General features: G+C 61.9%; 39 protein-coding genes, 1 tRNA gene and 3 pseudogenes (1 of these 43 running past the window's edge). 18 read left to right on the top strand and 25 right to left on the bottom strand.

All coding sequences use genetic code 11. The annotated features are described in order from the left end of the window. Together FME68_RS00220 and FME68_RS00215 are read left to right on the top strand one after the other, a co-directional pair. Positions 1 to 497: the 3' portion of an ATP-binding cassette domain-containing protein gene (locus FME68_RS00220; RefSeq protein ID WP_328287653.1), read on the top strand. 1,258 nt of this gene lie to the left of the window's left edge; 497 of the gene's 1,755 nt are visible here — the last part of the coding sequence; its start codon lies beyond the left edge, outside the window; it ends in the stop codon at positions 495 to 497. Between the two features lie 117 nt (positions 498 to 614). Beyond that, on the top strand, positions 615 to 1,313 hold the full coding sequence (locus FME68_RS00215) for a helix-turn-helix transcriptional regulator (RefSeq protein ID WP_158395300.1): 699 nt from the start codon (positions 615 to 617) through the stop codon (positions 1,311 to 1,313). A 5-nt stretch (positions 1,314 to 1,318) separates the two neighbouring features. Here FME68_RS00215 and thrB read toward each other — a convergent pair whose 3' ends face one another. From thrB to argS, 4 genes are all read right to left on the bottom strand, one after another. Further along, positions 1,319 to 2,242, bottom strand: coding sequence for a homoserine kinase (thrB, locus tag FME68_RS00210; RefSeq protein ID WP_158395298.1), 924 nt, complete (start codon positions 2,240 to 2,242; stop codon positions 1,319 to 1,321). 17 nt (positions 2,243 to 2,259) lie between these two features. Beyond that, on the bottom strand, positions 2,260 to 3,585 hold the full coding sequence (locus tag FME68_RS00205) for a homoserine dehydrogenase (protein WP_070528834.1): 1,326 nt from the start codon (positions 3,583 to 3,585) through the stop codon (positions 2,260 to 2,262). A gap of 151 nt (positions 3,586 to 3,736) precedes the next feature. Then, a complete protein-coding gene (gene lysA / locus FME68_RS00200; RefSeq protein WP_158395296.1) occupies positions 3,737 to 5,074 on the bottom strand; it encodes a diaminopimelate decarboxylase in 1,338 nt (445 codons plus the stop codon). A gap of 12 nt (positions 5,075 to 5,086) precedes the next feature. After that, complete coding sequence (gene argS, locus FME68_RS00195; RefSeq protein WP_158395294.1) at positions 5,087 to 6,748, bottom strand: arginine--tRNA ligase; 1,662 nt, start codon at positions 6,746 to 6,748, stop codon at positions 5,087 to 5,089. Positions 6,749 to 6,984: 236 nt separating this feature from the next. On the opposite strand from argS, the gene FME68_RS00190 reads away from it, so the two are divergent. The 6 genes from FME68_RS00190 (at position 6,985) to FME68_RS00165 (ending at position 13,791) form a co-directional block, all read left to right on the top strand. Further along, positions 6,985 to 8,637, top strand: coding sequence for an L-lactate permease (locus FME68_RS00190; protein WP_070515557.1), 1,653 nt, complete (start codon positions 6,985 to 6,987; stop codon positions 8,635 to 8,637). Positions 8,638 to 8,961: 324 nt separating this feature from the next. Further along, positions 8,962 to 9,747, top strand: coding sequence for a (Fe-S)-binding protein (locus FME68_RS00185; protein WP_070754403.1), 786 nt, complete (start codon positions 8,962 to 8,964; stop codon positions 9,745 to 9,747). Then, a complete protein-coding gene (locus tag FME68_RS00180; RefSeq protein WP_158395292.1) occupies positions 9,747 to 11,252 on the top strand; it encodes a LutB/LldF family L-lactate oxidation iron-sulfur protein in 1,506 nt (501 codons plus the stop codon). The genes FME68_RS00185 and FME68_RS00180 overlap by 1 nt, the downstream gene beginning before the upstream one ends. After that, positions 11,249 to 11,878, top strand: a complete 630-nt coding sequence (locus FME68_RS00175) for a LutC/YkgG family protein (RefSeq protein ID WP_144013495.1) — start codon at positions 11,249 to 11,251, stop codon at positions 11,876 to 11,878. Before FME68_RS00180 ends, FME68_RS00175 begins: the two co-directional genes overlap by 4 nt. Positions 11,879 to 11,982: 104 nt before the next feature. Then, positions 11,983 to 13,581 (top strand): alpha/beta fold hydrolase, encoded by a 1,599-nt coding sequence (locus FME68_RS00170; RefSeq protein WP_158395290.1) that lies wholly within the window; start codon positions 11,983 to 11,985, stop codon positions 13,579 to 13,581. A 136-nt stretch (positions 13,582 to 13,717) separates the two neighbouring features. After that, positions 13,718 to 13,791 (top strand) — tRNA-Arg (locus FME68_RS00165). 209 nt (positions 13,792 to 14,000) lie between these two features. On the opposite strand, the gene FME68_RS00160 is transcribed toward FME68_RS00165, so the two are convergent. From FME68_RS00160 to FME68_RS00125, 8 genes and pseudogenes are all read right to left on the bottom strand, one after another. After that, positions 14,001 to 14,441 carry a hypothetical protein gene (locus FME68_RS00160; RefSeq protein WP_158395288.1) on the bottom strand — a complete coding sequence of 147 codons (441 nt, stop codon included), beginning with the start codon at positions 14,439 to 14,441 and terminating at the stop codon, positions 14,001 to 14,003. A gap of 247 nt (positions 14,442 to 14,688) precedes the next feature. Further along, on the bottom strand, positions 14,689 to 14,898 hold the full coding sequence (locus tag FME68_RS00155) for a hypothetical protein (RefSeq protein ID WP_158395286.1): 210 nt from the start codon (positions 14,896 to 14,898) through the stop codon (positions 14,689 to 14,691). A gap of 178 nt (positions 14,899 to 15,076) precedes the next feature. Next, positions 15,077 to 15,370, bottom strand: coding sequence for a molecular chaperone GrpE (locus tag FME68_RS00150; protein ID WP_102234392.1), 294 nt, complete (start codon positions 15,368 to 15,370; stop codon positions 15,077 to 15,079). Between the two features lie 64 nt (positions 15,371 to 15,434). Next, positions 15,435 to 15,943, bottom strand: a pseudogene (locus tag FME68_RS00145) (MarR family winged helix-turn-helix transcriptional regulator). 24 nt (positions 15,944 to 15,967) lie between these two features. Continuing rightward, complete coding sequence (locus FME68_RS00140; protein ID WP_158395284.1) at positions 15,968 to 18,553, bottom strand: AAA family ATPase; 2,586 nt, start codon at positions 18,551 to 18,553, stop codon at positions 15,968 to 15,970. 3 nt (positions 18,554 to 18,556) lie between these two features. Further along, positions 18,557 to 19,681, bottom strand: coding sequence for a metallophosphoesterase family protein (locus FME68_RS00135; RefSeq protein ID WP_158395282.1), 1,125 nt, complete (start codon positions 19,679 to 19,681; stop codon positions 18,557 to 18,559). Between the two features lie 64 nt (positions 19,682 to 19,745). Next, the gene (locus tag FME68_RS00130; RefSeq protein WP_046648905.1) at positions 19,746 to 20,579 is read right to left on the bottom strand and encodes an SWIM zinc finger family protein; all 834 of its coding nucleotides are present in this window, start codon (positions 20,577 to 20,579) and stop codon (positions 19,746 to 19,748) included. After that, positions 20,580 to 23,651, bottom strand: a complete 3,072-nt coding sequence (locus FME68_RS00125) for a DEAD/DEAH box helicase (protein WP_158395280.1) — start codon at positions 23,649 to 23,651, stop codon at positions 20,580 to 20,582. Positions 23,652 to 23,894: 243 nt separating this feature from the next. Here FME68_RS00125 and putP point away from each other — a divergent pair. Further along, positions 23,895 to 25,456, top strand: a pseudogene (putP, locus tag FME68_RS00120) (sodium/proline symporter PutP). A 109-nt stretch (positions 25,457 to 25,565) separates the two neighbouring features. Here putP and FME68_RS13120 read toward each other — a convergent pair. Continuing rightward, positions 25,566 to 26,906, bottom strand: coding sequence for a lipase family protein (locus FME68_RS13120; RefSeq protein ID WP_328287652.1), 1,341 nt, complete (start codon positions 26,904 to 26,906; stop codon positions 25,566 to 25,568). Between the two features lie 194 nt (positions 26,907 to 27,100). Between FME68_RS13120 and FME68_RS00110 the strand changes: the two genes are divergently transcribed. Together FME68_RS00110 and FME68_RS00105 are read left to right on the top strand one after the other, a co-directional pair. After that, a complete protein-coding gene (locus FME68_RS00110; RefSeq protein WP_158395278.1) occupies positions 27,101 to 27,643 on the top strand; it encodes an HNH endonuclease family protein in 543 nt (180 codons plus the stop codon). A 47-nt stretch (positions 27,644 to 27,690) separates the two neighbouring features. After that, a complete protein-coding gene (locus tag FME68_RS00105; protein ID WP_046648900.1) occupies positions 27,691 to 28,134 on the top strand; it encodes a hypothetical protein in 444 nt (147 codons plus the stop codon). Positions 28,135 to 28,238: 104 nt separating this feature from the next. Here the strand turns inward: FME68_RS00105 and FME68_RS00100 are convergent, their stop codons facing one another. The 8 genes from FME68_RS00100 to FME68_RS00065 all read right to left on the bottom strand — a co-directional run bounded on the left by FME68_RS00100 (position 28,239) and on the right by FME68_RS00065 (position 40,155). Then, positions 28,239 to 30,239, bottom strand: coding sequence for a DEAD/DEAH box helicase (locus tag FME68_RS00100; RefSeq protein WP_158395276.1), 2,001 nt, complete (start codon positions 30,237 to 30,239; stop codon positions 28,239 to 28,241). Positions 30,240 to 30,315: 76 nt separating this feature from the next. Further along, positions 30,316 to 31,866 (bottom strand): ATP-binding protein, encoded by a 1,551-nt coding sequence (locus FME68_RS00095; protein ID WP_158395274.1) that lies wholly within the window; start codon positions 31,864 to 31,866, stop codon positions 30,316 to 30,318. Positions 31,867 to 31,924: 58 nt separating this feature from the next. Beyond that, positions 31,925 to 33,103 carry an imidazolonepropionase gene (hutI, locus tag FME68_RS00090; RefSeq protein WP_158395272.1) on the bottom strand — a complete coding sequence of 393 codons (1,179 nt, stop codon included), beginning with the start codon at positions 33,101 to 33,103 and terminating at the stop codon, positions 31,925 to 31,927. Between the two features lie 21 nt (positions 33,104 to 33,124). Then, entirely contained in the window at positions 33,125 to 34,801 is a 1,677-nt protein-coding gene (gene hutU / locus FME68_RS00085; protein ID WP_158395270.1) for a urocanate hydratase, read from the bottom strand. A gap of 354 nt (positions 34,802 to 35,155) precedes the next feature. Then, positions 35,156 to 35,710, bottom strand: coding sequence for a DUF559 domain-containing protein (locus tag FME68_RS13115; protein WP_230308834.1), 555 nt, complete (start codon positions 35,708 to 35,710; stop codon positions 35,156 to 35,158). A gap of 594 nt (positions 35,711 to 36,304) precedes the next feature. Further along, entirely contained in the window at positions 36,305 to 37,858 is a 1,554-nt protein-coding gene (gene hutH, locus FME68_RS00075) for a histidine ammonia-lyase (RefSeq protein WP_158395268.1), read from the bottom strand. 184 nt (positions 37,859 to 38,042) lie between these two features. Then, positions 38,043 to 38,771: an IclR family transcriptional regulator gene (locus tag FME68_RS00070; RefSeq protein ID WP_158395266.1), complete on the bottom strand. Its 729-nt coding sequence runs from the start codon at positions 38,769 to 38,771 to the stop codon at positions 38,043 to 38,045. A 37-nt stretch (positions 38,772 to 38,808) separates the two neighbouring features. Then, positions 38,809 to 40,155, bottom strand: a complete 1,347-nt coding sequence (locus tag FME68_RS00065) for a YjiH family protein (RefSeq protein WP_046648891.1) — start codon at positions 40,153 to 40,155, stop codon at positions 38,809 to 38,811. 368 nt (positions 40,156 to 40,523) lie between these two features. Here FME68_RS00065 and FME68_RS00060 point away from each other — a divergent pair, with 368 nt between their 5' ends. Genes FME68_RS00060 through FME68_RS00045 form a run of 4 tightly spaced genes read left to right on the top strand, consistent with a single transcriptional unit; the run spans position 40,524 to position 46,434 of the window. Continuing rightward, positions 40,524 to 41,924 (top strand): amino acid permease, encoded by a 1,401-nt coding sequence (locus FME68_RS00060; protein ID WP_046648890.1) that lies wholly within the window; start codon positions 40,524 to 40,526, stop codon positions 41,922 to 41,924. A 2-nt stretch (positions 41,925 to 41,926) separates the two neighbouring features. Continuing rightward, the gene (gene hutG, locus FME68_RS00055) at positions 41,927 to 42,895 is read left to right on the top strand and encodes a formimidoylglutamase (protein WP_046648889.1); all 969 of its coding nucleotides are present in this window, start codon (positions 41,927 to 41,929) and stop codon (positions 42,893 to 42,895) included. A 33-nt stretch (positions 42,896 to 42,928) separates the two neighbouring features. Beyond that, on the top strand, positions 42,929 to 43,321 hold the full coding sequence (locus FME68_RS00050; RefSeq protein WP_158395264.1) for a (deoxy)nucleoside triphosphate pyrophosphohydrolase: 393 nt from the start codon (positions 42,929 to 42,931) through the stop codon (positions 43,319 to 43,321). Then, a complete protein-coding gene (locus FME68_RS00045; protein WP_046648887.1) occupies positions 43,318 to 46,434 on the top strand; it encodes a DUF3427 domain-containing protein in 3,117 nt (1,038 codons plus the stop codon). Before FME68_RS00050 ends, FME68_RS00045 begins: the two co-directional genes overlap by 4 nt. Before the next feature lie 345 nt (positions 46,435 to 46,779). On the opposite strand, the gene FME68_RS00040 is transcribed toward FME68_RS00045, so the two are convergent. Continuing rightward, the gene (locus FME68_RS00040; RefSeq protein WP_046648886.1) at positions 46,780 to 48,015 is read right to left on the bottom strand and encodes an MFS transporter; all 1,236 of its coding nucleotides are present in this window, start codon (positions 48,013 to 48,015) and stop codon (positions 46,780 to 46,782) included. A gap of 94 nt (positions 48,016 to 48,109) precedes the next feature. Between FME68_RS00040 and FME68_RS00035 the strand changes: the two genes are divergently transcribed. Continuing rightward, entirely contained in the window at positions 48,110 to 48,631 is a 522-nt protein-coding gene (locus FME68_RS00035; protein ID WP_230308833.1) for a hypothetical protein, read from the top strand. Between the two features lie 50 nt (positions 48,632 to 48,681). On the opposite strand, the gene FME68_RS00030 is transcribed toward FME68_RS00035, so the two are convergent. The 3 genes from FME68_RS00030 to FME68_RS00020 all read right to left on the bottom strand — a co-directional run bounded on the left by FME68_RS00030 (position 48,682) and on the right by FME68_RS00020 (position 52,290). After that, a complete protein-coding gene (locus tag FME68_RS00030) occupies positions 48,682 to 49,533 on the bottom strand; it encodes a hypothetical protein (RefSeq protein WP_158395262.1) in 852 nt (283 codons plus the stop codon). A 62-nt stretch (positions 49,534 to 49,595) separates the two neighbouring features. Next, a complete protein-coding gene (locus FME68_RS00025; protein WP_046648885.1) occupies positions 49,596 to 50,474 on the bottom strand; it encodes a hypothetical protein in 879 nt (292 codons plus the stop codon). A 76-nt stretch (positions 50,475 to 50,550) separates the two neighbouring features. Next, positions 50,551 to 52,290, bottom strand: coding sequence for a carboxylesterase/lipase family protein (locus FME68_RS00020; protein WP_158395260.1), 1,740 nt, complete (start codon positions 52,288 to 52,290; stop codon positions 50,551 to 50,553). A 115-nt stretch (positions 52,291 to 52,405) separates the two neighbouring features. On the opposite strand from FME68_RS00020, the gene FME68_RS00015 reads away from it, so the two are divergent. Both FME68_RS00015 and FME68_RS00010 read left to right on the top strand, forming a co-directional pair. Beyond that, positions 52,406 to 53,173, top strand: a complete 768-nt coding sequence (locus tag FME68_RS00015) for a hypothetical protein (RefSeq protein ID WP_158395258.1) — start codon at positions 52,406 to 52,408, stop codon at positions 53,171 to 53,173. 153 nt (positions 53,174 to 53,326) lie between these two features. Next, positions 53,327 to 57,066 (top strand): annotated as a pseudogene (locus FME68_RS00010) (multifunctional oxoglutarate decarboxylase/oxoglutarate dehydrogenase thiamine pyrophosphate-binding subunit/dihydrolipoyllysine-residue succinyltransferase subunit). The last annotated feature ends 605 nt before the right edge of the window (positions 57,067 to 57,671 follow it).

The raw sequence follows: 57,671 nt of genomic DNA, 5'->3' as shown, positions 1-57,671 counted from the left end.
CCATGGACGTAGAATCTGCCGCGCGATGGCGCCATCTCCTGCGTATGTCGGCCGCTGATCGCACCACGGTCATTGTCACCCACAGCCGCGTAGATCTCACCACGCTGGCGGATGACATCGCAGTCATGGAAGCCGGCGAAGTCATCTCCCAAGGCCCGGCGGAGCGCCTACTGGAACAGCCCACCACCCGCTTCATGGCAGAACTAGCGGGTGTTAATGTACTGCGCGGTTCCTTCAGAGGAGACACGTTTGCTCCAGACCGCAACGGCGAGCACTGGGCGGCCTTCCCTCAAACCGCGCTGCGCTTCGACCCCATTGGCGCGCAGCGCGCCACCGGTTTAACTGCCACCATTGTGGCTGATTTGGGAAGCACTACCCTCGTTGATATCGACGGCCAGCGAGTCACAGTAGGCCAGCCGGCGCGCACTAACGCGCCCGGTGAGGCAGTGCCCGTGGCCCTCGACGCCAGCGCTCTCACGGTCTATACCCGTACTTAATCCAATGGATATACCCATGTCGTGAGGGAGATCTCGGTATATATTCTCACCGCGATAGTAGAAAATCATCGGACTGGATGTAGGATCCTCGTAGCGTTAATCAAGGAGCTAAAGTCCATGTCCACAATGTCTACCCATAGTCCTCGCTCATCCAGCGAGCTCTTTCCCGACACGATGAAGCTCTCCCCCAAGCAGCGCGAAGTCCTCTCGGTTTTACAGAAGTTCCCGCAAGGAGCACGGGCCGCAGAGATTGCTAAGAAAATGGGCATGCACGTTAACACCGCGCGCGGGCATCTGGATGAACTCGTCAACGCTGGCGCGGTGCGAGTAGTCACCGCCCCAGCGCAGGGGCGCGGGCGCCCCTCCCTGATCTTCCAAGTGCGGGTGCCGGACAACCGTTCGGTCGCGGAGGAGTACGTCACGCTGATCAGCGTGTTGATTAAAGCCCTGGCGGCTAAGGAGCAGCTCAATGATTATGCCTCAGAGCAGGCGCGGGAGCTTGGCCGCGAGTGGGCGAAGACCACTGCCAGCAGCCATGGTGCTGAAGCGCTCGGCTCGCTGCACCGGATGATGCGCGAAATGGGCTTTGACCCAGTAACCTCAGCCGAGCAATTCGACCAGGAGGGCCGCACCGATGTGGAGCTGCACGCCTGCCCGTTTGTGACCGCCGGAGTAGAGCCCTCCCCCTACGTCTGCGCCATCCACGATGGCTATTTAGAGCAGGCGGCGGCCGATTCCGGCGGGCGGCTGAACCTGAAGCTCATTCCCAAGTCCGGCAACGGAGTGTGCCGGATCAACGTGGAAAAATCCAGCTAGCTAGGCTAGCCGCGCTCGACGGAGACCGGCCCGGCGACCTCCAGCTCCAGCACACGCAGGTTCTGCCCGCGGGCATCGTCGAGGATCGCTTCTTCGATGGGCTCGGTGTGCAGGACCATGACGGTGGGGCCCGCGCCCGACAGGTAGGCGGCGTAGCCGCGGTTGCGCAAGCGGTTGACCCACTCCGCGGTCACCGGCAGTACGTCAGCGCGATAAGGCTGGTGCAGGCGGTCGCGGGTGCCCTCCCACAGCAGGTCCGGGTAAGCGGTCAGCGCCGCCACGTTCACTGCAGTGCGGGAGACGTTGAAGGCGGCGTCGGCATGCGTAACGTGCGAGGGCAGCACGCGGCGCACCGCCTGCGTCGAGGCGTGGAAGTCAGGGACCAAAGCCGTGGCCTTGATGGACGGGTGCACCTCCAAAGTGGCGGCGCGGTACTCCGGAAGCGAGCGGCCGTCGACAGGCACGGTGGTCCAGGAAACCACCGCATTGCCCAATACGGAGGCCGCGGCGTTATCCGGATGGCCTTCGAAGGCGGAAGACAACTGCACAACCTGCTCCTCCGAGAGCGGGAACCCAGCCAGGCCGTTGCCCGCGGCAACGCCTGCCACCGCGGCGGACGCCGAAGAGCCCAGGCCACGGGACTGCGGGATGTTATTCGTACACACCACCCGCAAGCCGGAGACCTCAACGTCAGCAGCCTTGAGCGCAGAGCGGATAGCCTTGACCACCAGATGGGAGCCATCGCGCGGCAGCTCTTCGGCGCCCTCGCCGAAGATTTCTACCTCCAAGCCGGAGCGGGTGACTTCTACCTCCACGGTGTCGTAAAGGCTCAGCGCGATGCCGAGGGTGTCGTAGCCGGGGCCCAGGTTGGCCGAGGAGGCCGGGACCTGGACGGTGACCTTGGTGCCTACTTCGATATCGATACTCATTGTTGTACCTAAGACCCTTAGACGCCGAGGCGGATGACGGAGTGGACGGCCTTGACCTCATCGAGCTCGCCGAGGGCGGCGACGATGTCCTCAAGCACCGCTTCCTTCGCCGCGTGGGTGACCACGATGAGGCGAGCGGTGGCATCGCCGTCTTCCTGGCGCACGGTGCGCAGGGAGACCCCATGGCGGGCAAAGACACCGGAAATGGCGGAGAGCACGCCGGTGCGGTCTTCAACTTCCATGTCGACGTGATAACGAGTTTCCACTTCTCCGAACTCCGCAATAGGTAGGTTGGCGTAGGTGTTCTCCCCCGGCGCACGGCCGCCGTGGACGATGTTGCGTGCCGCACCGATAACATCACCCAGCACGGCAGATGCCGTGGGGTTACCGCCGGCACCATTGCCGTAGAACATCAGAGAGCCAGCGGCCTCCGCCTCAACGAAGATGGCGTTGTAGGACTGGCTGACCGAAGCCAGCGGGTGCTCCTTCGGAACCAGCGTCGGGTGCACGCGGGCGTTGACGGATTCCGCGCCGGTCTCCTCGTCCACGAGACGCTCGCAGATGGCGAGCAGCTTGATGGAGTAGCCAGCCTGGTTAGCAGCCTTGATGTCATCCGCGGTGATCTTGGAAATACCCTCGCAGTAGACATCATCGAAGGTCAGGCGGGTGTAGAAGCCCAGGGAAGCCAGGATGGCGGCCTTGGAGGCGGCGTCGTGGCCCTCCACGTCAGCGGTGGGATCGGCCTCGGCGTAGCCCAGGCGGGTGGCCTCAGCCAACGCATCCTCATAGGAGGCGCCCGTGGACTCCATGGCGTCGAGGATGAAGTTGGTGGTGCCGTTGACGATTCCGGAGATGCGCTGGATCTTGTCGCCGGCCAGGGAGCGGCGCAGCATGCCTACCACCGGGATGGCAGCGGCCACGGCGGCCTCGAAGTACAGGTCAACGTCGGCGCGGTCGGCGGCCTCAGCGAGCTCATCCGCATGCGCGGCCACGAGAGCCTTGTTGGCGGTAACCACGGACTTGCCGGCGTTGAGGGCCGCGAGGACGAGCTCGCGCGGGAAATCAATGCCGCCGATGACCTCGACGACGAGGTCGATATCATCGCGCAGGACAAGGGCCTTGGCGTCGTCGGTCAGCAGCTCCGCCGGCACGCCCGGGCGCAGCTTGTTCTTGTTGTGCACGGCGACGCCGCGGATCTCCACCGGGCCGCCAATGCGGTGCGCAAAAGCGTCAGCGTTCTCCTGCACGAGGCGGAAAACCTCGGCGCCCACGGTGCCAAATCCAAGCAGCGCGATTCCTACGGGTTCGCCTTCGGGCTTCTTGCTACGGTTCGTCGTCGTCATGGTGTCCCCTTGTTGAAATTGCGAATGATTGTTACGTGCTAGCCCATCACTATACAGAACGAGCTGTCTATTTCTACGCGAAGTGGCCGGCACAACGCGCGACCGGCCATATCTTTGTGAATAAAATGCGGTGAGCTGTGGCAACGCCGCGCTAGTCGACGTCCAACGCCAGCAAGTCCTCCACCGTTTCCCGGCGCAGCATGAGCGAGGCTTTGCCGTCACGCACGGAGACGACCGCCGGGCGCAAAGCACCGTTATAGCGCGAGGCCATCATGTACTGATAGGCACCGGTGGTGGCGAAAGCGAGGAGATCCCCGGTAGTGATATCCGAGGGGAAACGGCGCTCGTTGACCAGAATGTCACCGGACTCGCAGTGGAAGCCCACGATGCGCGAATCCACCGGCTCGCCCTGGGTGCGGCGGTTGACCACGCGCACGTCATACTCCGAGCCATAGAGCGCCGGCCGGATGTTATCGGACATACCGCCGTCTACGGAGAGGTAGCGGCGCATCGGCAGATCCGCCTTGCCGGTCTCCACATCCTTGACCGTGCCCACGCGGTAGACGGTGACCGCGGAGGCACCCACCAAAGAGCGGCCGGGCTCCACCAGCACGAAGGGCGGCTTGATGCCAAGCTCAGTGGCAGTGCGCTCCACGGCGTCGAGCAGGTCCTTGGCCAGCGTGGCGACGTCGAGGGCCTCTTCGTATTCCATGTAAGGAATACCGAAGCCGCCGCCCAAGTCCAGTTCCTCGAGAGCAACGCCGAGCTCGGAGTGGATGCGCTTGTACAGGCTCAGCACGCGCTCAGCAGCCAGCTTGAAGCCATCGGCGTTAAACACCGAGGAGCCCACGTGGCAGTGCAATCCCACGAGCTTCAGGTTCGCGGATTCCAGCACCGTGCGTGCGACATCGAAGGCGGCGCCGGTGGACAGGGAGATGCCGAACTTTTGGTCCTCGTGAGCCGTGGCGATGAATTCGTGCGTGTGGGCATCCACACCAGGCTTCACGCGGATCATCACCGGCTGCACACGGCCGGCGGCCGCAGCAATGCTGTTGAGGCGCGAGAGCTCCTCCGCGTTATCCAGCACCACATGGCCAATCCGCTCGTTAACGCACAGCTCGAGGTACTCATCTTCCTTGTTATTGCCATGCGCGGTCATGCGCTCCGGCGGGAAGTCCGCGGCGAGCGCCAACTTGGCCTCATTGAGGGAGGCGACGTCGAGGCACAGGCCCTCCTCGTCTACCCAGCGCACGATGCGCTTCGTGATGAAAGCCTTGGAGGCGTAGTGCACGTGGTCAGGGCCGCCGAAGGCCTGAGCCATGTCCCGGCAGCGCGAGCGGAAGTCCTGCTCATCGAAAACATAGAGCGGGGTGCCGTATTCTTCGGCCAGCTCGGTCAGGGAAACGCCACCAATCGAGACCACGCCATCGGAGTCACGCGCTGCGTTGCGCGGCCACACGTGGGCCGGAAGAGAATTGAAATCAGTCATCGATACCTTTTCTTACATCTTTTCCGGTGCGCTAACCCCGACCATGGTCAAGGCATTGGCCATGACCTGGCGGGTAGCGCTGGCCAGGGCGAGGCGTGCGGAGTGAATCGGCTCGGTCTCTTCACCAGCCTTCGGCAGCACTTGGCACTGGTCATAGAAGCGGTGGAACACGGCGGCGAGCTCCTCAGCATAGCGCGCGATGCGGTGCGGTTCACGCAGCGTAGCGGCGGTGGCCACAACCTCGGGGAACTCGCCTAGGGTGCGGATGAGGTCGCCTTCCTTCTCGTGGGTGAGGAGGTCGAGGGGGCCGTCGGCAAGCGCGGCGGTGTTGAAGCCCAGCTCTGCCGCCTTGCGCAAGATGGAGCAGATGCGGGCGTGGCCGTACTGCACGTAGTAGACCGGGTTATCCGCCGACTGGGAAGCCCACAGGCCCAAGTCGATGTCCAGGCTGGAATCCACGGAGGAGCGCACCAGGGAGTAACGCGCGCCGTCGACGCCAATAGCCTCGACAAGGTCATCAAGGGTGATGACGGTGCCGGCACGCTTGGACATCTTGACCGCCTGGCCATCGCGTACGAGGTTCACCATCTGGCCGATGAGGACCTCGACGGCCTCCGGGTCATAGCCCAGGGCCTGGGCCGAGGCACGCAAGCGGGCGATGTAGCCGTGGTGGTCCGCGCCCAGCATATAGATGGCCAGGTCGTGGCCGCGGTCAAACTTATCGGCCACGTAGGCGATATCGCCGGCGATGTAGGCGGCGTTGCCATCGGATTTGATGACCACGCGGTCCTTGTCATCGCCGTACTCGGTGGACTTCAGCCACCATGCACCCTCAGCTTCGTAGAGCTTGCCGTTGTCCTTGAGCTTCTGGATGGACTTCTCCACCGCGCCGGACTCGAAGAGGGAATTCTCGTGGAAGTAGACGTCAAAGTCCACGCCGAACTCGTGGAGGGACTCCTTGATCTGGGCGAACATCATCTCCACGCCGGCAGAGCGGAAGGCTTCCTGCACGTCGGCGTCGCTGCCATCGAGAGCTGCCGGGTTCTGATCCAGCACCCCCTGCGCGATCTCCTTAATGTAATCGCCGCCGTAGCCGTCCTCCGGGGTGGGCTCGCCCTTGGCCGCGGCCACCAGGGAACGTGCAAAACGGTCGATCTGTCCGCCGTGATCGTTGAAGTAGTACTCGCGGGTCACCTCCGCGCCGGAGGCTTCGAGCACGCGGCCGAGCGAGTCACCCACGGCGGCCCATCGGGTACCACCCAGGTGGATAGGACCGGTCGGGTTCGCGGAGACGAACTCCAGGTTGATCTTCTTGCCCTGGTAGGTGGAGTTGCTACCAAAGTCCGCACCGGCGCTAAGGACTTGGGCCACGATGGCGCCCTGGGCAGCAGCAGCGAGGCGAATGTTGAGGAATCCCGGGCCCGCGATGGATGCTTCATCGATGGCGTCATTGCCGGCGAGGGCATCCGCCAGCCACTGCGCCAGCTCGCGGGGCTGGGTGCCGGCCTTCTTGGCCACCTGGAGTGCCAGGTTGGTGGCGTAATCGCCGTGCTCCGGGTTGCGCGGGCGCTCCACGCTCACGGTCTCCGGCAGGACGGAGGAGTCCAGCTCATGCTCGGTGAGCACGGCGGCGGCAGTGTTCTTGATCAGGACGGAAAGATCTTCAGGATTCATAGGGCCAAAGTCTATCGTCTCCGCCGCTTGGAGGCGCTACCAGGTCTCAGACGTTAGCAAGGTCACTCACCCCCATCGGGTGAACAATGCAGCACAGCGAAGCGCCAAGTTCTACCCTAAAAGGCGTTATCTGAATCGATTCAATCTTTCGCCCTCTCGCTCGGCCGAAACATGCGGTGCCGCATCCTGGGGATCTCCACGAGGACGCCAGCGGGAGCCAACTGGAATTGAGATTTATGTCAACCTTCAACATCACCACCGACGCCATTGCTGGCAACGTGGGGCTTACCGCGCTGGTGTCCACGCTGCCGCTCATCGCGTTCTTCATCATGCTCTTGGGCCTCAAGGCCCGCGCCCATACCTCGGGTGCGGTAGCGCTTCTCGTGGCACTCCTCATCGCAGTCTTTGGCATGGACATGCCCACCGGCATGGCCCTGTCCTCCGCGGTGCGCGGCGGACTCTTTGGCCTCTTCCCCATCGTCTGGGTGATCATCACCGCCATCTGGTTCTACGAAGTGACCGTGGCTTCCGGACGATTCAATGACCTGCGCAAGACCTTTGACTTGCTGGGCGATGGCGATATCCGCATCCAGGCCATCCTCATCGCCTTCTGCTTCGGTGGCCTGCTGGAGGCCCTCGCCGGCTTCGGCGCTCCCGTCGCGATTACGGCGACCATGATCCTGGCCTTGGGTGTTAAGCCGCTCAAGGCGGCCACCACGGTGCTCATTGCCAACACCGCGCCCGTGGCCTTCGGCGCGGTGGGCATCCCAGTCACCACCGCGGGCTCGGTCGGCGGGCGCACCGCCGAGCAGACCGCTGACATCGCCGCGTTGATTTCCCTCCAGGTCCTGCTCATTGCCGCCGTCGTGCCTTTCTTCATCCTCTTTATCCTTGACGGCATGCGCGGTGTTAAGGAGGCCGGCCCCGCCGCGGCCGTCATCGGCATCTCCTTCGCCATTGCCCAGTGGGCCGCGGCTACCTTCTTCGCCTACCAGCTCACCAACGTCGTGGCCTGCATCGTCTCCCTCGGCGCGGGCTTCATCTTCCTGCGTGTGTGGAAGCCCAAGGGTGTCGACAGCCTGCGCGAGCGCATGGAGCTGCCCGCCCAGGAGGAGGTCACGGATCTCAACGGCAGCCGCATTTGGATGGCCCTGCTGCCCTATGCCGTGGTCACCGCTGTCTTCGCCATCGCCACCGCATGGCCGGCCATCTTCGGCTTCCTCCAGGTCAACGTTGCCTGGCCGCTTCTCGACGGCACCGTCTTCGACGCCGAAGGCCACGCCATGGACACCGCCTTCACGTTCAACGTGCTGGGCAACCCGGGAACCCTACTGCTGATTTCCGGCATCATCGTGGCCCTTATCTACATGACCTTCAACGAGAACGGCCGCTACAAGCTGGACGCCTCCGCGCCGCTGACCAAGTTCGGCGAGGTTGTCTCCCGCATGAAGTTCTCCGCGCTGACCATCATCCTGGTCCTCGCACTGGCCTACACCATGAACTACTCCGGCCAAACCATCTCCATCGGCCAGTTCGTGGCTTCTGTCGGCGGCATCTTCGCGCTCTTCTCCCCCGTCCTGGGCTGGATCGGCACCGCCGTCACCGGCTCGGATACCTCCGCCAACGCACTCTTTGCCAACCTGCAGGTCACCGCCGCCGAGCGCATCGGCGTCAATCCGGACCTCATGCTGGCCGCCAATACCTCCGGTGGCGTTGTGGGCAAGATGATCTCCCCGCAGTCACTGGCCATCGCCGCTACCGCCGTGCAGATGGAGGGCGAGGAATCCCGCATCTTCAAGGCGGTCGTGGGCTACTCCGTCGCCTTCCTCGCCGTCGTGTGCGTCATCGTCTTCCTCATGACCAACGTGCTGGGCTTCTTGGTCCCCTAAAAGGGTTTAGCCATAAAGTTCTACACCACTAACTACCCCCAGATTCGGGCGTCTTCATCGCCCAGTCTGGGGGTTGCCTCATATCGGCCGCGACCGCTGCGACCATCACCGCACGTTAGGAATTTCACAACATTAGTGTTGCGATAAAAAGCCAGGTAGGAGGGGTAATCCCGTGTCGATAATGTGAGTTTTGGGCGGTAGGCTCAAAGGTACACACTCGAAAAATGCCCAGTGCGGCTGTCCTGGTAGCGCGCATCCGAGCACAACTCCGCTGTGCACAGCACGGGACAAGCCACATGGAGGCAGATTAAGGAGCGCTCACAAATGCGAATAGCATTGTTTTCCACCTGCATCGGTGACTCACTTTTCCCCGATGCCCACAAGGCCACGGCCCTGATCCTCTCCCGCCTGGGCTATGACGTCGTCTTCCCAGAGGAGCAGACCTGCTGCGGCCAGATGCACATCAACACCGGCTACCAGGAGCAGACCTTGGGCATGATCCGCACCTATGCGGACGCCTTCGCGGATCCCTCCATCGACTACGTCGTCTCCGCCTCCGGCTCCTGCGTGGGTGCCGTACGCGAGCAGCACGAGATGATTGCCAATCGCTTCGGTACCGCCGCCGATGTGGACGGCGCCAAGAAGGCAGCCGGCAAGACGCTGGACCTTCCGGAGTTTCTTGTCGACGTCGCCGGGGTCACCAACGTCGGCGCCTTCTTCCCCCACCGCGTGACCTACCACCCCTCCTGCCACGGCCTGCGCTTCCTCAAGTTGGGTGACCGCCCCTACCAGCTGCTGAAGGAGGTCGAGGGAATCGACCTCGCCCCGCTGCCAAATGCAGAAGAATGCTGTGGTTTCGGTGGCACCTTCGCGCTCAAGAACGCCGAGGTTTCCGCGGCAATGGTCGGTGATAAGACCCGCCACATCCGCGAAACTGAGGCCGAGTACGTCACCGGCGGTGACTCCTCCTGCCTGATGAACATCGGCGGTGCTCTGGCTCGCCAGCGCTCCGGTGTTCGCGCTATCCACTTGGCGGAAATCCTCGCCTCCACCAAGGAACACCCGTGGACTCCTACCTCTGCGGCCTACTCCAAGGAGAAGATGCTCTAATGACTTCCTTCCTCGACACCACTCCTCCGCGCGCTCCTGAAGGCTACGGCAACCTGCGCGGCTCGAAGGCCTTCGTGCCGCTGGCTCACGTGGGCCTCAACAACGCCACCCAGCGCCGCAACCTGCACCACGCCACCACCACCATTCGCAACAAGCGCCAGCACGCCGTGGATGAAACCCCGGACTGGGAGCAGCTTCGCGACGCCGGCTCCGCACTCAAGGATGACGTTGCCGTGCGCATGGGCGAACTGTTGGTTCAGTTCGAAGAGCAGGTGACCAAGCGCGGCGGCATCGTCCACTGGGCACGCGACGCCAAGGAAGCCAACGAGATCATCGAGGGTCTTATCCGCGAGACCGGTGAGACCGAGGTGGTCAAGATCAAGTCCATGGCCACCCAGGAAATCGCGCTCAACGAGCACCTGGAAGAGGCCGGCATCCACGCCCAGGAAACTGACCTGGCGGAGCTCATCGTCCAGCTGGGTGAGGACAAGCCTTCCCACATTCTGGTCCCGGCTATCCACCGCAACCGCGCGGAAATTCGTGACATCTTTGTCAACAAGATGCCGAATACCGATGACTCCCTCAAGGCCGAGCCGGCGGAACTGGCTGAAGCATCCCGTCAGTTCCTGCGCGAGCAGTTCATGAAGGCCAAGGTCGCCATCTCCGGCGCTAACTTCGGTGTCGCAGAAACCGGCACCATCAACATCGTAGAATCTGAGGGCAATGGCCGCATGTGCCTGACCCTGCCGGAGACCCTCATTACCGTGATGGGCATTGAGAAGCTGGTCCCGACCTTCCAGGACCTCGAGGTCTTCCTGCAGCTGCTGCCGCGCTCCTCCACTGCGGAGCGCATGAACCCGTACACCTCCATGTGGTCTGGTGTGACTGAAGGTGACGGCCCGCAGAACTTCCACATCGTGCTGCTGGACAACGGCCGCACCGCTGCGCTGTCCTCCCCTAAGGGCCACGAGGCGCTCAAGTGCATCCGTTGCTCTGCTTGCCTGAACGTCTGCCCGGTCTACGAGCGCGCCGGCGGCCACGCCTATGGCTCGGTCTACCCGGGTCCGATTGGCATCTCCCTGACGCCGCAGCTGACTGGCATGAAGGACCACAACGATCCGTCGGCAAGCCTGCCCTATGCCTGTTCCCTGTGTGGCCGCTGCGACGAGGTGTGCCCGGTGCGCATTCCTCTCTCCCAGGTCATTTTGGAGAACCGCTACCAGAAGGTCACCCACGCCACCCCACCGGTCGAAGAGAAGCTCTTCCAGGTCGTGGAGCTGGTGTGGAAGAACCCGAAGATCTGGAACCAGATCACCCACATGGTGGCGCTCGGCCGTGTCCTTGGTGGTTTCAACGGGGTCATCGACAAGCTGCCGCTGTTCATGTCTGGTTGGTCCGAGGTACGCGATACCGCAGTGCCGCCGAAGAAGTCCTTCCGCCAATGGTTCAACACTGACGAAGCTCAAGAACTCCTCGCCCAAGCCAAGAAGGAGGGCATCAAGTGACCACCGCCAAAGAGGAAATCCTCAACCGCATTTCAGCCGCCCAGAAGCAGGCCGGCCTGCCGGACCACGTAGACATTCCGCGCGAGTACCAGAAGGAAGGCACGCTCAACGAAGATGAGCTGCGCGAGATGCTGGTGGACCGCCTCGAGGACTACAAGGCTGATGTGCACGTCACCGATGAGTCCGGGCTGAGCTCCACCCTCGTGGGCATTCTCAAGGAGCGCGGCTGCTCGAACGTCGTCTACGCACCCGGCATGGACGCTGGGCTTCTCGACGGCTTCGAGGGCACCTCTACCCCTGATGACAACGCCAAGGACCCGCGCGAGCTCGACGCTGTCGACGCCGTGGTGACCGAATCCCACGTCACCTCCGCGCAGACCGGCACCATCGTGCTCGAATCCAATGAAACCTGCGGGCGCCGCGCGTTGACCTTGGTGCCGGACCGTCACGTGTGCATCGTGCGTAAGGACCAGATTGTCTACGGCGTCCCGGAGATGGTCTCCCGCATGAACCCGGAGCGCCCGGCGACGTGGATCTCTGGTCCGTCCGCAACCTCGGATATTGAGCTCTCCCGCGTGGAGGGTGTCCACGGCCCGCGCGATCTCATTGTGGTGATTGTTAAGTAATGTGACGTTCGGGGGCACCCGCCCCTTCCGAACACTCGGCTCACATCACCCCCGGCGCATAGGATAAGGCACGTACTAATTAACGATTTTAGGAGCCTTATTCTATGCGTCTTTCTCGCGTTTTAGGCTCGGTGCTGGGGCCCGTAGCTGTTGCTGCCGGCCTGGTTGCCGCGCCCGCTGTTGCTCACGCCGACCAACCCACCATCAACTGGGGGCCGTGCCCGGAAGGGGTCACCGAAGAGCGCGCTGAGTGCGGTCACGTGACCGTTCCGACCTATCACGATGCCCCGGAGAAAGGCACCATCGACGTCGGTCTCATCCGCCTCAAGGCCACCGGAAACCGTCAGGGCACCCTGTTTACCAACCCGGGTGGCCCGGGCGGCGACGCGTATGGCTGGGTGAGCAGCGCAGCGTGGCCGGAGGAAGTCAAACAGAGCTACGACATCATCGGTGTGCAGCCGCGTGGCCTGCGCGAATCCGGAGAAGTGAACTGCACTGCCAGTGAGCTGGGCGCCAATCCCCTTGCGGAGATGACGCAGATCGGCGCGATTACCCGCAATGACTGCGAGAAGAACACCCCTGGCTACACCGACTCCCTGACGACGGAAAACACCGCCAAGGACTGGGAGGTTGTCCGCCAGGCACTCGGCGAGGAGAAAATCAACATCGCCGGTCTCTCCTACGGCACCTTCCTGGGCTCCACCTACGCCACGCTCTACCCACAGCACACCGACAAGGTCGTGCTCGACTCTGGCATGAACCCGAACATGGCGTGGAACCAGATCTTCGCTTCCCAGCAGGCAGGCTACGAGAATGCGCTGCATGACTTCTTCGCGTACGTGGCCAAGAATGACGCCACCTACCACGCCGGAAAGACCCCGCTGAAGGCCTACGAGCGCTGGTCCCAGATTGTTGCCGCTGAGGCAGGCGTGCGCCCGACTGTCCTTCCACCAAACGCCCAGATTGGTGACCTCCCGCCGGGGCTGGAATTCGCCGGCCAGCCAGGTGCCAACATCATGACTGCTACCGGTGAGCTGCGCGTGCAGGCGGAGCACCTCGCCGGCAAGGTACGCAACCCGCAAGCTGTCCAAGCCTCCTCGCCGACGCTGTCCGCAACCCGTGAGCTGCTCCCCCGCCCGGAAGCCTGGGACACGCTGGCCAAGCACATCGGCGGCATCGAGCCAATTAACTTTGAGGAGCAGGCAGCACAGCAGCCCCAGCAGGATCCGCAGCAGGCTCAGCAGGACGTTCTCAATGCCGTGAGCATGCAGAACATCATCATGTGCAATGAGAACACCGCGCCGACGGATCCCACCCTCATTCCGGCGTTCCTCTGGTCGAACTTCGTCACGATTGACCCCTTCACTCTGTTCAACTCGATGTACGCCTCCGGCGCGGGTTGCGGTGGCCGCGCACCGGTCAACACCCCGATTGCCGTCTCCGGCCAGAACCTGCAGACCAAGCCGCTGCAGCTGCAGGCCACCGGTGACCCGCAGACCCCGTACGCTTTCTACCGCGGTCTCTCGGATCCGATGCAGTCCCGCGTGGTGACTGTCCACGGCCCGGGTCACGGCCACTTCGCGATGGGCAACAAGGCCGTCGACCAGATCGTGGTTGATTACCTGCGCACCGGTGAGGTCCACACCGCGGATGCGCCGGGCTTCTTTGACCAGCCCCAGGCACAGGAGCAGCCCGCCCAGTAATACAGGCTGCGGAGTAACGAAGGGGCGGCTTACCTAGTTGCCCCTCCCTCCCGCCACACCCCCATCGGCGTGAGGCCAATTACTGCGCTTCAGTCTTTATAGGCTAGAATCGCATCGTTGGCATTTCGCCAGCAATGCCCTTGTAGCTCAGCGGATTAGAGCATCGGTTTCCGGTACCGAAGGTCGCAGGTTCGATCCCTGTCAGGGGCACTTTTTCATGCCCAAACCTCTCTCCCATCAGGCCGCACCGCGGCCCGTGTTTTCAATGATGCCGCGAGTGCGGGAAAGCCTTTCGCACTCTGCCATTCTGCATTCCCCCAGACCTGAAACCCGCAACCTGCAGGTGGGCGTCGCCCAGCGCTTGACGGCACCAAGCCACCCACCAGGTGGTTTCGGGTTGCAGGTCTGGGGATATGGAACTAGCGCAAGCGCGCCTTAATATCCGCAACCACTTCTTCCGGATTCTTCGCCGAAGCGATGAGAGAGCTTCGGCCCTGTTCAATGCGCACAGTCGGCCCAGAGACGATGTAGGCCGGAGCGCCGTCGACAACACGCGGGCCCGCGCCTTCCTTGAGCCCAGTCTCAGGCCCGACGCGGGCACCAGTGATATCGCTGAGTGGAATTCTCTTCGTGAAGATACCCAGGATGGAAACCGCAACGTCATCGTCACTCACAACGATCTTCACCCGCATCAGAATGTAGGCCACGGTTGTAGCGATGACCAAGGCGCCAAAAAGGATGGCCGCCCACGTGGAATCGATCATCGTGGGAACCACCGCGGCCACGACGGCAAGGCCAACGACGATTCCGGACCACAAGAGCGGTCCGTTGAGATAGCGAACGTAGATGCGAGAGTCCATGGAGTTCAGACTATCGGATGAACACACCCTCTATCGGATAAATACTCCCTTCGCGCTCACCGAGAGTGCGTGCGGCAGCCAGCTAAAGCCTACTGTGAGCGCGAAGGGCGCGGGCGAGAAGTCAGTGACCGCGAAGGGTGACGGATGAAGGGTTGAGAGTAAGAAAATTGAAGCCCCAGCAGGAAATACTGCTGGGGCTTCAAGTCAAGCTACTCCCCGCTGGGCGGCAGCGTGAGGAGCGAACCAGTTACTGGGTGATGTACTGGTTGACGATCGGCTGGGTGATGTCCAGGGTGCCGTGCTCGACGTAGTACATGCCGAACATCAAAGCTCCCAGCATCACCACGGAGAGAAGCATGGAGGGAATCCACTGAACGAAGACGGAAACCCAGCCATCAGCATTGTCACGTGCAGCTGCTTCGCGCTGCTCCTGAGCCAAATCACGCTCGACACTCATGTTTAGTCCTTTCACTTAGCTCCCCTGCGCCAGAGCAGTTTCATCGAAACCGTCTCATTAATGCTTGGGGATGCTCGCCCTTTAACACAGAGTATCTTAGCAGTTTATGCAGAGCTGACCGTAGTTAAACGCAGATATTTCGGCCGCTATCCGCCTTTAGTATGACACCGACTGTGGGCTAGACCCCAGGGTCCTCATTATTGTTGAGCGCTTCGACGAAATCCTCGCGGTCCTGGAACATGCGCTCGATGTCATCCTCCGCGCCGATAATCCACAACTGGGAGGCATCATCGAAGGTCAGAGCCCCGTCCGGGTGCTGTTCGAGGGCGTGCTCAAGTGCGGCGGTTTGCTCCTCGCTGAACTCTTCCAAGTCCTCGACGGAGCCTACCTGAACGCTGAGTTCCTTCAGCGGCGTGATGCCGTACGTGGTGTATTGGCGCTCTGGGTGCTCGAACAGTTCTTGTCCCATCATGATGTGGACAGGTCACCTCCTGGTGCGTAAACGGACGGGGCCTACTCTACCCCGGTGGGCGCAGCTAGTGGTCACGAGTGCCCAGGCGCTCGTCCGGCACGAAGCCGTCATAGCCCGGAAGGTTTTTCTCCGAGAGCACGCCTTCACAAAAGCGCAGAAGCGCCGGAACATCGGCGGGATCCAGATGGTCAAAAACCATGCGGCGCACCGACTCAACATGCTCCGGCACCGCCGCCTCAAGTCGCTCACGGCCGGCCGCGTCATGACGACCTCCACGCCGCGGGCATCGCCTGCGCACTTTTCTTTGCGCACGAGCCCGCGCTTTTCCATGCGGGTGATCTGGTGGGAAGCGCGGGAGCGGTCCCACTCCAATTCTGTGCACAGCTCGCGCAGGCGCAGGGTGTGCTCGGGTGCCTCCGAAAGCGAAACGAGCACCGAGTATTCGGCCGCCGAGATATCACTGCAGGCCAAGAGGGTTTCCTCCATGCCGCGATTAATCTTGCGAATGCTGGCCAAAAGCTGGCGCCACAACTCCTGCTCGCTGCCGGTGAGCCATCGAATATCCGCTGTCATGGCACTTACCCTACACTCCGGCTCTTAAGCATTCCTAAGCCTCTCCATGTCAAGGTCTATGCGCCCGGGCACCCAGGAATAGCGCTGCGGCATACAGGTGAGCACGATGACCTGTGTTGTCTTCCCTGCCTTTGTAAACAGCGCAGCCATGAGCTGGAGGCGCTGCGAGTCGGTGGAGCCCAGCGCGTCATCGATCACGACGGGCACCGGTTCACTGGACACCAGCTGGGCGATGGCAAAGCGCGTCAAGATGCTCAACTGCTCCTTCGCGCCGCCGGAGAGCGCGTCGAAGGCCACGGTTTCGCCGTTGCGGCTCCGCGCCTGCACCTTGAGTTCTTCGGAAAGCTCGAAGTCCACGTCACCGCCGAACACGGTGCGGGCTAGGCCGTTGAGTGCAGTGACGAAAGGCGCGGCATAACGCTGACGGGCGGCATCGCGATGGCGCAGCATGAGCGAACGCAGGTAGCGCGCGGCCTCCGCGCGGCGCTCGATGGCAGCGTGGCGCTCACGAGCAACGTCGAGTTCGGCAGCGGCTTTCTCCTCATTTTCGGCTGCGCCCGAGTGCATATCGATAAGCCCGCGGAACTCACGCATATCCCCCACCGCCGCATTGACCGCTGCCTTCAGGGAATCAACGTGCGTATGTGCTCCCCGAGCCAACTGCTCCGCGGTGTCGACATCAACGGCGGACATCTCCTCCAGCGCTTTTTTCTCAGCAGTGTGCGCGGTCCGTGCTGCTTCGATAGCGGCGGTCACGCCTTCATCCGATAGCAGGGCACGCGCCGACTCCACTGCCGCGGCTTTAGCATCGCGCTGCGCGGTGGCCTCCTCCGCACGGACCATGGCCACCTCCAGTGCCGCGCCCGCCTTGTTTTCGCGGTAAGGACCCAAGGCGCGATCAAGCTCATCCAGCTTCCTGCGCAACTCCTCTTCCTCACGCTCCACCACAGTCAGCTCCCGCGGCTTCGCGTCGTCCTCAGTAGTCCCGCCGACCTCCTCGGCGTCCTCAGCATCGGCCGCGCCCGCCTCAAAGCGCGCACGCAGCTCACCGAGGTCTTCCCCGCCCAGCGCAGCATGAAGCTCGCGGGCAGCAGTATCCGTGGCGGAGGCCAGCTCCGCGTGCTTTTCGTGGGTGGCACGGGCAGCCTCGACATCCTCGCACCCGGCATCCTCCAGCAGGCGTGCGAGCTCAGCGCGGGCCTTCTCCACGCTTTCCTCACCGCTATCGCCCGCACCGGCTGCGTAGCGGGCGGTGATGTCACCGACATTCAGCGTGGTGCCCTCGCGCAGTTCGACTGCCAGTTCCTTACCGCTCTCCAGAGCGCGCTCTTCCCCATCGACGCTAATGGCGCCCTTGCCGGAAAAGTAGAGCTTGGACGCCGCGGCCGCCCGCAGGCGCTCCTGGACAGTAACCTCGCGAGCCGCGTCCTCCACGGCCTGAAGGTTCGGTACGTCGGGAGTCGCCGCCAGCTCACGGCGGCGGGCCGCCAAAGTCTCTTCCAGCTTACTCAGTGTTTCGAGTCGGGTGCCCAGAGCCTCACGTTCAGCGCGCTGCTGCGCGCGGCGGGCGCGCTGGCGTTCCTCGCGCACGGCCTCGTAGCGCTTGTGGAACTCGGCGCGCTCTTTTTCTAGTTTCGTGCGGGCGGCGGCCTCTTCCTCAGCACGTTCGCGGGCTTCGATAACCACGGCGGCGGCACGCTCAGCAGCATCAACGGCTGCGTCATGCTCAGCAACCACAGCTTTGCGGCGCTGTGCTTCCTCCTCCGCGCGCGTCACGGCCTCCGCCGCCCGAGTCACCGCAGCCTCCTGCGCGGTGACCTTCTCCTGTGCGGCTCGGGCAGCGACTAGCTCACCGTCACGGCGCTCGCATTCTTCCGCAGCCGACGGCAGAGCGGCTTCAGCCTCGGCCTTCTTCAGCTCGGCGGCTTCATAGCGCTCCACCACGCCGTCGAGCTCGCGCAGGGCGGCCTTGGCGGCAGCGTGCTTCTCCTCAGCATCCGCCAGCGTGGCAATGGCAGTCTTATAGTCTCCTGCCGGCTTGTCTGTCTTCGCGGTGAAATACTCCTTGTACTCCGCCTCGATGCGCGTGAGCAGCTCGGAGTCTTCCGCCGCAGCACTCGCCCCGGTCTCCTCCTCCAGCGCCGCGGTCAGGGAAGGAATACCCACCGCGGCGATGCCTTGGTGGTTGTCGTCCTGGCGGACGAAGAGGGCGTCGAGAAGCGCGCGGTCCACGTGCTCACTGAGGATCCGCTCCAACTCCCCATCCGCCTCGGCTCCGGTCCACTGGCCCGGGCGCGGGGAGAAAACGTGCAGCTCCGAGGTACGTTTCTTCACCCACCGCTTGCGAATGCGGAAGCGGTAAGGCCCCACAGTCGCCTCCAGCGTGACCTCAGGCCCCACATCGCGGCCGGCAGGCTGCAGCGCCCTCACCGGCTTGGAATTAGCCGTGTGCTTTTCCGTGAGTACGAAATCAATGGCCTCCACCAACGTGGACTTTCCGGCCTCGTTCGGCCCACCGATGACCACCACCCCGGTCTCCGGAAGGTCCTTGACCTCTAGGTGCTCCACGCCCCGGACATTGTTCAGTTCAACAGAATGCAGCTGCATCATGGTTTAGGCTCCCTTCGCGCTGAGGCGGAACAGCAGGTTGGCGGCGTCGCGGGCGGTGGGGTTGTCCAAGTCCTCGAGCAGCTCCGCCAGCGCATTGGCGGCATAACCACTCAAGTTCAGCTCACTGAGCTCCTCCTCCGAGGGCGCCAGATGCAGGTCCATGGTTCTCTCGCGCGGCTTGAGGGAGGCAAAGACCTCCTCCATCTCCGCCAAGCCCTGCTCCAGACGGGCCTGCGCGCTCAAACCCACGGTGCCGCGCAGGCTGTACTTGACTGCGGTGCGAATCTTCTCCGGCACCGCGTCCAGCTGTTCCAGGAAGCCCTCGACATCCTCCATGGAGTCGATGTCCGCATCAATCGCCCGGAAGTCCCAACGGCCAACGCGGTGCTTGGCGACGTCCACCCGCTCCCCCTCAACAGTCACCACCAAGGCGTTGCCCGAATCGCGCTCCCTATCGTCGAAGGCCGTGGTCTCCGGGCTGCCGGAGAACCACACCTTGCCGGTAGAACCGAGGGATTCGGTGGAGTGCGTATCCCCCAGCGCCAAGTAATCGATAACACCCTTATCCAGGCACTCCTCTACGAAGGCGAGGTCGATCGTATCCGCATCCGAGTCCTCGCCCTCGCCCGCGCGGGATTCAACCTGGCCGTGGCCCACCGCGATGCGAACCGCACCCTCCTCGGCAGGCTCTAAAGACTCCAGCGCGCGGCGCACGAGGTCATAGTTAGCCCGCTTGGACAGGTAAGGGGCACCGACGATTTCCACACCCGGGCGCACCTCAATCGGCTCTGAATCCGCAATCACGTGCACGTTATCCGCAAAGGAGTTGAAGAAGATGGAATCCGCCACAAGAGGGTCATGGTTGCCGGGCAGCAGGTAGACCGGAACCGGCAAGCGCTTGAACATGTCCTTTGCGCGCAGCAGCGTGGACTTGCTCAAGGAGTTGTGTTCAAACACGTCACCGGCCACGACGATGAACTCGGCACCCGTCTTGGTGGCCAGCTCCCCCAGGCGCAACACCGCCGCCTCGCGGTCATCATCAAAACGCGATTGCGCCGCGGGACTTAAAAACCAGCGGGTCATGCCCAGCTGAAAATCGGAGGTGTGGATGAACGTGACCGCGGCCATGCAAACTCCCTACAACGTAGTCCAGGGCTGGGCATGTATGCCCCTCCCCTTAAGGTGGCAATGTCTAGTGCGTCAGATGATAGTAAAGGTCCTCGACATCGGAGACCGCCCGAAGCAAATCTATGTTCGTATGGCTGACGGAGCGCATGGCCTTACGCAACAGTTCCGGGTCGGAATCATCCACCGCAGGAGCTGTCTTCGGCTCCGGCAACGGCGGCAACTCGCGCCCCTCCCAGAACAAGGCATTGCGCTCCTCCTGAGAGATGTCCGCCGCCCCGCTCGCGGAGTAGGAATCCTCCGAGGCGGCCTTGGCCTGTTCCATGACCGCTTGCTCCAGCCGCGCGAAGTCAAGGCCGCGCAGGGCAAAAATCACGGAAGGATCGGCATCCATCCGGGCCGCGAGGCGGTCCGCCACCGCCACGACGTGCTTGCACACATACTCCGGATCGGGGCAGGTGCAAGAGAAACGGAGGTCGTCGGGGTACTCGGCGATGAGGATGTCGAGGGAGGCGTCGGCAAGCATGCCCTCTCTGGCCTTCGCCACGGAGTTGGGGGTGCGCGCGAACATCTCCGACAGCCGCCCGATGTCCTCGTTATTGCGGTAGGGCACCTGGATGAGCACCGCAAAAGGTTCGTTCTGGGAGCCAGCAACTTTGCCGTGCACCGCGCCATTGCGCACATCGAGGCCCACGACGTGGCCCTCCGTGGCGTACTGGCGCCCGCGGCGAATTCGGCCGGAATCCGTTTGCTGGTTGACAAAGTTGAGCAGGCGCGTGGCCGCCGGCTGCATGGTGCGCACGCGGTCGACGCGGTTGACCTCCTCCGGCGTGCTCACGCGCTTGCGGGTGCCGAAGTTGGCGTAGATGACGTTGTTGTCCTCAGGACTCTTCGGTGCCATTTACTTCTCCTGCTCCCTATAGCTCATGAGATCCGCCAGCTGCTCGGGGCTCAGTTCGGTGAGCCAGCCCTCGCCTTCGCCGACGACGGCCCCGGCCAGCTGCGTCTTGCCGTCGAGGATGTCCTGGATGGATTCCTCCAAGGTACCGGCGGTAATCATCTTGTAGACCTGCACGTTGCGCTGCTGGCCGATGCGGAAGGCGCGGTCCGTGGCCTGGTTTTCCACCGCCGGGTTCCACCAGCGGTCCATGTGCACGACAATCGACGCCGCCGTGAGGTTTAGCCCGGTACCGCCCGCCTTGAGCGAGAGCAGCATGACGGGTGCGCCATCATCGGCCTGGAATTCCTCCACCATCTGGTCGCGCCGGTTCTTACTGACCCCGCCGTGGAGGAAGGGAATCTCGCAGCCCAGCTGCTCAGACAGGTAGGGCTGGAGGACGTCACCGAAGGCCTTGTACTGGGTAAAGACCAGCACGCGCTCCGAGGATTCGATAGCCTGGTCGATGATCCGCATGAGTTCTTCCACCTTGCCGGAGCGGTGCTTGCCTTTGATGGTCACGGGGCTGCCATCAGCCAAGAAGTGGGCCGGGTGGTTGCAAATCTGCTTGATGCGCGTCAGCGATGCCAAGATGAGGCCGCGGCGCGAGATGCCCTCTTTCTTCTTCGCCAGGGCCTGTTCCACGTCATTGACCAGGGCCTTGTAGAGGGCGGCCTGCTCATCGGTCATGCGCACGGTGATGATCTGCTCGGACTTCTCCGGCAGGTCATCGATGATATTCGGGTCCGTCTTCAGCCGGCGCAGGATAAACGGGCCGGTGAGCAAGCGCAGGCGCTCCGCCATGACTTCGCTGCCTTCGCGCTCGATGGCCTTGGCAAAGTGGTTGCGGAAGAAGGAAGCAGAGCCCAAGATCCCGGGGTTGCAATAGTCCAGGATGGAGCGCATCTCCGACAGGCGGTTCTCAATCGGCGTGCCGGTCAGCGCCACGCGGTGGCGCGAGGGGATGGCGCGCACGGCCTTGGAGGAGCGCGTGGAGGCGTTCTTGATCGCTTGGGCTTCATCGAGGACTACGCGGTCCCACTCCACCTTGCTCAAGGTCAGGAAGTCACGGCTGACCGTGCCATAGGAAGTGATGACGATATCGGCGTTCTGCGCCGCCGTGACCAGCTCCTCGCCCTTCAGGCGCCCGGTGCCGTGTTGCACCATGACCTTGAAATCAGGCACGAAGCGCGTGGCCTCCCTAGCCCAGTTGCCCACCACGGAGGTCGGCGCAACCACCAGGGTGGGCTTCCACGCCTCCGCTTCCTCAGCTGACTCATGGGCGTTCTTTTCTACCGCCAGCAGGGAAAGCAGCTGCAGGGTCTTGCCCAAACCCATGTCATCTGCCAGCACCGCGCCGATGTTGTTGCGGGACATCCAATACAGCCAGTCCACACCCCGTCGCTGGTACTCACGCAGCTCGGCATGGACCGTATCGGGGATCTCCACGCGGTCGGGTGCCGTGCTATCCAGCCCGCCGAGCAGCGACGTGTGCCACTCGGAGCCGGTGAAGGCAACGGGGTCCTCCGCCATCGACTTCAAGGCCATCTCGCGCAGATCCGCCAGCGTTACGGCTTCTTCTTGCTCGCCCTCGTTGAATTCCTTGCGGCGGCGCTCCACCTCGGCCACGAGCTCTTCCCAGCCGGGTTGTTCCAGCTGACGGGCCATCTCCGCGGTCGCGGCGAGTTGCTCCAGTTCTTTCAGCGCACGCTTGCGTGCGGTATCGGCCAACTCGCGCATGTACTGCGAGATCTTGTTCAAGGCCCGGGTATCCGCCATGACCCACTCGCCGCGCAGGCGAATGAGACCAGACTTGGAGGAGATGAGCTCGTGCATTTCGGCGTCGGTAAGCTGCGTATCCCCCACCGAGAGCTTCCAGTCATAGCTGAACAGCTTCTCCATGCCGATGTGCGCCTTGGTGGCGGCATCAGCCGGATCGCGCACCTCCGTGGTTTCCAGCTTGGCCTTGGTCTCCATGTGGGACCAGGACTTGGGCAGCAGCACGGTAAAACCGGCTTTGCGCAGGGCGGCGGCATCGTGGGTAACAAAATCCACGAGCTGCTCCGTGGTCAGGTACACATCCCAGTCGCCGGCATTCCGGCTCGCCGGGGCGGAGTTGTACTTCAGCCGCGGTGCCACGTCGAAGGCATGGCGGCGGGCTTCGCGCAGCTTCTCGACGCTCCCCCGATCCAACTGCTCCTGCCGCACCGGCATCGGTGAATCAGTCCCAGAACGAACCAGCAGGCGGATGGGCCACGCTGCATCCTCGACGGAGACATTCTCATTTGGTGGCTCCTCCACGAGGAACACCAGCTGGAGATCAACGGAGGTAATGGAGTCCTTCCATTCATTGAGCCCTCGCAGCAACTGCGCGCGCCCCTTCTTCACGGGCGAAGTTCTCAACAGCGCCTGGGCGAAGTCGTGCCACGGCGCGGCACGCGGAGCGTCGATCTGCGGGCGTAGCTGAGTATAGGCAATCCAGTGCGTGAGCTCATCCGCCAAATCATCAGAAAGAGCCCGGTTATTAATAGAGAGGATGCCGGGCGCGGAGGCCAGCATCTCTGCCAGCCAGCTGCGCTCGCCTAAGCCGGAGGCCAGCTGCCACATGGGGTACCACTCGCCGGCTTGATAGGACAGGCGGATGGTCACGCGACCGGCCCGGACGAAACGGTAGAGGCCGCGGTAGGCGCGGATGAGCCACAGGAGATCTGGCGCGATGGTCGCGCGCTGCTCCGGGGTAGCCGCTTGGCTATCGGTATCCAGGTATTCCAGCTTGGCCAGCGTCTCCACTGCTTCATCCGGGGCGAACATGGCCATGGGCACCATGAGGGAGACATCCTTGCCCTTCGGTGTGCGCAGGGACACACGTGCTCGGTTGCGAAAGGTCTTCTTGCTCAGGATGGTGTCCACCACATCCGGGAAGGTTCCCTCTGGGACTGCTGAGGGCATGATGATCTTGTGCCCTTCGACCTGTTCGATCCATAGACTCAGGCCGGAGACGGGCAGCCAGAGGCCATGCAGCAGGTAAGAAGCCATAGGGGCCAGTTTAGCAGCACACCTTTTGGGGGACGGGGTCGCAGAAAGTTCCCGAATCCTGCCTAAATAGACAATCGTTATAGTCTCGTTACATAACGACGTAACACCAGTAAGACCGTACAATAAGCTGTGACCAAGGTAACCAAATACTGGTCACGCAGCCAATTCTCAGTTGGGTCAGAGGAATTGCCTCGTTAGCGTGAGTAGGTCCTATTTATAAATCTCAATCTCAAGGAGAGATCAGTGCAAGACTCCACTTGGTATGTCGTTGCGATGATCATCTACCTGCTTGCCATGGCCGCCATCGGCTTCTGGAGCTACAAGCAGACGGATGAGTATGACGACTACGTTCTCGCCGGCCGCGGCCTTCACCCGTTCGTAGCCGCCCTATCCGCCGGCGCCTCCGATATGTCCGGCTGGCTGCTCATGGGCCTGCCGGGCGCTTTGTTCCTGACCGGTATGTCCGAGCTGTGGATGGCCATCGGCCTCCTCATCGGTGCTTGGGCCAACTGGAAGTGGGTCGCGCCGCGTCTGCGCTCCTACTCCGAAATTGCCGGCAACTCCATTACCGTGCCCTCCTTCTTTGAAAACCGTCTGCACGATAAGTCGCGCCTGCTGCGCATTATCGCGGCGGCCATCATTATCTTCTTCTTCACCTTCTATGTCTCCTCCGGCATGGTGGCCGGCGGCCGTTACTTCGAGTCCAGCTTCGGCGGCGACTACATGGTCGGCATGCTCGTCGTGGCTGCCGTGACGGTCTTCTACACCTTCGTCGGTGGCTTCCTCGCGGTGTCCTACACCGATACCGTCCAGGGCCTGCTCATGTTCGCCTCCCTCATCATCGTGCCGATCATGGTGCTCTTCTCCTTGGACAACCCGGGCGATATCTTCAGCTTCGCCGCTGAGAACCCCTACGCCACCGGTGCGTGATTGAGAACCCCAATTACTTCTCCCTGTTCTCCGGCGTTTCCGCCGCTGTCATCATCGGTAACCTGGCCTGGGGCCTGGGCTACTTTGGCCAGCCGCACATCATCGTGCGCTTCATGGCGCTGCGCAAGCCTTCCGACGCTCGCGCGGGCCGCTTCTACGGTGTGAGCTGGATGGGCATCTCTCTGATCGGAGCCATCTTCGTCGCGCTCTCCGGCACGGTCTTCTTCACTGAGACCAACCACTCCATCACCGACCAGGAGAACTACGAGACCATCTTCCTAGACATGGCTCAGGTCATGTTCCACCCGCTCTTTGCTGGTCTGGTTCTGACCGCCGTTCTGGCAGCCATCATGTCCACGATGTCCTCCCAGATGCTGGTTGTCTCCACCTCCCTGATTGAGGACCTCTACCTCATCTTCGCTAAGAAGAAGCCAAGCCAGAACGTCCTGATCAACCTGTCCCGTACTGCCGTCGTGGCCATCGCCATCGTCGCCGCTGTGCTGGCAATCAACCCGTCGGATTCGATTCTGGGTCTGGTCGGCTTCGCCTGGGCCGGCTTCGGCTCCGCCTTCGGCCCGCTGGTCCTGCTGTCGCTGTACTGGAAGCGCCTCAACTCCACCGGTGCCATCGCCGGCATGATCACCGGTGCCGTCGTAGCCATCGGCTGGGGCATGAGCCCGCTGGGCGATACCCTTTACGAGCTGGTTCCGGGCTTCATCTCCGCTCTGCTCGTATCCGTCGGTGTTTCCCTTGCTACCAAGGCTCCGGATGAGAAGGTCATCCAGGAATTCGAGGAGGCTTCCCGCTTGGCCAAGCTCGTTGAAGAAAACGATGACTTGGACTTCGAGGAGGCCGCGGAGAAGGTTCAGAAGTAGCCTTCGGCCCCTCCCCCTCCTTCTTTTAAACCCCTCGTCGAGCTAGTTCATCACTAAGCTCCGGCGAGGGGTTTGTCTTGTGAACTGAGGCGACCGAGACACCTTCCTTTTAAGACAGCGCTGCCTCAATAGCCTTGACGGATTCTTTAATATGCGGGACGGTACCAGCCACGTGGGAGCGGGCATCATTCGGAATGAAGGTCACGTTTGCACCACGCGAAGTCCACTGCTCAACCAGCTGCTCAGCGGTGGAGAAAGGAATCACATCATCGCCGCGGCCGTGCGTAACCACCACCGGAATCGACGGCGCATCGTAACCAATGTGCTGGTCCGCCAGAATTCGGTCAAAGGGCGCAGTAGCAACGAATTGGTCAACGCTCTTTCCCTCATTGCTGATCTGTTCAATGGTGGTTCCTGAAAAGCCAGCCAGCCCCAGGGTGCAGGTGTTGGTGGCGCGCTTGAGAATTGCAGCCCCCTTCTCATTGAGATGAGCGTACAGGTCTTCGCCATAGGAGTTACTCAAGCCCAACAACGCATAGGACTCAAAAAGGAAGTACAGCGTGCCGTCGAGAGCCGGCGGCAGCAACGTCAGATCCGCGGGTGCAGCACCAATGGTTGCTAGCTTGACGTTAAGCTCAGGCGCGTAGTCATCATAGAGCTCCGCTGCTGATGCCGCTGCCCCACCTCCCTGCGAATAGCCGTTAATGAACACGGGGTTGTCACCACTAATATCCCAGCCGTTCAGCTGCTGTGCCGCACGCGCACTATCCAAGACCGCATGCCCCTGGGAGACTCTGTCCATGTAAGTGTGCATTCCTGGGGTACCAAGACCTTCATAGTCTGTCACCACCACCGCATATCCCTTCTTCAAGTATTGCTCGAAGAAGAACTGCTCATAATCCCCCACGCCTTCAGCAATCTTGCGCGACGGCGCACAGCGGTCTGCCACACCCTGGGTACCAGGGGCGAATGCTACAACCGGGCGTGGTCCCGGCTTCGTCCATGCTGCTTTGGGCTCAATAACAATGCCGCTGACTGCCGTTTTCTCTCCCGTGCGGTTGGTAGAGGAATACAGGATGCGCTGGGCCTTGTAGGGGCCGATATTTGTAATTCCGAGGGTATTCGCCGGGTTGCGAACAGGCGCGGAACGGAAAAGCTGGCCGGGGGTGGATGACTCCAGATCTACAGCATCGTGGTAGAAGGCCGAGTATTCATCACCGACCGGACTGTTACCACCAGGTGCTGGTGCTGTGGAGTAATTCTTTAACTCTTCGGCGGCATCCTTAATGTCACCGGATTCGTTGGGGCTCTCCGTTGCTATGGGGTCTTTGAGGGCTTCCTCGGCGAGTGCAGATTCCGGCAGTTCCGGCGCGACGTCCTGCGCAAAGGCAAGAGGGCTTGCTGCAACAACGAGACATGTCGCAGCAAGAATGGGGAGCGGAGATTTCACTGCGTTTCCTTTCTTTTAGCAGTGATAGCGGGATCAGTAATTTTGACATTCTTAATCTATTACCAAGCTAATTATTAAAACTATTCTTATTTTGTCAAGTTTTGTTGACATCACAACCCACCTAATTGCGTGCTTGGCGACGCCCCTCCGAGCCCTTCAGGAACCCCTCCACGCCACGTGCAGTCTAAAAGTGCATGAACCTGCGCGCGGCCTATATCGGTTTCCTCTCCATAGCCACGGTGGCCTACGGCGGCTACCATCTCCTTCCCGGCCCGGACCTGGGTGTGGCTACCGTGCCTGCGCGCGTGGAGGCCCCTGGCTACAACCGCGATGACTTCGGCGGCTGGGCGCCGGGCACCCGCGATAACGTCAAAGCAGCGCAGACCATCGACGGCACCCTCTTCGATCCTTATGCCCGCGCACCTGCGGCGGAGCGCGTCGAAGTCGACCACGTCTTTCCGCTCTCAGCAGCCTGGGACCTTGGCGCCTCAACGTGGCCGCGCGATAAGAAAATGGCCTTCGCCAACGATCCGCTCAACCTTGTTGCCACTGCCCGCAATTTGAACCAAACCAAGTCCGATTCCTTGCCGGCGGACTGGCTCCCGCCCGCCGACCGCTGCGACTACTCGCTGCGCCTTGCCGCGGTGGCGCGCAAATACCAACTCCCGCTTCCCTCCCGCGACTATGCGGTCATGCGCCACCAGTGCCGATTCGATTTCATCTCCCAGCACCGTTAGACTTTCGCTGGGAAAAGCCCCGTATAGAAAGGTAAAGCGCACTCCCCATGACAAGCTTGCTCATCTTCCTTCACGCCTTCGCTGCCATCTTGTTGGTCGGTACCGTGTGTATCTCCACCTCCGCCTTCCCTGCCCAGCTGGCAAAGGCTGGCGCCGGTGATGCTTCGGCCGCAGGTGCCGCCGGCATCCTCAACAAGATCACCTCAACCTATGGCTACATTTCCGCCATCGTTCCGGTCATCGGTCTGGCTGTTTTCCTTACTGACCTGGCTGCCTACAAGTCTCAGGTCCAGTTCCACATTGCGCTTCTGCTCTCCGTCATCGCCTGGGTCATTCTGCTCGTCGTGGTTATCCCGAAGCAGAACCAGGCCATGGCCGCGATTGCTAGCCCGGGCAGCGCCGATGTGGCCAAGCTGAAGAAGCAGCTGGCGATGTTCTCCGGTATCTTCAACCTGCTGTGGGTTGTCTGCGCCATCCTGATGTACGTCTAAACTCTTCGGTTTAGGCCTCAACAGATAAAACCTCCCAAGCTCTCAGTGAGAGTTTGGGAGGTTTTCTCGTGCAGCGTTAAGGCCGCTGCGACGCCTTGCGGAGCCTAGTCGCGCCAACCGCCGCGGCGCCCACCACGGTCGCGGCCACGTCCACCGCGGTCACGGTCGCGGTATCCGCCGCGTTCACCGCGTCCGCGTCCACCGTAGCCGCCGCGGCCACGGTCATCATCGTAGTTCCGGCGAGGCGGGCGGCCGGTATCCTTCTGAATCTTGATGAGCTGTCCGGAAATGCGGGTGTCCTTCAGACGCTCCAGCACTGCCGGGTCCAGGTTCTTCGGCAGGTCCACCAAGGTGTGGCCCACCGCGATGGTAATGCGGCCGAAGTCCTTGGAAGTCAGGCCACCTTCGTTGGCCAGCGCGCCCACGATCGCACCCGGGCGCACGTTCTGACGCTTGCCGACGTCCAGCCGGTACGTCTCAAAGTCCCCATCCGGGCGGCGCGGGCCACGGTCACGGTCGCGGCCACCGCGGTCACGTCCACCACGGTCACGGTCACGTCCGCGCCCATCGCGCTCGAAGCGGTCGCGCTCGCGACGGTCCTTCTTGGTCACCGGGCGCTCCTTGAGCAGGAAGTCCGTCCCGCCCTGCAGCTGCACGGCCAGGGCCGCGGCGATATCATCCATCGCCACGTTCTCCGCTGCGGAGTACTCGCGCACCATGTCGCGGAAGAATTCGAACTGCTTGTCCTCCTGCGAAGCGCCGATGGAGGCGAAGAACTTCTCCTTGCGCTTAGCGTTGACCTCATCTGCGGTCGGGAGATCCATCTCCTCCAAGCGGGCGTTGGTCACGCGCTCGATGGAGCGCAGCATGCGACGCTCACGCGGGGTGACAAACAGGATGGCCTCACCAGTGCGGCCAGCACGGCCGGTACGGCCAATACGGTGCACGTAGGACTCGGTGTCATTCGGGATGTCGTAGTTGACCACGTGGGTAATGCGGTCCACGTCGAGACCGCGGGCGGCAACGTCGGTAGCTACCAGGATGTCCAGACGGCCATCCTTAAGCTGATCGACGGTGCGCTCACGCTGTTGCTGAGCAATATCGCCATTGATGGCGGCAGCGTTGTAGCCGGCCTCCTTGAGGCTATCGGCCACGTCTTCGGTCGCGTGCTTGGTGCGGCAGAAGACGATGATGGCGTCGTAGTCAATGACCTCGAGGATGCGAGTGAAGGCATCCATCTTGTGGCGGTGCGGGGTCAGCAGGAAGCGCTGCGTGATGTTGTCATTCGTACGGCGCTCCGACTTCACAGTGACCTCAGCGGGATCGTTGAGGTACTGCTTAGACAGGCGGCGAATCGAGTTCGGCATGGTGGCCGAGAAGAGCGCGACCTGCTTGTCTTCCGGGGTGTCCTCAAGAATGCGCTCGACATCTTCCTGGAAGCCCATGTTGAGCATCTCGTCCGCCTCATCGAGGACGAGGAAGCGCAGCTGCGAGATGTCCAGGGAGCCCTTCTCCAGGTGGTCGATGACGCGGCCCGGGGTGCCCACGATGATCTGGGCGCCACGGCGCAGCCCGGAGAGCTGGATGCCATACGCCTGGCCACCGTAGATGGGCAGAACTTCGATGCGACCCAAGTGGTCGGCGAAGGACTGGAAGGAGTCCGCTACCTGGAGGGCCAGCTCGCGCGTGGGCGCCAGGACCAAAGCCTGCGGGTAGCGGGCCTCGGTATCGATCTGGGAGAGAACCGGCAGCGCGAAGGCCGCGGTCTTACCCGTACCCGTCTGGGCCAGACCGACGACGTCGCGGCCCTCCATGAGGAACGGGATGGTTTCTTCCTGAATTGGGGATGGCTTGGTAAAGCCCACCTTGGACACGGCTTCCTGAACGTCATCGGGAAGGCCGAGGTGTGCAAAACCCTGGGAGTTGTCGTTGGCTGAAGTTTCCTCAGCGCCGGTGTCCTCAGGGTTATTCGCAGCCCCGGTGTCCTGGTTCGACACCTGCGAAGCGTCCAATGCTTCGCCACCTTGCGAGTTTTCCTGAGATTCCGACTTATTGAATTCTTCCGGCTCGTTTACGCCGCCGGTGGCGTTATCGGTAATGCTCATTGCTCAGACCAGAGTACGGCACCGGCACCCAATTAGCTATTTCGCCGCTGAATTACCCGAGCTTTTCCACCTCGGGCTACTCCTTCGCAGCGTAACGCGTGGCGCGGTCACCGTGTTTGCCGCGCATCGTGACGTGCCCGGACTCGATGAGCTTGCCCAACGCGTAACGCACCTGGCCGCGGGTGAGCTGCGTGCTGTTCACGATGTCCACGAGCGAGAGCTCGCCGTTCCGGCGCAGCGCGCTAAGCACAAGGGCTGGGTTTCCGCCGAGCTTGGCGACGAGCCCGTCTTCCACCACACTGCCCTCCTTCGCTGTCTGTGCTGGGGCAAGCGCGGGCTCAAAGGAAGCAGAGGCGCTGCGAGTCGCGGGGGCGTGCTCGTCATCGCCTCGCCCCGCTCTCCAGAGGATCACGGTGAAGCGAACACCAGTGTCGATGAGGGTCGGCGGGCGCAAGCCGGCTTTGCGAAAGGACGAAAAGACGACCCTCATTCCTCCGCCCTGGCCCTCGATGACGCGCTCGCCATCCTCTAGACGCAATTTCGTGCTCAGTGCATACAGGCGCGGGTTTACAGCGACGGGTGACAGTACCCTTCCCTTGAGTTCTTCCACGGAGATGCCGCGTAGCCCACCCGGGCTGGTCACGATCAGTGCCTGGCGAGTCAGCCGAATGGTGACGAACTTCCCGGCACCTAAGCTTTCCGGCCCGAGGTCTCGGTGGACCACGGCATTAGCTATGACCTCGCGGACCGCCTCGAGGGGAAGCTCGGGAACCTCGCGCAGATGTCCATCCGTGCCATAGACCAAGTCGGTATCGATATTCCGGCGCACCCACGCCACGGCCGCATCCACCAGATCCGGGACGGGCCCATAAAACTCTTCCAGGTTCCGGGTGCGTGGTCCTTCCTCCCCCGCCGGGTATTGCACAGCCGCAGAAATATGCAGGTCGGGAAAGAATCCCTGCGGAAAGCGCCCCAGAGCGTACAAACCGGCCACACTCAGCTGTCCTTGGGCATCGACCACGCGGAATAGCTCCAGTAACTCGGCATCGCTCACATCTCGCAAACGAGGAGTGGCTCTGCGCAGCTCCGCCACTGCTTCCTTGAGCGCCGAATCATCACAAACTTCTAGGCTTGACCCAAGAACGGGAGCTGAGTCATAGGCAATGACCTCGCGCGCGTGCAGCTTATCCACCTCGATCATGCGAAGGTCATTGGAGCTCATGACATAGTCACCGTCCGCCATGCGCAGGTAGGGCCGCCCCCGATAGAGCGCCGGCCGCTGGTGTGGCAGCACGCCTTCGACGTGGCCAAGCACGACAGCACGCCCTTCGACGTACAGGGTCTGAGTCTCAATGAAGGGCGCGGGTTTCACGAGGGTGCGTGCCTGATCCGCCAGGGCGCTTTCGATAGCGCCAGGATCGTCCACGCCGTGCACCGCAAAGCCGGGCTCCGCCACTCCAATGATGACGGTGCCGCCACGCGGCATGTTGGCGAAGGCACACAGAGTAGCCCCCAGGGACTGCGGCATTCCGCCGCGTCCCGATTTCACCTCCACGGTCGTCGTATCCGACTGCAAGAGGCGACAGTGCTCGAGGTAGTCCTCGAGCTGCTCTACTGTCCACATCATGCCTGCAGAATACCGCAGACTGCAAAGTTTTACACTCTAGAGTGCGAGACTTTGCTTTCTAGACCTCGCGGCCGCCGACGAAGGTCTTGAACGTCATCGGCATGCCCGGGCGGTAAGCCAGGTGAATAGCGCTCGGGGCATCGAGGACATGGAGGTCCGCAGCAGCGCCGACTACCAGCGAGCCCTTGGCAGGGCGGCCCTTCGCATCCTTGCCCTCGCCAACATTCTGGCGGCGCAGCGCGGTGGCACCGCCCAGCGTGCCGGCGGCAATGGCCTCATCGAGGGTGAGGTGCTGCTGGAGCACGGCCGTCGTGATGCAGAAGTTCATCGAGGACGTATAGGACGTGCCCGGGTTGAGGTTGGAGGCGATGGCGACGGTCGCGCCGGCGTCAATAAGCTTGCGTCCCGGCGCCAGCGGCTCGCGCGTGGACAGGTCGCAGGCCGGCAACAGCGTGGCCACCGTCTCGGAGGAGGCCAGCGCCTCAACGTCCACATCGCTGAGGTAGTTGACGTGATCCACCGAGGCAGCACCCAGCTCCACGGCGAGCGCTACGCCAGGGCCCTCGCCGAGCTGGTTGCCGTGCACGCGCACGCCAAGTCCGCGAGCCTTGCCGGCCTCGAGCACGCGGCGCGACTGTTCCTCATTAAAGGCGCCACGCTCGCAGAAGACGTCGATCCACTGCACGTGCTCGGCCACGCCGTCGAGCATCGGGCCCACAACCTCGTCGAGGTAGGTTTCGGCCCCTGCTCCCGGCGGCACGAGGTGCGCGCCGAGGAAGGTCACGTCATCGACGTGGCGGGCCGCCACGCGAGCGGCCTCCACCTCGGATTCGGTATTGAGACCGTAACCGGTCTTCGTCTCCAAGGTAGTCGTACCGCCGCGGCGGGCAGCGGCGATGCGCTCCACCAAGAGCTTTTCCAGGCGCTCCTCCCCCGCCGAGCGGGTCGCGTCCATCGTCACGGCGATGCCGCCGGCCTGGTAGGACTCGCCCGCCATGCGGGCCTCAAACTCGGCGGAGCGGTCGCCGTCGAAGATCATGTGGGTATGGGAATCCACCCAGCCCGGCAGAACTGCGCGCCCGCCCAGGTCGACCTTCTCGTCCGCGGCCGGGGCCTCGGAGGCTGGGCCGATCCAGGCGATGGTGCCGTCGGCGTTGGCGATGAGGGAGGCGTCGGCAAGCGTGCCTGCCTCCGACACCGTGCGCAGCTCTGAGATTCCAGTAAACAGGGTGGACATGATCTTCTTTTCCTCTCGTGTCTAGTCGCGGGCCTTGAATTCCATCGGGATGCGCACGCCGCGCACGTCGGCGACTTCCTTGGCGCGAGTGTAACCGGAATCGACGTGGCGGATAACGCCCATGCCCGGGTCATTGGTGAGCACGGCGCGCAGCTTGGCGGCGGCCAGCTCGGTGCCATCGGCGACGGTGACCTGGCCGGCGTGGATGGAGCGGCCCATGCCCACGCCACCACCGTGGTGGATGGACACCCAGGTGGCACCGGAAGAGACAGCGGTCATGGCGTTGAGCAGCGGCCAATCAGCCACGGCATCGGTGCCATCGAGCATGGCCTCGGTCTCGCGGTACGGGGAGGCCACGGAACCGGAGTCGAGGTGGTCGCGGCCGATGACGATCGGAGCCTTGATCTTGCCTTCCTTAACCAGGTCATTGAAGAGCAGACCAGCCTTGTGGCGCTCGTTGTAGCCCAGCCAGCAAATACGCGCCGGCAGGCCCTCGAACTCCACGTACTCCTCGGCGGCATCGAGCCAGTTGTGCAGGTGCTCGTTGTCCGGGAAGAGCTCCTTGAGCGCCTGGTCGGTGACCTTGATGTCCTCCGGGTCGCCGGAGAGCGCTGCCCAGCGGAACGGGCCAAGGCCCTCACAGAAGAGCGGGCGGATATAGGCCGGGACGAAGCCCGGGAACTCGAAGGCGCGCTGGTAGCCAGCCTTGCGGGCCTCGTCACGGATGGAGTTGCCGTAGTCGAAGACCTCAGCGCCCTCGTCCTGGAATTCCACCATGGCCTGGACCTGGGCAGCCATGGCCTCGCGCGCCTTCTTGGTGAAGGTGGTCGGGTCTGCTTTGGCCTCGTTGTGCCAATCCTCCACCGTGATTTCGGTGGGCAGGTAGCTCAGCGGGTCGTGCGCGGAGGTCTGGTCCGTGACGATATCCACGGTGAATTCACCTGCGCGCTGGCGGCGCAGGACCTCTGGGAAGACCTCGGCGGCGTTGGCTACCAAGCCAACCGATAGAGGCTTCTTGTTCTCCTTGGCGTCGAGCACCAGCTTGAGGGCCTCATCCAGGTCGCTAACAACCTCATCGAGGTAGCGCTTGTGCTGGCGGCGCTTCAGGCGGGTCTCGTCCACATCAACGATGAGGCAGGCGCCGCCGTTCAAGGTTACGGAGAGCGGCTGTGCGCCACCCATGCCGCCGCAGCCACCGGTCAGGGTGAAGGTGCCGGCCAGGGTGCCGCCAAAACGCTTCTTCGCCACGGCCGCGAAGGTCTCGAAGGTGCCCTGCAAGATGCCCTGGGTAGCGATGTAAATCCAGGAGCCGGCCGTCATCTGGCCGTACATCATCAGGCCTTCATCCTCGAGCTCGCGGAAGTGCTCCCAGTTAGCCCAGTCGCCGACCAAGTTGGAGTTGGCGATGAGCACGCGCGGTGCCCACTCGTTGGTCTTCCAAATGCCGACCGGCTTGCCGGACTGCACCAGCAGGGTCTCGTCGGATTCGAGATCCTTCAGCGACTCCACGATGGCATCAAATGCTTCCCAGCTGCGGGCTGCACGGCCGGTGCCGCCGTAGACTACGAGGTCCTCGGGGCGCTCGGCAACCTCAGGATCGAGGTTATTCATGAGCATGCGCAGCGGGGCTTCGGTCTGCCAAGACTTGGCGGTGATTTCGGTTCCGCGCGGGGCGCGTACTTCGCGGGGTTCAGACATGACTTCCTTTCGCTCGTGCTTTTCGACGCCCTTCCAAACCCCCAAGGCCGGTTGCCCGGGGCTGTCCCTTGTGGGGCTTGGTCAGCGTCACACATCAGAAGCTACTGTGACGCAGCACCATCTTCTAGGGCTCTTTTTGCCCGCCTGTCTCAGATACAAGACTGTCGCCCGACCAGTATTGGGCGCCGCGCTGCCCATTTCCTCTCACCCCAGCAACACCCAACCCACCAGCCGCCTAGCACCGCCCAGCCCAAAAGTGCAGACCTGGAAGTACATTCATGCAGGTGGGCGTCGTCAAGCGCCGAGGCAGTGCTTGGCGACGACCAGCAGGTCTGCACTTCCAGGTCTGCACTTTTACAAGCGCGGGCCGCGTGCCAGGTGCTTGCCCACCGTCTCCTGGAAATAGTCAGGCCGCGAACTCAACTGTTCTGGGCTAAACCTCAGGACGATATAGCCCTTGTTGAGGATCGCCTGCTGGCGCCGGTGTTCCGCGCGAATCACCTCTTCGGCCTCGAAGCGGTACTTCACGTTCCCGTCGATCTCAATCACGAGCCACCCATTAATGACCAGATCCGCTCGATAGTTCTCAATCACATACTGCGCCTTGACCCAGCGCAGCTCCGGGTAGTCCGCCGCAAGAATCAAGGCACGGGCATAGGATTCCCACGGTGACTCCGCGCAATTGACGCTTTCAGCAACCGCCCGCCGCGCGGCGGCAACACCCTTAACTCTCCCCATAGCGCCGAGCGTCTCACTGATCCAGAACTGGCCAACATTGCGCGCCCGCACGTCATCGGCGGCAACGAGCCCCTCCTCAAATCCATAGAACCGCGCAATATCAATGGCCGTGCGCTCCAGGGTTGACACGCGAATCCCGTGAACCACCGTCTCTTTACCGCGCAAGTCCATGCGGCGATAACGGACAGTGGCTTTAGATCGCGGAGGTACCGAGTTCGAAGGCAACGTTGCTCCCATTCGGTCGGCGGCACAACCAGCGGAATTCCGTGAATAAGGGCGGCGGATTTTCCCACTAATGTTGCCTTGGGCAAGGTCAACCCGAGCACATATGCCTTCGTGGTCTCCTTCTGCCACGACTTGAGTTCGTGCCAATGCATAATCGGCAGTACGAAGCACCACGCCAGTTTGGCTACCTTGCCGGCGTGCACCTTCTTCCACCGGGGATCATCATTGGGTAGCTTGCGAAGGTCGATAAGATGCTGGTCTAAGAAGTTAAAGAGTTGTTCATTGTTCATGCACTACTCATAACCCAGCTTTGTGTGCCTCGCCACAGATAGGCTTCCGTTCTTCGCCTCCGCCGCACTACCTGCAATCCGGTGCCCAGCCAAAAGTGCAGACCTGGAAGTGCATTCATGCAGGTGGCGTCGTCCAGCGCCAAGGCAGTGCTTTGCGACGACCAGCAGGTCTGCACTTCTAGGTCTGCACTTTTGGAATTGAGAGGGCAAGAGAAAAGCCCCATGGCACATGCCATGGGGCGGGAGGTGTTTAGCGCAGCGTGCCGACGGCCCCCTCTACCGCAGCCACCAGCGCACCCTCCTTGACCAGGCGCACGGTCTCCTCAATCTCCGGGGAGAGATAACGGTCGGTGCCCGGACCTTGGACGGTCTGGCGCAGAGCATCGATGACCGCGCCGGTACCCTTGGCCGGCTGGCCCTCGCGCATATCGATGGCGCGGGCGGCGGTAAGGATTTCGATGGCGAGGACGCGCTGCAGGCCATCGACTGCCTTGCGCAGCTTGCGGGCACCCGACCAGCCCATGGACACATGGTCTTCCTGCATGGCCGACGACGGAATGGAATCCGCCGAAGACGGGTTGGCCAAGCGCTTGAGCTCAGAGACGATGCCCGCCTGCGCATACTGCGCGATCATGTGGCCGGAGTCCACACCCGGGTCATCCGCCAGGAAGGCGTTGAGGCCGCGGTTGCGGGCAACATCGAGGAAGCGATCGGTACGGCGCTCAGAGATGGAGGCCAGGTCAGCCACGACGATGGCCAGGAAGTCCAGCGCATAGGCCACCGGCGCGCCGTGGAAATTGCCGTTGGAGACCACGCGCCCGTCCTTGGCCACCACCGGGTTGTCGACGGCCGCGGCCAGCTCGCGCTCCGCAACCGTTGCTGTGTGCGCCACGGTATCGCGGAAACCGCCAGCCACCTGCGGCGCACAGCGTACGGAGTAGGCGTCCTGGACTTGCTTCTTCTTAAATTCCTCGAGAGCGGCCGCGAGAATCTCCGATCCCTCTGCGACCTGCAGGATATTGGCCGCAGCATCTGCCTGGCCTGGGTGCGGGCGCAGCTGCTGCAGGTCATCGGCAAAGACCACCAAGGTACCCAGCAGGCCCTCCACCGTCATCGCGGTAGCGATGTCGGCGGTCTTGGCCAGCTCGCGCAGGTCGGTAATGGCCAGGCAGAGCTGGCCCAGCATGCCATCGGTGCCGTTAATCAGTGCTAGGCCTTCCTTCTCCCGCAGCTTGAGCGGCTCGATACCCGCAGCGGATAGGGCCTCGGCGGCCAGGGTGATGTCGCCGCCATCAACGCGCACCTCGCCTTCACCGAGCAGCGCCAGTGCGCAGTGCGCAAGCGGTGCCAAGTCACCGGAGCATCCCAGGGAACCGTATTCGCGGACCACCGGGTGGATGTTGGCGTTGAGGACCGCAGCATAGGTTTCCGCCACCACCGGACGCACGCCAGTACGCCCAGTGCACAGGGTGGACAGGCGCAGCAGCATGAGCGCGCGAATGACCTCTTGCTCAACCTCCGGGCCCGTGCCTGCTGCATGCGAGCGCACGAGCGAAAGCTGCAGCTGCGCGCGCATCTCCTCCGGAATGTGGCGGCGCGCTAGGGCACCGAAGCCGGTGGAAATGCCATAAACCGGAGTCGGATCCTGGGCCAGCTCCTCGACACGCTCGCGCGTGGAGGCGATTTCCGCCAGGGCATCCTCAGAAATCTCCACCTTCGCGCCATAGCGCGCAACGGCCACGACCTCCTCGATGCTCAGCGCACCGATACCCACGGTCACGGTGGAGGGATAAGAATTAGACATGTAAGGCTCCTTTGACGTCGCTGCGGTACCCCGCCCCACCACCCGCGTGGAAGGGAAGAAGGCACGCGAAAACACGTACTTGCTTTCACAAGAATAGAAAAATAGTGATACGCGCGACAGCCTTACGCGTTGCGCTCATAGTACAACAGGCTGCCCGGCGCGCCAATACCCCGCGCACTACCTTTTAGCGGCGCCCGTACATCCTCTCCGCCACCTGCTGCGCTGCCGCGTGCAGTTGCTGTGCGACGTCGGCGGCGTCGGCAGTCCCCACCGGGAAGGTCACCGCCAGCGCCGCCGCGGGCCTGCCCACGTGGTCAACCACCGCCACGCCTACCGACGCCTGCCCGCGCGCCACCACCTCAACTTCTTCGGCCCATCCGCGTTCGCGCACCTGGCGCAAGATTTCCTTGTACTCCCCAAAACCTAAGGACCCGGGGACGAATGCTGCACGCCACTCCGCCTCTGGGAGCAAGGCCAGCATCGCCCGCCCAGAGGCCGTCCGCTGCGCCTGCAGCCGCACTCCCCTCTCCGTCACCAAAGACAGCGCTCCCGGCGCGCGAATCTCGTTGAGGTACAAAATCTCCGAGCCCGCCAAACGCGATAGGTGCCCCGACCCCCCAACACTGGTGGCAATCCGCTCGAGGTGCCCCTGGGTTACCCGCACCAGGGGCTGCTGCGTGGCATAAGCCGCGGCCATGGAGTAGGCAACGAGCCCTAACCCATAGGTTTGGTTCTCTGGCAGGTGCACCACAAATCCCGCGTCCACCATCTCCTTAAGCAGGTGATAGGTGGTGGAGCGCGGCAGGTTCAGCTCACTGCGGATGCGAGCGGCGGAAATCGGCACGTCGATGGTAGACAGCAGCCGGAGGATCTCCAGCGCATTGCGCGCCGCCGGGACTCGGGAGGTACTCATGGGCCCACATTCTAGTGAGCCCTCGTACAAGTCCCAGCTAAGTCACCAGGAAGGCAATCGGCGTCGCAATGATGATGGTCAGCACCACGCGCTCGAACCAGATGACCACGATCTGCCACAGCTTGATCGGAATCTTGGTGGCCAAGATGCACGGCACCAGCGCGGAGAAGAAGATAATGGCGGAAATCGCCACCACGCCGATGACGAACTTGAGCACCATGCTTTCAGAACCCGCCACGGCCGTCGCCGGCAGGAACATCTCCGCAATGCCCATGGCCGCGGCCTTGCCCGCCAGCTCCGGCTCCGGCAACTGGACAATCCACGCGAACGGGTAGAACAGGTAGCCCAGCCAATCGAAGAGCGGCGTGAAGTTAGCCAGCAGCAGGCCAATCAGGCCCACAGACATGATGGAGGGCACAATCGCCGACGCCATGCGCACGCCATCGCGCAGGTTCTCCCAAATGGCAGCGCCCAAAGACGGCGCGCGGTCCAGCGCCAGCAGCGCTTCCCGCCACGCGGCCTTAAAGAAATTGCCCTTCACTGGCTTTTCCGGGTCCGGTTGCACGCCGTCTACGTAGTCGTCGGGAATCCTGCTCAGCGGCGGAATCCACACGGTAATCGCCGTAACCAGGAAGGTCACCACGAGGGATACCGCGAAGTAGATGCCCCACATATCCATCAGGTCGAGCTGCTTGGCGACGATCACCATGAAGGCAGCGGAGACCGTCGAGAAGCCCGTCGCGATGATGGAAGCCTCACGCGCGGTATAGCCGCCGCGCTGGTACACGCGGTCAGTAATGAGGATTCCCAAAGAGTAGGAGCCCACGAAGGAGGCCACCGCGTCAATGGCGGAGCGCCCCGGCGTGCGCCACAGCGGGCGCATGATGGGCTGCATGAATACGCCGACGAATTCCAGAAGGCCGTAGCTGATGAGCAAGGCCAAGAACGCGCCGCCGATGGGCACGATGAGCCCGACTGGCGTGGCAATCGAGTTCCACAGGAAGGGCACGATGTCCTCGTTGCCCAGCACTCCGGGAAGCTTTCCGATGACCATCAGGAAGGAGACCACCAGGCCCACCACGTTGAGCGCAGTAAAGACCGCCTGGAGCGGGCCTTCTTTCCAGTTTTTATTCACGATGCTGCGCACCGTGCCGTAGAGCGCCAGCGCCAGGATGAACCAAGGCACCAAGACGTCCGCATAGGTGCGGATGATGGTGACCATGTGGTCAAGCGGGATGGATTTCTTTCCGTCGTAGCTAATGGGAAAGAAGAATACGAAAGCGCCGATAGCACTGTAGACGAAGAGGCGCCAGATACCCTTCTTGGAGGGGACGTCGTCCTCGCTCTCGTAGAAGGCGTCAACGATTGCGTCTTCAGATTTCATGTTCTACCTCACGGTGGTGGAAACGACACGTCATTAGCACGGCCACAACACGTCCACTACACGAACGCGCCAAGCACACCCTCGCCAACACACGACGGCGAGTGCTTGTAGCCATGCCCACGCGACAGCCACACGCAGGTCTTCCATATACTAATGCCACCCCGAACAAATGTCACATAGGTCACCCCCGAGCAGCGAATGAGTGCAGGGTCATAGGGCAGATCGACCTCTGCCCCGTAGCGGAATTGACCGGACACACTAACTAGAGGAAAGTAGCTCCCGGAATCACTCGCACCAACCACTCCCCTCATCCGCAGCGCTAAGACTAGCTAGCGCCACAACAGGGGCACAGAGGAGGACGCATCCCCGTGGCAGAAACCACCACCAAGCGCCCCGGCTTGAAACACCGGCACCTGCACTTCATCGCCTTAGGCTCAGCTATCGGCACCGGCCTGTTCTACGGCTCTGCCGGCGCCATCCAGGCTGCCGGCCCCTCGGTCCTCTTGGTCTACCTCCTCGGCGGGGCCGTGGTTTATTTCCTCCTGCGCGCACTCGGTGAGATGTCCGTGCACCACCCCGTCACCGGCTCCTTCGCCGAATACGCCCGCACCTTCTTAGGCCCCTGGGCCGGCTACATCACCGGCTGGATGTTCGCCTTCGAGATGGTCATCGTGGCTCTCGCCGACCTCACCGCCATCGGCGTCTACATGCAATTCTGGTTCCCCGGCTCACCCAAGTGGGTGTGGGTCGCCGCCACACTGCTTCTCGTCGGCGGCGCCAACCTCGCCACCGTCAAGGCTTTCGGCGAGCTGGAATTCGCCTTCACCATCGTCAAGGTCGGCGCGGTCATCGCGATGATCCTAGGTGGCGTAGCTGTCTTAGTCTTCGGCCTCTCCACCGCGGAGACCACCGGCCCGGCCAACCTGGTCAACGATGGCGGCTTCTTCCCCAACGGCGTCTCCGGTATGGTCGCCTCCTTCATCCTGGTCCTCTTTGCCTTCGGTGGAACGGAGATCGTCGGTGTGGCCAGCGCGGAGGCAGAAGATCCCGCCAAGTCCGTACCGAAGGCCGTCAACACCATCCCGGTGCGCATCCTGCTGTTCTATGTCCTGGCCATCCTGGTCATCCTGATGATCAACCCCTGGCGCAGCATCACCGGTGAGGAAAGCCCCTTCGTCCAAATCTTCTCCACCCTCGGTGTCACCTGGGCTGCCGCCGCACTCAACGTCGTTGTCATCACCGCGGCGGTGTCCGCCATCAATGCGGATCTCTTCGGCGCCGGCAACGTTCTGACCGGCCTGGCACGCCAGAACCTCGCACCGAAGGTCATGGCTAAAAAGACTCGGGGTGTGCCGGTGATGACCATGATCATCCTGCTCATCGTCATGATTATCGGCACCGGACTCAACGCGCTTATCCCGGATAACGTCTTTGAGGTCATCGCCTCCTTGGCTACATTTGCCACCATCTACGTGTGGCTGATGATCCTCTTGGCCCACGTGGCTTCCCGCCGCCAGATGTCGCCTGGGGAACGCGCCAGCTTGGAATACACCGTCCCCTTCTGGCCCTGGGGCCAGTACTTCTCCATCGCCTTCATCATCTTTACTTTTGGCATCATGGTGTGGCAGGAGCAATACCGCCCGGCACTCGCCACCGGCGTTATCTTCATCCTCCTGATGACCGCCATCTTCTACCTCACCGGCCGCCGCAGCGCCGCCGCGAGTGCCCCACAAGAAACAGCCACACAAGGAACAACCACGAAAGGATAACCATGAACACCGTTGACGCCCCCGCCTACTCCCCTGCCCCCGAGTGGTCCGGCCGCTCCGATGGCCCGGGCCCCGAGCATGCGCGGTGGCACAGCGTAGTTCGTCCCCTCGACCTAGCGAACCCCCAGGAACAACCCGGCGTGGCACTCTTGGGTTTTGCCTCCGACGAGGGCGTTGAGCGCAACCATGGCCGCCCCGGCGCGGCTGCGGGCCCGGCCGCACTGCGCAGCGCCCTGGGTTCCCTGGCGCTGCACCATACGCACCCGCTTTACGACGCCGGCACGATCACCACCCAAGGCACCGACTTGGAGGCCGCCCACGAGCGTCTCTCCGATGCGGTGGAGGCACTCTCACGCGTCGGGCACCTGCCCATCATCCTCGGCGGTGGGCACGAGACCGCCTTCGGCTCCCACCGCGGTGCTTTCCGCGCACAGGGCCCTCTGCAGATCATCAACCTGGATGCGCACTTTGATCTCCGCACCGCGGATGTGCCTACCTCCGGCACCCCGTTTAAGCAGATCTCTGAACTGGTGGGCCGGGAGGACTTTGACTATTCCGTCTTGGGAATTTCCCGCCCCAATAACACGCCCGTGCTTTTCGACGAAGCCTCCGCCCTCGGTGTCACCGTCGTCCTCGACGAGGATTTGCTCAACATGGATCGCTCCCAGCTGCGCGCAACCGTCGACAGTATCTGCTCCGGCACCAAGCCCATCCACCTCTCCATCGACCTAGACGTCCTCCCCGCCGACCAAGCACCGGGTGTCTCCGCCCCCGCCGGCCTCGGCGTACCCCTGAACATCATCCGTGAACTCGCGCTCACCATCGCCGCCACGGGACGCCTCGCGCTTGTCGACGTCGTCGAACTCAACCCCCAATTCGACACCGACAGCCACACCGCCAAGCTGGCCGCGCGGTTAATTGATGATATTGTGACGGCGCATTTTGTTGCTACCACAAAAACGAATTCCTAGATAGGACGCCGGCCAGCCGGCATACTAGTGCCCATGAGTTCACCGATTCGCGTCGTCGGAGCCGTCTTCGTAGACGGCAAGCGATTCCTGGCCTGTCGCAAAGCTCCAGGAAAATCACTCGCCGGCATGTGGGAATTTCCAGGCGGCAAGATTGAAGAAGGCGAGACACCTAAGGAGGCTCTCGCGCGCGAAATCGAGGAAGAGCTGTCCGTCATCGCAACCGTGGGTGACAAGGTCACCACGACTGTGTACGAGTACGTTTTCGCCACCATCGAACTCACTACGTTCTTGTGCACTAAGGATTCCGGGGAACTCGTTCTTAGTGATCACGATGCCACCCGTTGGGTCACCCCTACTGAGGCCCGGGAACTCGACTGGGCCCCTGCCGATATCCCCGCCGTCAAACTACTTTCTTCGCGCCTATGAGTTCCGAATCCATCCTGCCGTTTGGCATCTACGAAACCCCAGTCACTGCTCGTATCCAGGAGCGAATCGAGGAAACCACGCGTGCCCGGCCCACGGCAGCAACCGGCATCGCCCCCGGTTCCAAGAAGGATGTCAACCCGCGGTTCGCCGCGGCGGTGTCCCAGCATTTTGCCAAAGTCCTCGAGCACAAGCTCACAGAGCTAACTAAGCCCGAGGAGCGTGTAGCCCTCATCAATGGACTGGCCCAGCACCTCGGGGAAGATGAGTCCATCTCCGCCGAAGAACTGCTTTACGCCATCTATAGTTCAGAGCTCGAAGAGGCTCCGAAACTCCCGGAAGTCTCGCTCAACTCCAGCGCCTTGTTCACCAACAGCGTGGACGACACGAATATGTCGGTCGAGATTGCCCGCGAGATCCGCACTGCGGACTCCGTCGATTTATTGTGCGCTTTCATCAAGACTTCAGGCATCGCGGTCATCAGCGATGAATTGGAATACCTCAGGGATCATCAGATCCCACTGCGTGTTATCACTTCGACGTACTGCGGGGCGACCGAGGCCGCCGCAGTACGCCGCCTCGTGGAAGACTACGGCGCTGAAGTCCGGATCTGTTACGAGCACAAGACCACACGGTTGCATGCCAAGGCCTGGCTCTTTCGCCGCCAGTCTGGGTTCGACACCGCATTCATCGGTAGCTCAAACCTTTCGCGCTCAGCGCTTGTTGACGGTTGGGAATGGAATGTCCGGGGCTCTCGCTCCTCCACTCCGGAGATCATCGAGAAGTTCATCAAGACTTTCGACAGCTATTGGTACGACACTCATTTCAAAGCATTTGACCCGGCCCAAGACTATGAGCGCCTCAAGGAGGCCCTCGGCAGTGCCAGATTTCTAGAAGCAAAGCCCGGTGAAAAGCTCGAGCTCTCAGGCCTTCGCGTCGAGCCCTACCCCTACCAGGAGGAAATGCTCGAAGCTTTAGACTCCGAGCGCGAAGTCCACGACCGCCACCGCAACCTGCTCATTGCTGCTACTGGTACAGGCAAGACAGTTGTGGCGGCACTTGACTACCGCCGCTTAAGTGAGAAGCTGGGGCGCAGACCACGACTGCTTTTCATTGCCCACCGGCGCGAGATTCTTACCCAGGCCCAGCGGACCTATCGCGAGGTGCTTAGCACCGCGGGGTTTGGCGAGCTCCTCGTCGGCGAAAAGAAGCCTGCCGAGTGGGACCATGTCTTTGCGAGCATCCAGTCTCTACACGGGAAGCGCCTGGCCCAAATTGCGCCGGATCACTTTGAAGTCGTCGTCATTGACGAGTTCCACCACGCTGAGGCCCCGACCTATCGTGCAGTACTTGACTACCTCCAACCGCGTGAACTCCTAGGACTAACGGCCACACCAGAGCGCGGCGACGGAGAAAACGTACAAAAGTACTTCGACTACCGCGTGGCCCATGAACTTCGTCTCTGGGATGCATTGCGTCTCCAGCTTCTCGCCCCGTTGCACTACTACGGAGTCGACGATGATACTGACCTGACAAGCCTGACCTGGAACCGCGGGAAAAAAGACTACCAGATTGCGGAGCTAAGCGAGTTCTATATCAAGGCCGGTGAGAAGCGCACCAGGTTCATCATCAATGAGCTCAACCGCCGTATCTTCGACCTCTCCGATATGAAGGCCCTTGGCTTCTGTGTGACCATCGCCCATGCCGAATACATGGCCGAGCAATTCAACCTTTTCGGCATCCCCGCCCAAGCAGTAAGCAGCAAGCTCAGCGTTGATGAGCGTCGTCGCGCCATCGAGCAGCTTCGCGAAGGCACGATCAAGATCATCTTCGCGGTCGATATTTTCAACGAAGGCATCGACATCCCAGCGGTCAACACGCTGTTGCTTCTGCGCCCGACGCAAAGCCCGGTGCTCTTCGTCCAACAGCTAGGCCGAGGTCTGCGCCTCAACGAAGGAAAGAACGCCTGTACCGTCTTTGATTTCTTAGGTCTCCAGCACGAGGAATTCGATTTCGAATCGCGTTTCAAAGTGCTGACTGCCGCACGTGGAAAGAACCTGGCTAAAGAGGTAGAGCAAGGATTCCCCACTGCTCCGCCGGGCTCCAACATCACCTTGGACCGAGTAACGACCGAACGCGTTCTCAAGAACATCAAGCGCTTGGCCCGTAACTCCGTTAAAAAGATACGAGCGCTCATTTCTGATTACGGCACAACCGATCTCGCTAGCTTCCTTAATAGCTCCGGTGTTCCGGTGGAAGATATCTACCGCCGTAAGGGAATTACGTGGACCACGCTGCTGCGTGATGAGAAGCTGCTACTTTCCAGCCCCGCGGGCGAGCACGAAGAATTCCTTCTCAGCCGAATCCGCGTGCTGTTGCACATCAATGACCCCAACCGCGTAGCGGCCTACAGCCTTCTTGTTTCCCCGGACGGTCCCAAGGAGAAGGATATGACTCCCGAGCAAACCCGATATGCCACCATGCTCGTGTTGGCTCTGTGGGCAAATTCAAATACGACGGTGCCGGAATCCCTTGATGAGGCCCTGCGTATCATCCGGGCCTGTCCTTCCTTCGTCGCTGAGGCAACTCAGGTCATGCAGCTCACGCTCGACCGCTCCCGCATCATTCCAGAGAAGTCTACGAATAGCGTCTTGGAGACTCACGCGGATTACAGTCTTGCCGAACTGGTCGGGGCGTTGGACGATGGCCCGTTACGCAAGCTCGCGAATTTGCCGCGCGAGGGAGTACGCCGCTTCGACGCCACTAATACCGATCTCTTCCTGGTAACTTTCCAGAAGGATGAGAATGTGAGTGCCTCCACGAATTACCGCGATTACCCACTGGCGCCTGATCGTTTGCACTGGGAGTCCCAATCCACTACGTCGCTCAAGTCCGCAATGGCCCGACGCTACATCCACCACCACGAACTCAACGGCAACATCATCATCGCCACGCGTTTTACCAAGCGGAACAAGGTGGACACGGCGTCGGCGTATACCTTCTTGGGCAATGTCGATTACGTCTCGCATCGAGGCGAGAAACCCATCCAGTTTGAATGGAGTCTTCGCCGCGATATGCCTAAGCAGCTCTACGCCGCCGGGCGCACTGTGGCTTAAACCTCAATTATGGTCAGGTTATGAAGTTGACGCCGTAAGCCCCGTTAAATTAAGATTTCCTTAGCAGATTAAGAAAAGATTAGTCTCTGATGCCTTGGTGCAGAAGCGTGGAGGACGGTTATGGCAGCTGCGAGCGAGCGTAGCCGGAAGAGGTGGAGCCGCCCTGATAACGTTTCCGAAACTTCCGTGTATGGCTTTACGCGTTTTCGGGAGCGCAGCTTCAAAACTGGCACCACCCCTCGCTGGGCTGCGTGCAGCAAGAAAGCGCGCCGCACCCACTAGAACTAAACGGCCCTGAAGACTCTGCCAGAAAGATACTGACGGAGCCTTCCAGTCTTTTGTCTATTAACGCCGCGGGCGGTAGCGGCGGCGCAGACCGTGCAGGATACCTTTCCTCTCCCCCAACGTGTCGCGGCCGAAAATCCACGCCACAACGCCAGCCGCGGCGATAACCGCACAGAAGCCAAAGGCCGTCTCAAACCCGTACCTATCCGCCAGCAGTCCAATGACGATGGGGCCTAAGATTTGCCCAAAGTCGCCTGCCATCTGGAATGTCGACAGCACCTGACCACCCGAGCGCTTCGAGCCGACGATATCCGCCACGGCTGCTTGTTGCGAAGGGGCAATGAGGCCCGAGGCCGCGCCGGACAGGGCCGAGAGGGCGAGGAGGGAGACGATGTTCGTCGCCAAGCCCAGTGTGCCCACGAACAACGCGGAGCCCACAAGTCCCGCAACGATGAGTGGCCGGCGCCCCACGCGGTCCGACCAGGAGCCGGAGAACTGCAAGACGATGGCGTTGCCCGCGGCAAAGGCCGCTAGCGCAACGCCTGATGTAGATGCACCGTTGGCAAAAATGGCGGCCGCGAAGAGCGGGAGAACCGCCACGCGCACGCCCATATTGATCCAGCCCTGGGCAAAGTTCGACGTGAGCACTGCACGGAAAGCAGTATCCTCCCAAGCTTCCTCCAAGCGCATTGGAGTTAGGTGACGCCGACGTTCATCGGTCTCATTGACCGAGGGCATAAGGATCCACACAACGAGTGCGGCGATGGCGACGCCAACGCCATAAATGAAGAAAGGCCAACGGAATCCCAAGAAAGAGAGGCTTGCGCCCACGAGCGGGCCAATCACGTTACCCAAGAGGAAAGACGTGGCATAGGTGGCCGAACAGCGCCCGCGAATGCTGGGTGGTGCCAGGCGCACAATGAGCCCCATCGCCGCGACGGTGAACATCGTCGAACCAATGCCGGCGATAGTGCGCAGCGCAACGATCTGCCAATACTCCTGCGCCACGCCCACCAAACCGGTGGTCACTGCCACGGTGAACAGGCCCGTCACGTAGACGCGGCGCGTGCCCACGCGGTCGATGAGAAACCCGGCGGCGGGTGCGAAGACAAGGCGGCTAGCTGAAAAGACGGAGACTACGAGACCAGCCGCAGCCATTGAGACGTCGAAACTGACAATGAACTGCGGCAGCAGCGGTGCAATGAGCCCGTACCCCAAGGCGATGATGAACCCGGCGGTGACCATGACCCAAATTTCCCGCGGGATTTTTACCTGCGGTTCTGCAGTATTTTTCATATCGCCACTCACTCTAGCCCACGACGTCAAATCTTCGAACAATAGTTCGACACTTTGACGTGGAATGTCCTCACAGGCATCTAGTGTGTGCGCCATGAAGAATTACAGCAGCATTCACCAGTCCGTTCAGTCCCCGTCCACGCTCAGCCCCGGTGAGCTGACCACGGAGATCCTCTACCACCACCATGAAACTCTTCGCTCCATTGAAAGCATCATCCGCCATCCGCGATCGCTCGCGCGGCCCACTCCGCAGTGGCGCCCACCGTCCAAGGTGTTGCCACCAGTGGATATACAAGGCGGCGAATCACTACCGCTGACCTTTACTGTCTCGCGTCACCGCGTAGGTGAGCGGGCAAAGGCCCGCGTATTGGGCTATGGCGAAAGGCGCGTGCCCGCCTACCTCATCACGGTGCGTATCACCGATCCGGCCGGACGTCCCGTCGCCCCTTCACTGGCGGAGGCGTGGGTGCGGGCATTGGTCCCAGAGGAGCTTGTCTCCGCAGTTCATGAGATTTCCAGCAGCAGTGCGGCAACGTTTGTGTGGCTGGTGGATAGCACCTATACCCCGGTGCATTCACCGCTTTCCCTCTTTGAAGGTTTCAGCGAGGCCGCTTAATGCCCTTTCTATTCAGGTATCGACCTGAGTAGGCGGGACTGCGACTCCACTTAGAAGTAGCGCTGAACTCGCTCTAAGAGGTTGCGAGGCGGATCTTGTTCAAGATAAAGCGTGAACCTGTCCTCCGTTAAGACGCGAGCACGGGACGGGCGAGTCTCCGGGTAGTCATAAAGACAGAGAAGCGGTTTCGGTGCGAAGCGGATGGCTGCGCAAACCACCAGAGTCGTGAGCGTCTTATCAATCACGTCGGAGCTCAGACTCTGCATGAGAACTGCCAGGCGTCCGTCATGCAAAATTAGCTCCCACAGGGCCATGAGCTTGCTGGGTCCGCTTTGTCCATACTCACCGGGCAAGAGCAAGGTACACATCGTGGTCAACAGCCCAGCAACTACTCCCACACCAGCGCCGGCGAGCATCATGACCATCATCCGCTTAAAGGCACCACGGCGCGCCAGCCAGCCGAATAAGTAGGCCACCACCAGGGCCACCGGTAGGTACACCAAAAGCAGCGGGTTGTTGATGCTGGCCAAGCACGCAGTCAAAAGCGCCGTGCCCATTCCCAAGACGGGTCCGTAGACAATTGCCACGAATGCCGTGCCCATCATGTCCAAGTACAAGGGAACGCTCACGTTAAAAATCAACGAGGACAGCACAAGGTTCACTACCACCGCCAGCAACGGGTTAAGCAATGCGTGATGGCCTAAAGAACGCCATTGTGCGGCAAGGAAAAGAACGGCGCCGAGCAGTGTCAGACACCACACACTGATGGAGAGGACGGAGCCAAAAACATAGTCCCCGCTACCGTAGTTCGAATTCAGCGACAGGACCCAAGCCAGAGCCGCACACACTAGGGCGGAGCCAACACACAGGTGTTGGCTCCGCGATGCCTTCTTGTCCGGCATGTGTTTTGGTTGCTCCTCATTAACGTAGGGAAAAGTACGCACCTACCCTACCCTGGGAGCTTTTAGTCCTCGGAGTCACCGTCGCTATCGGCGACTTCTGCTCCGTCCTCGTCGTAATCATCATCGTCTTCGTCATCATCGTCGTCGAAGAGAACGTCATCATCGTCCTCATCATCGGCGCCGAAGATGTCATAGACCTCAGGCTCGTCGAAGTCATCGTCATCGATGCTCACCAGCTGTGCTTCCCAATCTAAGGCTTGATCAGAAACCAGGCTCAGCACGTCGAAGAGACGGTCGAAGTCGGTATAAGTCCCCAGTTCAAGGGCCTCGGCGGGAACCTCAATGATGGGGGCTAGCCCGCCGTCTTCGTCGTCCGCATCACCGAAGATGGCAACGCGCTCTTCCTCGCTGATGTCCTCCGGGGTATCGATTTCCCAGAGCTTGCTGATCGCCTCATCCTCCAGCTCATCGAGCTCTTCCTCATCGAAGTCGAAGGAGAGGAAACGCACGATCGCGCTCGGGACACCGTCGATAGTTTCCACGAGCACGCGCAGCTCCGAGTCGTTGGCCACCTCAGCCACGACCAGGTTCGGGTTGAACTCATCCTGGAGAAACTCCAACTCAGCGATGCGTTCATCGGTGCCCTCCAGCAGGTCACGCAGCACCGTCACCACCTGGTCGGTAGCGATGTGGCGCGATACAGCCTCGACTGCATCCTCCACGGAGAACGCCACGGAAACTAAAACTGCCTCGAAGTCTTCATCATCTTCATCCACATCGGCTGCGGCAATGTAGACGTTGGCCGCCGGCAGGATGGGGTCAATTTCCACAAACTGGATTTCCAAATCGGAGGTGATGGGCACGAACATCACATCGTCGTTGACGCGGGACTCAATGCCCTCCCCGTCCAGCGCAGAGGCGATATCTTCAAAAAAGCTCATGTGATTAACATCCGTCCATGTGGGAGTCTCACCCGGGCTGCTGCCAAGGCCCCACACATCTTACCTGCGATCCTCGTCAATAGCTCTCCTCATCGAGCAGGAATCCCAGTTCCTTCAGAATCTCCGGGCGCCCAGTACCCCACTCCAACATGTCATAGGCCTCCCATGCTTGACGACGTCCCTCCATCGGCGCCTCCTCCACGCGCGGCTCCACATCGAAAACCATGGTCGAGCGCTGCGGCGCGCGGTATTGCGGCCAGTTGTCTAGAGGCGCGCCGCCCCGAATGAACTCGCCCCACTGCGCCTGCATGGCCTCGGTCACGTCCTCCATCTCGGAAGGCTTGGCAATGCTGTTCAGGAAGGAAACACGCGATGCCCTTGGATCGCCAAAGATATTGGAAAGCTCCATCGAGTGCATCGCCCCCAAACCCAACCAGCGCAGTGCCGCCGGTGCGAAGTCGAAGCGGTACATCCACGTCGGGAAGCGCCGTGCGTGTTCGGAGGCCACGCGGACAGTAGGGGCCCAAAAGAGGGCGTCGGTCAGCAAGTCCCCAAAGTCGCGGCGGGAGACCGCACCGCCGTATGCCGCGATGACATCCGGTGCGCTCTCCGGATCAAAAGAAGCGAGCAGCCGCAGGGCCGCGCGCTCCCGGGCGCTCTGGCGTTGGAAGAGAAACTTTCCAAAGCTGGCCTCACCGGAGTTGGTTCCCACCAGCAGCGGCATCGGGTGTTGGTTGCCGTCCTCAAAGGCTTCGATGGGATGTTGCGGAATAAGGTCGCCGTCGACAGTCGGCGCATAGCAGGAATTCAGGTACAGCAACTCGCCCGCGCGCCACATCATGGACTGGCCAGAGCGCACTAGGTCCGCGAAGTCCTCGCAGCGCAGATCATCAGCTGTGGTATCGCGCGGCAAGGCCATCTTGTGAACCAGCTCGCGGGCCCAAAACACCGACTGCGCTCGTGAATGAATCATGCCGATCGGCGGCGACTGCGCAATCGCGCGGTGAAAAAGCCCTTCTGCACGCGGCACCGCCATGAGAGTGAGGACGGCCGCGCCGCCGGCGGATTCACCCATAAGCGTCACGTTGTCTGGGTCCCCGCCGAAGGCCGCGATATTTTCGCGTACCCATTCCAGCGCTAAGACTTGATCCGCCACAGCCGGGTTGGCACAGGCCTCACCGCCAAGACTGCGGACATCGAGGTAGCCCAAGGCGCCTAAGCGGAAATTCACCGAAACATAAACAACGTCCATCTGGGCTGCGAACTCGAAGCCGCGCAGCATCAGCATGTGGGAGGAACCCACAATGAAACTGCCACCATGCAAATACACCACGACGGGCAACTTTTCCCCTGCCGTGGAATCCGCCGAAGCTCCAGAGCCTGCCAAACTTTCCGAAGGACCTGTGCGGTGTGGGCGGACAATATCAAGGGTCAGGCAATCTTCTGCACCCTCGATGCGGTCGGTCCAGGAGTACACCGGCTGCGGGGCCACGTGCCCGAACTCGCGGCAATCCCGGATTCCTTCCCACGCCGGGACTGGCCGCGGTTCCCTGAAACGGTTGGCACCCGAGGTATCTGCGCCAAAAGGGATACCGCGCCACGAGCGGACAGGAGCGCTGAGTGGGCGGTCCGTGCGCAACTCTTCCTCGATGCAACCTCGTACCCAGCCGCCGGTGGTGAGCACCGTGAGATCGTCGGCAAGCGCGGTGCGTGCCGCCTCCTGTGCGGCGAGGGCACGGGCGTGGAGGGAATCTGCAAGCAAGCGCGCCGCAGCCGCGCTGACCTCACGCGGAGGGAAAGGCTCAAACTCGCTCATGTCTCATACCCTAGTGCGCCACCCTGCTAGCGCGCTGGATAAAGCTTTTTCGATACGGTGGTAAACATACAGTTCAGATTCACAATCAGATTTAGTTAAAAAGTTAGGTGAGACAATGTTGGACAAGGTCTTTAACAAGGAGAAAGAGGGCAAGGACATTAGTCGCCGGGATGCATCGGTCGATCAGGCCGGCTCCGCAGAGGCTGTGGGAACCTTGGAGGTGGATGAGGCCAACCGCATCACCAAGGGATTCCTGGCGGCCATCGACAAAGTCGTCTCCGTCCAGTCCTCCGTCATCATCAACTATGTCGAGGGCCTAAAGAAGCGCAACCCCGACGCCAGCCCTGCGGAGCTGCAAGAGCTCATTGACAAGCATTTCATGAACATCATCACCGGTACCGGTGCTGCCGCGGGTGCCTGCGCGGCTATCCCTGGCATCGGCCTGGTCACCGGCGCAGCCACTATCGGCGCGGAATCCCTGGTCTTCCTTGAAGCCGCCGCCTGGTACATTCTCGCCTCCGCGCACCTGCGCGGTGACAACATCCGGGATAAGGAGCGCCGCCGCGCGCTGGTCTTGGTGGTGCTCACCGGCTCCCAAGGCAGCGCGTTGGTCGATACCTTTGTGGGTGATGCAACCTCGCTGTCCGGCGTCACCTCCGCAGCTACCCTCTCGCGATTCTCCGGCCCCACCCTTAGCGGCCTCAACGGCCGCTTGACCAAGCTATTCATGAGGCAGGCCACCAAGAAGCTCAAGTGGGCATGGGTGTCCAAGCTGCTGCCGATGGGTGTGGGCGCGGTGCTGGGAACGACCGCCAACCGTAAATTGGGACGCCAAGTGATCAACCATGCGGGCACCCAGCTCTCCCCCCTGCAGGGGGAATAAAAGGGGCGAAACCCGCCCAGGGTAGTGAGCAAACTTACAAGGGCCGTATCATAAGGGGAGACACTTTTCGGGGTGCCTTTCGCACCCGTGGATTGGCCTACTAGAGTCGAACAAAGACAAACTTAGAAGCACAGAAAGAGGCGAGCATCTGCCGTGAGCAACTCGAGCATCTATGGCCCGAATGCGTGGCTGATTGACGAACAGTTTCAGCAGTACTCCAAGGACCCGAACTCCGTAGACAAGGAGTGGCGCGAGTACTTTGAGGCCAACGGGGCACCGAAGTCGGCCGCACAGTCCAAGGCTGCGAACGCTCAATCCAGCACCCCCACCCAGAAGAAGAGCGCGGCACAGGCCGCGCCGAAGAAGGCCCAGGCTGCGGAGAAGTCTTCCGCTGCTCCGAGTGCTAAGGCACCGAGCGATTCCAAGGCTCCCGCCGCCGAGAAGGCTGCGAAGAAGACGGCGAAGAAGTCTGAGTCCCCGCTGGACCGCATCAAGGAAGCACCGGAGCCGGGCTCCCGCGTACTCAAGGGCATGTTCAAGGCAATCGCCAAGAACATGGACGAGTCCCTGGAGATCCCCACCGCTACCACGGTGCGCGATATCCCGGTCAAGCTCATGTGGGAAAACCGCGCGATGATCAACGATCACCTCAAGCGCACCCGCGGCGGCAAGATCTCCTTCACCCACATCCTAGGCTACGCGCTGGTCAAGGCCGTGCAGATCCACCCGGATATGAACGTGCGCTACGAGCTGCAGGACGGCAAGCCCACCGTCGTCCAGCCGGAGCACGTCAACCTGGGTCTGGCCATCGACCTTCCGCAGAAGGATGGCTCCCGCGCCCTCGTCGTCGCTGCCATCAAGGAAGCGGAGAACAAGACCTTCTCCGAGTTCATCGATGCCTACCAGGACATCGTTGACCGCTCCCGCAAGAACAAGCTGACGATGGATGACTTCTCCGGCGTCACCATCAACCTGACCAACCCGGGCGGCATCGGCACCCGCCACTCCATCGCCCGCCTGACCAAGGGCTCCGGCTCCATCATCGGTGTGGGCTCCATGGACTACCCGGCCGAGTTCGCCGGTACCTCTGCCGACCGCTTGGCGGACCTCGGCGTCGGCCGCCTGGTTACCCTGACCTCCACCTACGACCACCGCGTCATTCAGGGCGCGGAGTCTGGTGAGTTCCTGCGCACCGTGGGCCAGCTGATTCTGGACGATGCCTTCTGGGACGAGCTCTTCGAATCGATGGGCGTTCCCTACCAGCCCTTCCGCTGGGCTGCCGACGTCCCCAACACGGGCGTCGACAAGAACACGCGCGTCATGCAGTACATCGAGGCCTACCGCTCCCGTGGCCACCTGCTCGCGGACATCAACCCGCTGGGTTGGAAGCAGCCGGGTCTGCCCTGGCCGGACCACCGCGACTTGGACCTGGCTACCCACGGCCTGACCATCTGGGACCTGGACCGCACTTTCAACGTCGGCGGTTTCGGTGGCAAGGAGACCATGACGCTGCGTGAGGTGGTCAGCCGCCTGCGCGCCGCCTACACCCTCAAGGTTGGCTCCGAGTACGCCCACATCCTGGACCGCGATGAGCGCGGCTGGCTGCAGGAGCAGATTGAGGCCGGAATGCCGAAGCCGACCAACTCCGAGCAGAAGTACATCCTGCAGAAGGTCAACGCCGCTGAGGCATTCGAGAACTTCCTGCAGACCAAGTACGTGGGCCAGAAGCGCTTCTCCCTGGAGGGTGCTGAGTCCCTCATCGCCCTGCTGGATTCCATCGTGGACACCGCTGCCGGCCAGGACCTCGACGAGGTCGTCATCGGCATGCCGCACCGCGGCCGCCTCAACGTGCTCTTCAACATCGTGGGCAAGCCGTTGGCGGATATCTTCGGCGAGTTCGATGGCAACTACAAGGGCGGCCAGATGGGCGGCTCCGGTGACGTGAAGTACCACCTGGGCGCTGAGGGCGAGCACCTGCAGATGTTCGGTGACGGCGAAATCAAGGTCACCTTGGCCGCTAACCCGTCTCACCTCGAGGCTGTTGACCCGGTCATGGAAGGTATCGCACGCGCCAAGCAGGACATCCTGGACAAGGGCGCCGGCGCACACACCGTGGTGCCGATCATGCTCCACGGCGATGCTTCCTTCACCGGCCTGGGCGTGGTCCAGGAGACCATCAACCTGTCCCAGCTGCGCGGCTACACCACCGGCGGCACCGTCCACGTTGTGGTCAACAACCAGGTGGGCTTCACCACCACCCCGGACTCCGGCCGCTCCACGCACTACGCCACCGACCTGGCTAAGGGCTTCGACTGCCCGGTCTTCCACGTCAACGGCGACAACCCGGAGGCTGTTGTCTGGGTGGGCAAGCTCGCTACCGAGTACCGCCGTCGCTTTGGCAAGGACGTCTTCATTGACCTCGTGTGCTACCGCCTGCGCGGCCACAACGAAGCCGATGACCCGTCCATGACCCAGCCGCTGCTGTACGACATCATCGATGACCACAAGTCCGTTCGTGAGCGCTACACCGAGGAGCTCATCGGCCGTGGTGACCTCTCCGATGAAGAGGCTGAGGCAGCTGCACGCGACTTCCACGACCAGATGGAGTCCGTCTTCGCCGACCACAAGAAGGCCGAAGAGGCTGGTCCGAAGGAACAGACCGGTATCACCTCCTCCCAGGAGCTGACCCGTGGTCTGGACACCTCCATCACTGCCGAGGAAATCGCCGAGATTGGTGACGCCTACGGCACCCTCCGGAGGGCTTCGAGTACCACAAGCGCGTGGCCAAGGTGGCTAAGGACCGCGAGAAGTCTGCTCGTGAGGGCGGCATCGACTGGGGCTGGGGCGAGCTCATCGCCTTCGGCTCCCTGGCTAACGCCGGCAAGGTCGTGCGTCTGGCCGGTGAGGATTCCCGCCGCGGTACCTTCACCCAGCGCCACGCTGTGGCCTTCGACCCGCGCACGGGCAACGAGTACAACCCGGTTGCCCGCCTGGCTGAGTCCAAGGGCAATGGCGGCAAGTTCATGGTCTACAACTCCGCGCTGACCGAGTTCGCTGGCATGGGCTACGAGTACGGCTACACCGTGGGTAACCCGGATGCTGTCGTGGCTTGGGAGGCACAGTTCGGTGACTTCGCCAACGGTGCGCAGACCATCATCGATGAGTACGTCTCCTCCGGTGAGGCCAAGTGGGGCCAGCTCTCCAGCCTGATCCTTCTGCTGCCGCACGGCTACGAGGGTCAGGGCCCGGACCACTCCTCCGCCCGCATTGAGCGCTTCCTGCAGCTGTGTGCTGAGGGCTCCATGACCGTGGCCCAGCCGTCTACCCCGGCTAACCACTTCCACCTGCTGCGCCGCCAGGCACTCGGTGAGATGAAGCGCCCGCTGGTCGTCTTCACGCCGAAGTCCATGCTGCGTAACAAGGCCGCGACCTCTTCTGTGGAGGACTTCACTGAGGTCAAGAAGTTCCAGTCCGTCATCAACGACCCGAACTACGTTGACATCAACGGCAAGAAGGTCGGCGATACCGACAAGGTCAAGACCATCATGCTGGTCTCCGGCAAGCTCTACTGGGAGCTGGCCAAGAAGAAGGAAGCCGATGGCCGCGACGACATCGCCATCGTGCGCGTGGAGATGCTCCACCCGATTCCGTTCAACCGCCTGCGTGAGGCTTTCGAGGCCTACCCGAACGCAACGCAGATTCGCTTCGTACAGGACGAGCCGGCCAACCAGGGCCCGTGGCCGTTCTACAACGAGCACCTGCGCGACCTCATCCCGGATATGCCGGAGATGGTCCGCGTCTCCCGCCGCTCGCAGTCCTCGACTGCTACCGGTAACGCGAAGGTTCACCAGATTGAGCAGAAGAACCTGCTGGAGGAAGCCTTCGACGTCTAAAGGCGCTTAAGCCCCAGGCGCTGGCACACAGCACAGCGACGCTAGCAAGGCCCCGGCCACCACGAACTCACTACGAGCGTGGTGGCCGGGGCCTTTTATTTCGCTAGAAAGACGACCAGGGACGAGGGCTCCAAGCCAGCCGAACCGCCGCGGGCGGGCACCGCAACGACCTTGCGTGCAAGTGCAATGGCAAAGTTTCCAGTGTCACATCGACTAACCAGTCCCCCGCGACCATGACCGCGCCCCTCCCCTTCGCGCTCACGGTGGAACCTCAATCAGCCTCCCGACGCACCCCCGCGAGCGCGAAGGGAGGCTTGCATGAAAGGCAGCACCACAGGTGGCTTCTTTGACGACGAACACCGGGACGGGATGCCACAGGTGAAGCAACGAAGGCGGCGAATACAGTCACACGTAAGGACGCGCGCCACTAGTTAAGCCCCAGTGCCGAGGTGAGCGAACGACGTCACCGGGTCAATCAATGTCGATTTGGGGTAGTTGGTACCGCGAGTCCGCGTAGTTGGTACCGGTGTTCCGTGTATCCGGTACTGCATGGGGTTTCTTTCATAGTTGATGTTGGCGACACCACAATCCGCTGGTGTTGCGTC

Source organism: Corynebacterium hiratae, assembly GCF_009708045.1.
Lineage (GTDB): Bacteria > Actinomycetota > Actinomycetes > Mycobacteriales > Mycobacteriaceae > Corynebacterium > Corynebacterium hiratae.
This window is presented reverse-complemented; position numbering and strand designations above follow the sequence as displayed.

Excerpts from the sequence above, each read along its gene's own strand:
- FME68_RS00215 (WP_158395300.1), top strand. The coding sequence starts at position 615 with ATGTCCACAATGTCTACCCATAGTCCTCGCTCATCCAGCGAGCTCTTT.
- thrB (WP_158395298.1), bottom strand. The coding sequence starts at position 2,242 with ATGAGTATCGATATCGAAGTAGGCACCAAGGTCACCGTCCAGGTCCCG.
- FME68_RS00205 (WP_070528834.1), bottom strand. The coding sequence starts at position 3,585 with ATGACGACGACGAACCGTAGCAAGAAGCCCGAAGGCGAACCCGTAGGA.
- lysA (WP_158395296.1), bottom strand. The coding sequence starts at position 5,074 with ATGACTGATTTCAATTCTCTTCCGGCCCACGTGTGGCCGCGCAACGCA.
- argS (WP_158395294.1), bottom strand. The coding sequence starts at position 6,748 with ATGAATCCTGAAGATCTTTCCGTCCTGATCAAGAACACTGCCGCCGCC.
- FME68_RS00190 (WP_070515557.1), top strand. The coding sequence starts at position 6,985 with ATGTCAACCTTCAACATCACCACCGACGCCATTGCTGGCAACGTGGGG.
- FME68_RS00185 (WP_070754403.1), top strand. The coding sequence starts at position 8,962 with ATGCGAATAGCATTGTTTTCCACCTGCATCGGTGACTCACTTTTCCCC.
- FME68_RS00180 (WP_158395292.1), top strand. The coding sequence starts at position 9,747 with ATGACTTCCTTCCTCGACACCACTCCTCCGCGCGCTCCTGAAGGCTAC.
- FME68_RS00170 (WP_158395290.1), top strand. The coding sequence starts at position 11,983 with ATGCGTCTTTCTCGCGTTTTAGGCTCGGTGCTGGGGCCCGTAGCTGTT.
- FME68_RS00160 (WP_158395288.1), bottom strand. The coding sequence starts at position 14,441 with ATGGACTCTCGCATCTACGTTCGCTATCTCAACGGACCGCTCTTGTGG.
- FME68_RS00155 (WP_158395286.1), bottom strand. The coding sequence starts at position 14,898 with ATGAGTGTCGAGCGTGATTTGGCTCAGGAGCAGCGCGAAGCAGCTGCA.
- FME68_RS00150 (WP_102234392.1), bottom strand. The coding sequence starts at position 15,370 with ATGATGGGACAAGAACTGTTCGAGCACCCAGAGCGCCAATACACCACG.
- FME68_RS00140 (WP_158395284.1), bottom strand. The coding sequence starts at position 18,553 with ATGATGCAGCTGCATTCTGTTGAACTGAACAATGTCCGGGGCGTGGAG.
- FME68_RS00135 (WP_158395282.1), bottom strand. The coding sequence starts at position 19,681 with ATGGCCGCGGTCACGTTCATCCACACCTCCGATTTTCAGCTGGGCATG.
- FME68_RS00130 (WP_046648905.1), bottom strand. The coding sequence starts at position 20,579 with ATGGCACCGAAGAGTCCTGAGGACAACAACGTCATCTACGCCAACTTC.
- FME68_RS00125 (WP_158395280.1), bottom strand. The coding sequence starts at position 23,651 with ATGGCTTCTTACCTGCTGCATGGCCTCTGGCTGCCCGTCTCCGGCCTG.
- FME68_RS00110 (WP_158395278.1), top strand. The coding sequence starts at position 27,101 with ATGAACCTGCGCGCGGCCTATATCGGTTTCCTCTCCATAGCCACGGTG.
- FME68_RS00105 (WP_046648900.1), top strand. The coding sequence starts at position 27,691 with ATGACAAGCTTGCTCATCTTCCTTCACGCCTTCGCTGCCATCTTGTTG.
- FME68_RS00100 (WP_158395276.1), bottom strand. The coding sequence starts at position 30,239 with ATGAGCATTACCGATAACGCCACCGGCGGCGTAAACGAGCCGGAAGAA.
- FME68_RS00095 (WP_158395274.1), bottom strand. The coding sequence starts at position 31,866 with ATGATGTGGACAGTAGAGCAGCTCGAGGACTACCTCGAGCACTGTCGC.
- hutI (WP_158395272.1), bottom strand. The coding sequence starts at position 33,103 with ATGTCCACCCTGTTTACTGGAATCTCAGAGCTGCGCACGGTGTCGGAG.
- hutU (WP_158395270.1), bottom strand. The coding sequence starts at position 34,801 with ATGTCTGAACCCCGCGAAGTACGCGCCCCGCGCGGAACCGAAATCACC.
- FME68_RS13115 (WP_230308834.1), bottom strand. The coding sequence starts at position 35,710 with ATGGACTTGCGCGGTAAAGAGACGGTGGTTCACGGGATTCGCGTGTCA.
- hutH (WP_158395268.1), bottom strand. The coding sequence starts at position 37,858 with ATGTCTAATTCTTATCCCTCCACCGTGACCGTGGGTATCGGTGCGCTG.
- FME68_RS00070 (WP_158395266.1), bottom strand. The coding sequence starts at position 38,771 with ATGAGTACCTCCCGAGTCCCGGCGGCGCGCAATGCGCTGGAGATCCTC.
- FME68_RS00065 (WP_046648891.1), bottom strand. The coding sequence starts at position 40,155 with ATGAAATCTGAAGACGCAATCGTTGACGCCTTCTACGAGAGCGAGGAC.
- hutG (WP_046648889.1), top strand. The coding sequence starts at position 41,927 with ATGAACACCGTTGACGCCCCCGCCTACTCCCCTGCCCCCGAGTGGTCC.
- FME68_RS00050 (WP_158395264.1), top strand. The coding sequence starts at position 42,929 with ATGAGTTCACCGATTCGCGTCGTCGGAGCCGTCTTCGTAGACGGCAAG.
- FME68_RS00045 (WP_046648887.1), top strand. The coding sequence starts at position 43,318 with ATGAGTTCCGAATCCATCCTGCCGTTTGGCATCTACGAAACCCCAGTC.
- FME68_RS00040 (WP_046648886.1), bottom strand. The coding sequence starts at position 48,015 with ATGAAAAATACTGCAGAACCGCAGGTAAAAATCCCGCGGGAAATTTGG.
- FME68_RS00035 (WP_230308833.1), top strand. The coding sequence starts at position 48,110 with ATGAAGAATTACAGCAGCATTCACCAGTCCGTTCAGTCCCCGTCCACG.
- FME68_RS00030 (WP_158395262.1), bottom strand. The coding sequence starts at position 49,533 with ATGCCGGACAAGAAGGCATCGCGGAGCCAACACCTGTGTGTTGGCTCC.
- FME68_RS00025 (WP_046648885.1), bottom strand. The coding sequence starts at position 50,474 with ATGAGCTTTTTTGAAGATATCGCCTCTGCGCTGGACGGGGAGGGCATT.
- FME68_RS00020 (WP_158395260.1), bottom strand. The coding sequence starts at position 52,290 with ATGAGCGAGTTTGAGCCTTTCCCTCCGCGTGAGGTCAGCGCGGCTGCG.
- FME68_RS00015 (WP_158395258.1), top strand. The coding sequence starts at position 52,406 with ATGTTGGACAAGGTCTTTAACAAGGAGAAAGAGGGCAAGGACATTAGT.